The organism is Clostridium aciditolerans (assembly GCF_016316925.1).
Taxonomy (GTDB): domain Bacteria; phylum Bacillota; class Clostridia; order Clostridiales; family Clostridiaceae; genus Clostridium_AM; species Clostridium_AM aciditolerans.
This window is the reverse complement of sequence record NZ_JAEEGB010000026.1, coordinates 1-57671: the sequence shown is the minus strand read 5'-3', so window position 1 is coordinate 57671 and position 57671 is coordinate 1. Positions and strand designations below refer to the sequence as shown.

Sequence of the window (57671 nt, the reverse complement as noted above, 5' to 3'; positions counted from 1 at the left end):
AATACTTTAAATGATGAGGTGTCAAATGCATCAGATTTGGAATATTCCAAAGATGCTTTAAAGGGAAAAAAGGGATTTTCTAATCCTATAAAAAGTAAAACAGATAACTCGGGAATTATTGACATTTATGTCCCTATAAAAGATACTAATGGAAATGTTAAAGGAGTATTAGCAGCAACTATAGATACTAGTAAGGTAAATTCCTTTGTACAAGACATAGAGCTTCCAAGTACAGGTTATGCAGCTGCAATAAATAAGGAAGGCACTACAGTTATTCATAAGGATTTAGAGCTAATTTATAAAAAGCAAAATGTAATAAAAGATTCACAGAAAAATCCTGCTTTGAAAGAATTAGCGGATATCCATAAGAAAATGACAACAGGAGAGGCGGGAATAGGAAGTTATAAATACAATGGTGTAGAAAAATATATAGCTTATAAACCTATAAAGGGAACAGAATGGTCAATAGCAATAGCAATAAATAGATCTGAACTATTTAATGATTTAAATTATTTAAAATTTAGTCAAAGTATTTTATCAGTAATTTTAATTGCCGTAGGTATACTTATAAGCTTTATCATGTCAAAAAATATTAGTGCACCTTTAAATAAAATCAAGGTATTAGCAGAGAGATTAGCAAGGTATGATTTTTCAACTCCTGTTCCAGTAACTGGAGAAGATGAATTTGGACAAACTGCTGTAGCACTAAACACTGCTCAAGATAATGTAAAAGAATTAATAAAAACTATAATAGATGAATTTACAGAAATAAGCTCTTCTAGTGAAGAACTTTCTGCTACTGTTCAAGAAATGACATCTAAGCTTGAAACTATGAAGTATCATACTAGAGAAATAGGTAATAAGGTTGAAGAGTCTACTGCAACAGCGGAGCAGGTATCAGCTTCTGTACAAACTGTAGATTATAGTATTAATACACTATCTGAAAAGGCATTAAGTGGCAGCAGCAATGCTTCAAAAATTAAAGAAAGATCAAACTCAATAGAAAACAATTGCAATGAAGCTATTAAAGAAAATAGAAAAGTATATTTAGAAAAAGAAGACAGAATATTGACTTCTATTAAGGAAGGGAAAGTCGTAGAGGATATTAAAGTAATGGCAGATGCAATTTCAAGCATAGCAGAACAGACAAATTTACTTGCCTTAAATGCTGCAATAGAAGCAGCAAGAGCAGGTGAGGCTGGGAAAGGTTTTGCTGTAGTTGCAGATGAGGTAAAAAAATTAGCGGAGCAGTCTTCAGATGCAGTTGCAAAAGTTAAAGAAACTATTGATAAAGTACAACAAGCATTTAAAAACTTATCAGAGAATAGCAATGAACTACTGAAATTTATGGACAAGGATGTAACAGAACAATTTAAGTTTTTTGCAAAAGTAGGAGAAGAGTATGCAAATGATGCTGACTTTGTAAGCAATATGTCTGAGGAATTAGCTACAATGGCAGAAAATTTGGCAACAACTATTACAGAGGTAAATAAGTCAGTACAAAATATGGCTCAGATGTCCCAAAAATCTTCAGAAAGCTCTAATGAAATTGGAGAAAATGTTAATACAGCAGTTATTGCCATGAGTCAAATATCTGAGACCGCACAAATGCAGTCTCAGTTGGCTCAGAGACTTAATGAACTGATATTAAAATTTAAAATATAAATCTAAAGTTAAGTTAGATTTAAATAATTTTAGCATTAGTTAAAAGAGCATGTTAAAGATACAGTTAGCATGCTCTTTTATATTTATTACAATATATATAAGCATATTACTATATTTGTTATTTTACTCGAGTAAAATTAATTTCATGTATATGAAAAAAATCGTAGACTTTAAGAGGGAAATGTATTATAATGTTAATTGAGAAGGTTGTTGTTAATAAAATTTTATAACTATGAAATTTACTCTAGTTAAATTTTCACCTTTGGTATTTAATTTAACTATATTTTTATTAAATAATTGAAGACAAAATACATCTGATGTAGGTTTCATTTTATCTAATTATGATATAATAAAGTGAAACTAAGAATTATGTAGGGATTTATTAAAGTATATAATTCTTGATTGAATGAATCCAGAAGCTTAATTAGCTATCGGATAAAATCATAATATATATTAAGAATATGTGAGGTAAGAAACATGACAGAAGATGTAGGAAAGAAAATAAAAGAATTAAGAGTAAATAAGAATCTAACATTGAAAGATTTAAGCGCTGCAACGAATTTATCTATAGGATTTTTATCTCAGCTAGAGCGGGGACTTACAACTGTAGCTATTGATTCTCTAAATAATATTGCTAAAGCTTTAGAGGTTAACTTAGCCTATTTCCTTGAAAGTAAAAAAAATAACAAAAAAATTATAATTCGTAGTTATGAAAAAGAAGTGTTTCAAGTAGATAATAATCAATTCATACACTATCATCTAACTAATGATATTGAAAATAAAAATTTATTACCTAGGTTAATAGAAATACTTCCAACTAAATGTGAAGAAGATATTAATTCATATCAGCATGAAGGTGAAGAATTTGTATATGTTTTAGAAGGAATTCTTACTTTAATTATAAATGGTGAGCAGCAAGAGTTATTTCCAGGAGATAGTGCCCATTATAGCTCAAACATTGTACATAATTGGGCAAATTATACCACTAGAACAGTTAAAATATTAACGGTGCATACTCCTAATATGTTCAAAAAATAGAGAATAAAAAAATATAAGATATTTTATCCGATGACTACCCGCTCTAATATTCCCACGCACTCTGTGAAAGCGATTCACACAAAATTATAGATTTTGGTTCTCTGCTTTTCTCAAAGTGGGAATAAAGAGCGAGTACATCCCTGGATAACGATTTCTAAGCATCAGGTGGAGGTTAAATGCCTAAATGGCATTTAACGGGCAGAATTGCCCAGTGGTCGCAGACAAACTCCATCTGATGCCAAGAACTCTGTTTATAATATCTTATATTTTTTAAAGAGGTTTGTTAAAAGTGTAACACAATTATTATATAGTTAATCAATATTTAGGAGGTGATAAAAATGGGATCAGGAACTGTAATAAATATTCAAAAGTATTCTGTTCATGATGGACCGGGCATTCGTACAACAGTGTTTTTTAAAGGATGTCCTTTAAAATGCTGGTGGTGCCACAACCCAGAAAGCCAAAATCAAAAGTACGAGATTATGTTTTTTCAAGAAAGATGTACAGGTTGTGGAGCTTGCTTGAAAAGATGTCCGCAAAAGGCTATTGAACTTCAAGATGGTTATCCCAAAATAGATGAAACTAAGTGTATACTGTGTGGAAAATGTACTGATTTTTGCCCAAATAGTGCTAAGGAGTACGTGGGAAAAGACGTATCGGTACAAGAACTTATGAAGGAAATTATTAAGGATGAGGTATTCTATAACGAATCTAACGGTGGGGTTACATTCTCCGGTGGAGAGCCTTTGATTTATTCAGATTTCCTTGAGGAAGTGTTAAAGAGGTGCAAAACTAGAGGCATTCATACTGCAGTAGATACTAGTGGATTTGCATCATGGGATAAATTTGAAAAAATAGCTGACAAAGTAGATTTATTTTTATATGATCTTAAGCTTATGGACAATGAAAAGCATGTTAAATATATGGGTGTAGAAAACGTTAACATATTGGAAAACTTAAAGAAGCTTTCAGATAAAGGGTACAATATATACGTAAGAATGCCTATAGTTGCTGGTGTTAACGATGATGATGAGAATGTAGATGAAGCTATAGAATTTATATCAAGTCTAAATATCATACAAGTGAATTTGCTTCCATATCATAAAATGGGTATGGACAAGTATAAAAGACTTAAAATGGAATATAAATTAACTGGTCAGGAAAAACCATCCAATGAAAGGATGGCTGAAATAAAAGACAAGTTTAAAAAAGCTGGAATAAGAGTTGAGATAGGGGGTTAATTAATTATGATGACTGAAAGAGTAAAAAAGTTAAGGGCACAAAGTGTAAATGCAATTCCACGTATTTCTATGGAAAGAGCAATAATTGAAGATGAAGTTTACAAAAAGTATGAAGGATCAGTACCGACTCCAATATTAAGAGCATTAGTTTTAAAGGAGTTAATGTCCAGAAAGCAACTATGCATCAATGATGGTGAATTAATAGTTGGAGAAAGAGGGGAAGCTCCAGCAGCAACACCTACTTATCCAGAGTTATGCTGCCATACACTTGAAGATTTTGATGTAATGGATCAACGTGAGAGAATATTTTTCAAAGTTGATGAGGAGGCTAAAAAACTTCAAAAAGAAATTATAATTCCACATTGGGAAAGAAGATCCATGAGACATAAGATTTTAGAGAGAATGTCTGATGAGTGGAAAGAGTGCTATGCAGCAGGAATATTCACAGAGTTTATGGAGCAAAGAGGTCCAGGACATACTACTGGAGATGACAAGATATTTAAAAAAGGTTTCTTAGATTTCAAAAAAGACATTGCAGAGGCTATGGCTAAATTAGATTTCTATGAAGATGATGAAGCTTTAGATAAAAAGCACCAACTTGAAGCTATGGATATAGCTTGTGATGCGGTAATGGCTTTAGGAGAGCGCTATTCAAAATATGCTAAAGAATTAGCAGAAAAAGAAGAAGATCCAGTTAGAAAAGCAGAGCTTCTTGAAATATCAGAGATATGCAGTCATGTACCTGCTAATGCTCCAAGAACCTTTAGAGAAGCACTTCAATCCTATTGGTTTACACATTTATGTGTTATTTCAGAATTAAATCCATGGGATGCTTATAACCCAGGAAGACTAGACCAGCACTTAAATCCATTCTATGAAAAGGAAGTAGAGGAAGGCACATTAACAAGAGAACAAGCAGAAGAATTATTACAATGCTTCTGGGTTAAATTCAACAATCAGCCTGCACCTCCTAAAGTAGGTATAACACTAAAAGAAAGTGGAACTTATACAGATTTTGCAAACATTAATGTAGGTGGAGTAAAAATAGATGGCTCAGATGGAGTCAATGAAGTAAGTTATCTTCTATTAGATGTAATAGACGAAATGACATTATTGCAGCCAAGCTCCAATGTTCAAGTAAGTAAAAAGAGCCCTCAAAAATTTGTTAAGAGAGCTTGTGAAATATCAAGAAAAGGTTGGGGACAGCCTTCAATGTTCAATGCAGACGCAGTTACGCAAGAACTAGTCAGAGCAGGAAAGTCTATAGAAGATGCTAGATGCGGTGGAACAAGCGGATGTGTTGAGGCTGGTGCTTTTGGTAAAGAAGCATATATTCTTACTGGATATCTTAACCTTCCAAAGATATTAGAAATAACATTAAATAACGGTCTTGATATAATGACTGGAAAAAAGTTAGGAATAGAAACTGGAGAGGCTGTTAACTTCCAAAGTTATGAAGAAGTACTTGAAGCCTTTAAGAAACAACTTAAACATTTCGTTGATATAAAGGTAAAAGGAAACAGAGTTATAGAAAGATTATATGCAACTATGATGCCTGTGCCATTCCTTTCAGTAGTAACAAGCGATTGTATTTCTAAAGGAAAGGATTACAATGCAGGTGGTGCTAGATACAACACTAGCTATATTCAAGGTGTTGGTATAGGAACGATTACAGATAGTTTATCAGCTATAAAATATCAAGTTTTTGATAAAAACAATGTAACTATGGCTGAACTTATGGAAGCATTAAAGAATAACTTTGAAGGTCATGAAGACATATTGAATTTAGTAAAGAATAAAACTCCTAAGTATGGTAACGATGATGATTATGCAGACTCAGTGATGAGAGATGTATTTGATGCTTATTACTATGAAGTAAATGGAAGAAAGAATGGAAGAGGAGGAAGTTATAGAATAGATATGCTTCCAACTACATGCCACGTTTACTTTGGTTCTGTTATGGGAGCAAGTGCAAATGGTAGAAAAGCACATGTGCCAGTTTCAGAAGGCATTTCTCCAGAAAAGGGTGCAGACTTAAATGGACCAACAGCAGTTGTTAAATCAGCAGCTAAAATGGATCACTTAAGAACAGGTGGAACTCTGTTAAATCAGAAGTTTACTCCATCAGTTGTAGAGGGAGAAAAAGGTTTAGACAACATGGCAAGCTTAGTAAGATCTTATTTCACAATGGATGGACATCATATCCAATTTAACGTTGTTGATAAAAAGATTCTTTTAGAAGCACAAAAAAATCCAGATGAGTATAAAGATCTTATAGTTCGTGTTGCTGGATATAGTGATTACTTTAATAATCTTGATAAAGTATTACAAGATGAGATAATCGAAAGAACTGAACAGTCCTTTGGAGATTGCGGCTGTTGCTAGTAATTTATTTGAATAAGGGAGAAGATTAATATGGATAAGGTTATAGGATTTGTAGGATGCGGTAACATGGGTCAAGCAATGATAGGGGGCATAATTAAAGCAAATATTGTTTCTCCAGAAAATATAATGGTAGCAGATTTGAATGAAAAAAGTTTAAAAGCTACTGCTGACGAATACGGAGTAAAAATAACTACTGATAATAATGATGTTGCAAAAGTTGCAGATATAATAATACTATCAGTAAAACCTAATCTATATCCAATTGTTATCGAAGGAATAAAGAATCATGTTAAAGAAAATGTTGTTATTGTAACAATTGCAGCAGGAAAATCTATTGAAAGCACTGAGCAATCCTTTGGTAGAAAACTTAAGATAGTAAGAGTTATGCCTAATACTCCTGCACTAGTTGGAGAAGGAATGTCAGCTTTATGTCCAAATGAGAAGGTAACTGCAGAAGAAAGAGAAGAAATAGTTAATATATTTGAAAGCTTTGGTAAAGCTGAGATAGTAAGTGAAAAGCTAATGGATGTTGTAACTTCAGTTAGTGGCTCATCACCAGCTTATGTTTATATGTTCATTGAGGCTATGGCAGATGCGGCGGTATTAGATGGAATGCCAAGAAATCAAGCATATAAATTTGCAGCGCAAGCAGTACTTGGTGCAGCAAAAATGGTATTAAGTACAGGAAAGCACCCAGGAGATCTTAAAGATATGGTTTGTTCTCCAGGAGGAACAACTATAGAAGCAGTAGCAACTCTTGAAGAAAAAGGGTTAAGAAATGCAGTTATTTCTGCTATGAGAAAATGTACTGAAAAGTCCATCGAGATGTCTAAATAATAGCATATTCAGGGGGAAATAATAATGTTTAAAACAAATGAATATTTTGAAGGAAAAGTAAAATCTATTGCTTTTACTACAGCAGATGGTCCTGCAACTATAGGTGTTATGGCAATAGGGGAGTATGAGTTCGGAACTTCAAGTAAAGAGTTCATGACAGTAACAAGTGGAGCTATGGCTGTAAAACTTCCAGGAAGCGATGAATGGAAAGAATTTAAGCAAAATGAAACTTTTATTGTAGAAGCAAATAATAAATTCGAAGTAAAAGTTAAGGAAGAAACAGCTTATTTATGTCTATATAAATAAGGTGGATTTTAAGAGAATTCTAAGGAATTAGAATTCTCTTTGTTTTAATGCTTTGAAGTCAAAGGTTAGCTTACATAGGGGAATATATCTAGAAGCTTATGTTTACATAATTTAAAGATTTTAGAGATATTTACGAAGTATATATAAACATAAAATATTTAATATAAGAAAAATAAAACTAATAATAGATATAAAGGGGCGCTAAAGATTATATTCAGCCAAGGAGGTAATCTGATGTTTACATTTAGAAAAAAGAGCATAGAAACAGATTCTAGCAATAGTAAAGACATATTATGCGATAACAACCTTTCGTTACTTGCACATAATGAAAAATGCATAGTTGATAAAATAAATAATAAAATAAGTGAAACTAACTTTGTGGTAGAAAATCTTATATCAACAATTAATACTATTTCAGAATACGTTGAAGTGCAGTTGGGATCTATAGATAAAGTTGTAAACGAAATTAATACATATTCGGCTCTTGCGGAAGAAGTATCTTCAAGCATAGAGAGTTCAAAAAAGCTTTATACTCAAACCCTGCAGGTATCTGAGGACGGCAGTGAAGCTGTAAATGAATCTATAAAAGCAATGAGAGACATTGAGGGATCCGTTAATTATTCAAAATCAGTAGTAAATAATCTTAATAATAAAGCTGCAGATATAAACAATATGCTTGATGTAATAAAAGATATTGCAGATAACACTAACCTACTTGCACTAAATGCATCTATTGAGGCTGCAAGGGCTGGGGAAGCTGGAAGAGGTTTTTCAGTTGTAGCTACAGAAGTTAAGAACTTAGCTGAAAGAAGTATGGAATCTGTTTCATATATATCTAGTACTATTCAAGAAATTAATGAAAGCATAAGAAATACCATACTAGCTATGGATAAAACTATGGAAAGAGTAAAAAGGGGCTCCGATATAGCTAATAATACTTTAAAAGTCTTTAAAAATATTACTGAGTCGGTGAATACAAGCAATACTGTAGCAGAAGAAATTGTCACTGCAGTTTCAATGCAAACTAAAAGTCTTGAAAATGTAATCTATTCTACAGATGATATGAATAATACCTCTGGAAAACTGATGTTTGTAATAGAAGTAGCGTCTCTAAACACTCAGTATGCTAAAACTTCACTATTTTCGCTGTCGCAGGTTTCAGAAGATTTGAAAATAATTACTAATGATTTTTTGAAAATGCTAGATTTGCAAAATAAAGAGGATATAGTTCTCAAAACTTGCTTAAAGGTAGTTCCTAAAACCTATGATCCAGCTTTGAGTTTTGATTTTGAGATAGGGAATATACTTTCAAATTTACATGCAGAGCTTCTTACAATAGGTAATTCGGGCGAAATATCTCCTGGGATTGCCAAGAATTGGTATGTAGAGGATGATAATCGTACATGGATATTTAATCTAAGAAAAGGTGCTAAATTCCACAATGGAAAAGAAGTAACAGCGGAAGATGTGAAATACTGTTTTGAAAGATTATTAAGCCCGGATCTTAATTCACCAAATAATTGGATATTAGAAGATATAGAAGGAGCAGTGGAATTTAAAAATAAAAGAGCTTCCTCTGTAAGTGGAATAAAAGTTATAAATAAGTATTGTGTCTCTATAAAATTGTCGAATCCATACAGTGGATTCTTATTAAACCTCGGGCAATACTTTTGTGCCATTATGGATAGAGATGAATTAGAGAAGGGTAATATAGTTGGGTGTGGTGCATTTACTTTAGAGAAAAAAGGTGAAGATTATTGTACATTAGCTGCATTTAAAGATTTTTTTAATGGTGCTCCTTATATAGATAAGTTAGAAATTAAGTTTAACAGTCAAACTTCTTCGCAAAAACTTATAGATAAAGAATATGATTTTATGGTTATAGATAACAAAGAGGATATGGAGAAGATAAAAAGTGTAGACTATCTAACCACAAGTACATCAGTTATAATGGGGACTTATTATATTGGATTTAATTTAGAGTCTAATTCAATATTTGCATCTAATAAAGAAGTGAGGAAAGCACTAAATCTTGCTATAAACAAAAAAAGAATAGTTGATGAACTCCTCGGAGGCATGGGAGAAGAGGCAAGGGGACCAATTCCCCCGGGTATATTAGACAATTCCTATCTTCCGCTAACTGCCTATAACCCTCAGCTCGCTAAGGAATTGCTAAGAAAAAACAATGCAGATGGTAAAAGTATTAATATACTATACAGAGATGATAGCGAATCATTACTTTTCAATAAAATAACTACCTATATTGTAGAAAATTTAAATTCTGTGGGAATTTCCTGTAACCTTGTAAGAGTACCACCTTCTGAATATTTGAAACCTGAAAGTATTAAAAAATGTGATTTATGTGTAAGTAGATGGATTGCGGATTCAGGAGATGCAGATAATTTCTTACAGCCAATATTCAATCATGCTAATGTTGCGAATTTGTCTAGATACAAGAACCTTGAAGTTATTAAAAAACTTGAAGAGGCAAAAAAACTTATAAATCCTAATAAAAAGCGTACCATGTATGAAGAAGTTCAAAATATGATAATAGATGATATGCCGTGGATCTCTCTATACCACCCTAAGACTGGGGTAGGATATAGAAAGGATGTGTTAGGATTAAGATTGAATCCAGTTGGGCTATTTAGTTACGATAACATAATTGCGGAGAAAATATAATATTATTTACTTTAAACTAAAATTGTGTAATAATAATAAGTTGTAAAGTTATGTTTATTGTTAGTATTTATAGAAAAATGTTGATGATAAAATAATTGTATAATAATTTTAGTGTGGTGGGGAGTAAAAATGAATATAGGATTTGACCATAAGAAATATTTAGAAGAGCAATCAAAGTACATTTTAGAAAGAGTTAATAACTATGATAAGCTGTACTTGGAGTTTGGTGGAAAATTGTTATTTGACCTTCATGCGAAAAGGGTTTTACCTGGATTCGATGAAAATGCAAAAATTAAACTACTTCATAAGCTAAGGGAAAAGGTTGAAGTTGTTATTTGTGTATATGCAGGAGACATTGAGAGAAACAAGATAAGAGGTGATTTTGGAATCACCTACGATATGGATGTTTTAAGACTAATTGATGACTTAAGAGCATATGATCTTGATGTAAACAGTGTTGTAATTACTAGATATGATGGACAACCAGCAACAACTGTTTTTATGAATAAACTTCAACGTAGAGGTATAAAAGTATATACCCATAGAGCAACTGAAGGATATCCTACAGATGTAGATAAGATTGTTAGTGATGAAGGATATGGTAAAAATCCATATATTGAAACAACAAAGCCTATTGTTGTTGTAACAGCACCAGGCCCAGGAAGTGGAAAGCTAGCAACTTGTCTTAGCCAACTTTATCACGAATATAAGCGTGGTAATGTAGCGGGCTATTCAAAGTTTGAAACATTCCCAGTATGGAATGTTCCACTAAAGCATCCTTTAAATATTGCATATGAGGCTGCAACAGTAGATCTTAAGGATGTAAATATGATTGATTCATTCCACGTTGATGCTTACAATGAAATAACTGTAAACTATAATCGTGATATTGAAACATTCCCTGTACTTAAAAGAATTATTGAAAAGATAACAGGTGAAGAGTCTGTATATAAATCTCCAACAGATATGGGAGTTAATAGAGTAGGTTTTGGCATTATTGACGATGAAGTTATTAAAGAAGCATCTAAGCAAGAAATAATTAGAAGATATTTTAAAACTGGTTGTGAGTATAAAAAGGGTTATGTAGACAAGGAAACTTTCCAAAGAGCAAAACTTATCATGGAAGAACTTAACCTTAAACAAGAAGACAGAAAGGTTGTTATCCCTGCAAGAGAACGTTCAGCTAAATTAAAGGAAGCATCAAATAAAAATGATATTTGTCCAGCTGTAGCAATGGAGCTTAATGATGGAACAATATTAACTGGTAGAAGTTCAGATGTACTGGATGCCACAGCTGCTGTAGTTTTAAACGCTGTAAAATATTTTGCAAATATACCTGATGAAATGCACCTTTTATCTCCAGTTATACTTGAGCCAATTATAAATCTAAAGTCAAAAACATTAGGTAGCAAAAATACTGCTTTAAACTGCGAAGAAGTATTAATAGCACTTAGTATATGTGCTGCTACAAATCCAATGGCACAAGTTGCAATGGAAAAGTTAGTGATGCTTAAAGGATGCCAAGCACATTCAACTACAATTTTAAGTGCAAATGATGAACAGACCTTTAGAAAGCTTGGAATAGATGTAACCTGTGACCCAGAGTATCCATCAGAAAGCCTTTACTATAATAATTAGACGTAGTATATCAGTGATTACAAGGTAATTACATATAAAATATGTAAAGCATAAAATTTTTAAAATAAATATATGACACTTTCAATATTATAATTTTGTATCAATATTGAAAGTGTCATTTTATATGATGATAAAATGAATGTCTACAAAAATAATAAATATAGATTTTCTAAGTGAAATCAAAATCTCCTTATATAATATTTACTTTAATTAACTTTTAGTGTAAAATTACACTAAAAGTTAATTTTGAATGATAAATAATGTAGGAGCAAATGATTATATGAATAAAAAAATTGGAATTCTTATAATACATGGTTTTGCTGGAACTGTAGAGGATATTAGTCCTTTAAGCAAATTTTTATTAGATCAAGGATTTACGACAGTATGTACTAAGCTAAAAGGGCACACAGGAAATCCATCGGATTTGATTAAGACAAATTATATTGATTGGATTAATTCTGCTGAAAAAAGCTTGATAGAGCTTTTAGGACAATGTGAAAAGGTTGTTATTATTGGATTTTCTATGGGAGGGCTCATAGCAGCAAATATTGCGCAGAAGCATAAAATATCTGGGATTATAACACTTAGCACACCAATATATCATTGGGATATAAAAAGAATATGCTCAAATATAGTAGGGGATTTTAGAACAAAAACATTTAAAAATCTAAAGCATTATATTAAAGCAATGATTAGGATTCCTTTTTCATCTATGATAAACTTTAAGATATTATTAATAAAAACAAAACCTCTATTTAAAGAAATTAAATCTCCAGTATTTGTTACACAAGGACTGTTGGATGATACGGTGCATTATAAGAGTGCAGATTATATATATTCGAATGTGTCATCAGAAAAAAAGATGATTAAATACTATAATAATTCAAATCACATTATATGTAAAAGTAATGACAAGGATGAAGTATTCGATGATATACTTATGTTTATTAATAGTAATTTTGTCTAAATTAATAGGTAGTAATGAAAAAGCTATCATAAGGAGGAAATAATGAAGAAACTAAAAATCGATTTAGAATTACTTGTACAATCATTTTCATTTAATGAGGATGATCTAGCAAAGGAATATTTGGACACTTATACAGGGGATATTATAAATATTCCTTCCGAACTAGATAAGGTAATACAAGGAGAGCAGGATGAGGAGGAGTTAGAGCAGTGGCAAAGAGAATTATTAAAAGATGCATATTCTGTAAAAAATGATGAAGAAGAACGTTATATCCTAATACCTAATACTGATGAAACATATAACCATAATATAATGGTCAGTTTTACTAAGGAAATTGTATGTTCTGAAAATCTTAGAGATAAGTTGTTAAATGCTTTAAATAGTAATCAACCTGAGAGAAACTTTAAGAATATATTATTTGAACATGAGGCAGAGCTAGTTAAATGGGAAGCTTATGAAGAAGAAAAAGCAGAAGAATACGCCGCAAATTGGTTAAGAAAGATAGACATAGAATTGGAGTAAAGAGTAGGTAGTCATCGGATAAAGGCTTAGTTTTGTAAAAGAACAATAAAGAATTGACAAATGTCGAAATATGATGTTAATATAGGTAAGTGTATTTTTATAATGTGATTTTTTAATCACATTATTTTTTTATTTTAATTATATAATACATAAATCGGAAAGGATGAATAACTTTGTACATTGAAGAAATTAGTAAGTTAAGCGATGCAGCAATAAAAAAGGACAAGCTTTTTAAAAAGGGTAAGATGAAGTACGTAGTTTCCTCAGCTCTAGCGGGGATGTATATTGGTTTAGCAATTATATTTATTTATACAATAGGAGGAATGTTATACGCAGCGCACTCACCTGCAGCAAAAATTGTTATGGGGGCTTCCTTTGGAGTAGGACTAAGTTTAGTGCTTGCCTGTGGCTCAGACCTATTTACAGGCAATACCTTAATTATGCCATTGGGAGTTTTAGAGAAAAAAGTAAACTGGAAATCAGTATGGAATATATGTGCTACTAGCTACATTGGGAATTTTATTGGATCTGTGATAATTGCAGCTATCTTTGTAGGATCCGGTCTTGCACAGGGAGATACTGCTGAGTTTATATTAAAGGGAGCTGCAGGAAAAATGGCTCCAAACTTCATGCAATTATTTTTTAGAGGAATAATGTGTAATATTTTAGTTTGTCTTGCAGTATGGGCTTATTATAAATTAAAAGATGAAACAGCAAAACTTATAATGATCTTTTGGTGTTTATATGCATTTATAAGCTCTGGTTTTGAACACTGTGTAGCTAATATGACATTGCTTACAATTGCATTAATGATACCACATAAGGCGAATATTTCAGTAGGAGCATATGTTCATAATTTAACTGCTGTAACGCTAGGAAACATAGTGGGAGGAGCAATTTTTATAGGACTTGCCTACTGGTATATATCCAAAGAAAAAGATGATAGTAAAGAGAGTAATAAATCTGCAGCTTAAGAGTATATAAATTATTAAAAAAATGGTGACAGCAATGATGTTTAGCTGTCACCATTTTTTACTTAGCAAGCAAATATATTAACATTAAAACACAATTATTAAAATTATATAGTCTTAATACACAATTTACAATAATATAACAGGAACTAAATGTATTAATGCTAAGATATAGGTGAATCAGGATATTTAAATAAGGGAGGCAAAAAATGAATTATTTATATGATTATCATATTCACACTACCTATTCAACTGATGGTAATAATACTATTCTTGAAGTATGTAAAAGTGCAGTAGAAAAGGGATTAAAAGAAATTGCTATAACAGATCATTTTGAGCCAACAAGGAGAAATGAAAATTACTCTGAATATAAACCCAATGAATATAAATTAGAAATAGAAAAAATAAGAGAGATATTTAATGGAAAACTTAAAATAAAAATGGGCATAGAACTTGGTCAACCACAGCATTTTTTAAATAGTTCTAAGTCGATAGTTAACTCAATGCCCTATGATTATGTTATCGGCTCTGCTCATAAGCTTTCAGATGACACAGACTTTAGCGAATTTGATTATAAAAATGTGCCTCTAGAAAATGCCTGTAGTGCTTATATTAATGAGTTAAAACAGCTTGTAAGCCAAGCTGATTTCGATTGTGTAGGTCATATAGATTTAATAAAAAGATATAGTACAGACTGCTATAAAAGAAGAGTTTCTTTGCTTACACAGCAAGAATTGTTAAAAGAAGTTTTTAATATTCTTATTTTACAAGGGAAAGGTATTGAGATAAATACCTCAGGACTAAGACAGTCGCCAAAGGAAACAATGCCAGGAATAGACGTATTGAAGCTTTATCGTGAATTAGGTGGTGAGATACTGACTATAGGTTCAGATTCACATTATGCACAGGATGTAGCTAAAGGATTAGATATAGCTATAGAAAACGCAAGAGAAGCAGGGTTTAAGTACCTAACCATATTTACTAATAGAGTTCCAGAATTTATTAAGATAAGCTATAAAAATGATTTTTACTACATGGATAACAGAAAAATTATATAAAGTACAAAGTCAGAAGTCTTGAGGATTATAGATATCTAGTTTGAATGTATCTATATGTATTTAAGACTTCTTTATTAATAGATGCTATTTGTTTTTACACAATATATATTATGTGTAATAATATGGTTGAAAATTTAACATGCTTATTTTATACTAAAATAGATACATAACGAAGAGTTTAATTCTATATTTGAAGTTTGAAAGGAGTTTTACTATGACAAGGAAAGCTTTTAGTGCTGAAGGTGCTGTTGCCGTTGGACCTTATTCACATGCTGTTGAATCTGGTGAACATGTATATTTTTCTGGACAAACCCCTATAAATCCTGAAACCGGAAAGCTTGTAGAAGGAGATATTTCTGCACAAACTGAACAGTGTTTTAAAAATTTGTTTAATGTTTTAAAAGCTGCTGGTTTGACACCAGATGAGGTTGTAAAAGTAAATGTATTCCTAACTGACATGAATAATTTTGCAGAGATGAATAAAGTATATTCTACAAAATTTTCTACGCCATACCCTGCTAGGACTACAATTGGGGTGGCCTCATTACCTCTTGGAGCTCAAGTGGAAGTTGAAATGGTTGCTCGAAGACAAAAATAATCGTAAAGATCGAAAGTTAATCTATAGGACCGAATATGCTTCCAAGCTTTAGTCCGTTAAAAACTTTTAGTTAGTCTAAAGCTTGGAAACATGTTACTTTGTATAAATTAACTTTCTAGTTACTTTTCTTATAGCGGCATAACTCTTCTAGCTGTTAAGTAATCACTTCTGTTTAATGGTGAAATTTTGATGAAATCTCCTGTATGTGGTGCATGGATATATGCTCCGAAGCCTATGTACATACCTACATGATGCGGATCTTGCTTTGTACCAAAGAAAACTAAATCACCAGGCTTTAGCTTATCTAATGATACCTCAGTTCCATCCTTTATTTGATCATAAGTAGTCCTTCCGATATGCACTCCAAAATGTTCATATACATATTGAACGAAACCAGAGCAATCAAAACCAGGCTTTGGAGAGGTTCCTCCCCATACATAAGGAGTTCCTAAAAAATCAGAAGCATAGGCTATAATATTATCAGAAGTCAAAGTAGATTTCTCATTTGCAAAAGCGGCCACAGATGAGTTCTGTTTAATATTTTCGATATATTTAAGCGCATCTGCTACTAGAGCTGGATCATCGGAGTATCCGGCAGCTTCAAATAAAAGTTTCTTTTGCTCCTCTTTATTTTTATTTAACTGAGCTAACTCTTTTTCGTTATCTGCTTTTAATGATGCTAATACTTTATTTTTAGCGATTAAAGTTTCTTTTTTGCTGCTCATTAAGTCTTTTTTATTCTTATACTTATTAATAATACTTGCATCTAAATCTACTATTCTTTTAACTGCATCCGAGTTCGAAAGTAAATCTTTAGCGTCTTTAGATTTAAGTAATGTATGTAAATAGCTGTCAAAACCATTTATATACATTGCTCTTATTCTATTATTGAATAAATTTTTTTCTTTGTTTAGATCATTTTCAACATCTTTAAGTTCTTTTTCTGTAACTTTAATGTCATTTTCAGTAGCTAATATCTCTTTGTTGTTATCATCAATTTTTTTCATTACAGTTTCTATACTATTATCTAACTTTTCAATATTTATTTGTATATTTTCAATATTTTTCATTGGTTCAGCATAAACAGTGCCAGTAATTAATAGTGATATTGTTAAAGTTAGAATAGACTTCTTCAAGAAAGAATTCAATTATATCACTCCTAAAAGGTATATATATTGTTAAGTTTTTACAGGATATATTATATCATTAAGTTTGGATAAAGAAATGAATATATTGTAAATAAAAAGTTAATAATTCAATGATTTAACTGACATAGAGCTAAGTAATAAGGGAAAAATTGGCGAAATTTGCTTTACAGAAATGTTAATGTATTGTAGTATTTAGTCAAAAGAAGAAAGATGTTTATCTGAAGTAAGTTTAACTTTATGGAGGGTTTGATGAAAAAGATATTAAATATAATAGCACAAAGACCAGATAGAACAGGAAGCGGAGTATATCTGCAGGCTCTTGTTAAAGAAGGTGATGAAAAACAATATAGACAGGCTGTAATTGCAGGAATATCAGATAAGGATAGTAAAATTTGTTTTAATACAAAAATAGATGTTAAATTTTATCAAGTAGTATTTGATACAAAAGAATTACCTTTTCATATTGTTGGAATGAGCGATGTAATGCCTTATGAAAGTACTAGATATAGGGATTTATCCTTTGATATGTTTGAAAGATGGAAAAATGCTTTTTCAAAGGTTATAAAGAGAGCTGTTGATGAGTTTGAACCGGATATAATAATATGCCATCACTTATGGCTATTGACTTCACTGGTTGCAGAAATGTATCCAGATAAAAATATATTAGCCTTTTGTCACGGGACAGATTTAAGACAGCTGGAATGCTTTAAATATATAAATAGTGAATTTTCTAGAGGAGTAATTAAATATGTTACAGAGAGCTGCAGCAATTTAAAGAAGATTGTTACATCTCATAACAGTGAAAAAGAGCTGGTAAAAAAGCAATATGGTATAAGTGAAAATAATATAAAAATTGCAGGGACAGGCTTTAACCCGGATGTTTTTTACATGTATGAAAATAAGTCTCATTCCGATAAGATAAAAATAGTTTATGCAGGAAAGCTGAGTTATTCAAAAGGAGTACCTTCTTTAATTAATTCTATAAAATTATTAGAAGATCAATATTCCAATATTGAACTCTATCTTGCAGGTTCAGGAGCGGGAATTGAGGCATCAGATATAATCAATATGTGTAAAAATTATTATGGCAATGCTAGCATACACATATTAGGGGCGATAACACAAAAAGAATTAGCAGAGTTATTTAGACAATGTGATATATTAGTTCTTCCTTCCTTCTATGAAGGTTTACCATTGGTATTAATAGAAGCTATGGCTTGTGGATTAAAAGTAGTTTCAACAGATTTGTCTGGAGCAAGAGAATGGATGGGCAGTGCTATAAATAACAGTGGAATTATTGAATATGTGACTCTTCCGAGATTAAAAGATATAGATATTCCTTTTAATGAAGATCTACCACAGTTTGAAAAGAATTTGAGTATATCAATAAGGAAACAAATAGAAAATGAATTGATAATCAGTGAGAAGCTTAAAGAATCTATAAATAAAAAGTCATGGAAAAGTGCTTTTGAAGATATAGAAAAGCTTTTTTAAATAGGAGCCTATTAGGCTCCTACAATGCTTAAATGGCTTTATACATATCATAAGGTAAGTTGTTAATGACTTTATTGTAAATATCTATATGTTTAAATCCATTATCCTGACGTATGGCAGGACATACGTTTCCTTCTTTTATTGCATTTATAAGATCTATTTCATCTCTTATTCCATCAGGAAATACAGTAGCATATGTTCCTATCTTTTCAATAACATGTGCATCGCTAGAGCCTATACAGGTCAGGTTAAGCTCAGTGGCTAGAGAATAGGCATATAAGTTTTGATGTGGGTCTGTACTTCCGTTAAAAGCTTCAACTCCATATAAACCCAATTCTTTTGCTTCTCTTATATAATTACCAAAGCCTCTATTGTTGTTTCTATATGGATGAGCACTTATGGCAACGCCATTGTGTGCATGAACCAATTTCAATAAATCTTTAGCATGCATCATTTCTTTAGGCCAGTCCTTTAAGCCAAACACTAACACATCTCCCTCAAAGGTTAGTATTTCAGCTCCTACTAATATTAAAAAACCTGTAGATCTTGATAGAGCATGTGCCTCTTCCATAATCTCGTTACTTTCATGGTCTGTTATGCATACACCATCTAGTCCTATTTCTTTTGCTCTTTTTATTATATCATTTAAGGATATTTCACTATCTAAAGAATATTTGCTTTCATGAATATGAGTATCAATTAACATATAGACCTCCAAATAGTAAGATTATTGGTATATATAATATCATAGTATCATTTTATTAGTATAGTTGGTGAATTATTAAATAAATTTATAGAAAACAAGACAACTATAAATTTTACTTATTTAGCAAAGTTAAAATCTAGAAAATCACTAAATAAGTTAATTAAGACTATGTATGCGTTGACAAGATAAAGCAAGTGTAATATTATAACAGTGAATAAACTTCACCAGGTACTATTAAGGTGAAGCTTTTTTGATGAAGATATAATATAAGGAGGACCTTATGCAGTTAGATTTAATAAAAGAAGTTTTAACTGGTTCCATAACAGGGTATATAACAAATGCAATAGCTATCAAAATGATATTTAGGGAATATGGAATTGGTAAATTTAAATTAGGCGGAGTAATAGTAAAAACTAAGGATGAATTTATAAATAATATAAGTTCATTAGTGGAAAGAGATATAATTAATAATCAGACTTTAAGCAGTGAGTTATCAAAGGAATCCTTTAAAGAAAGTATCAAAGATTTTGTGGATGACTTACTAAGCGTACATATTTATCAAAATGCATCTAACATCACATTAGGAGAATTAAATGGTTTCGATTCAACAATGAATAATGCTAAAGAACTTGTGCAGAGTTCAGCTAATAAAAACTTAAACGGTGTTTTCGATAAGATGCTAGAGAGTATAAGTTTTAAAGATATATTAAGTGAAAAACAAATTCAACATATAAGTGGACAATTATATAATTGTATTTTAAGGGTATTAGATAGTGAGGATTTTATAGAGAAGACTCTAAAGGAATTTTATGAAGAAAATAAATCAATAAGTTTTAGTGAGTTCTTCGGACAAAAACTATTAGAAATTATAAGCAGCAATGTTGAAGATAATATTAAAAATTTTCATATAGACTTAAAAGAGAATTTTGATAAAGATATAGATAAGATTTTTGAAAATACTCTTGAAACACTAGAGGTTCATAAAATTTTAAGTTCATTAGAAGAAAAGTTATTAGAAAAAAGAATAATAGATTTTATTAATAATAAAGACAATATTAATTTATCTAAAAGTTTAATAAATAAAATTAAAGGGTTTATAGAATCTAATGAAGGAAAAAGATTAATAAATAACTTTAGCAAAGAATTACATAATCTTTTGAAAAATATTGATAAGCCTGTGTTAGAGTTGCTTTCCGATGATTTAAAAGACAACTTTGAGGAGTTTTTCAAGGATAAGTTACAATATGCAGTAAAAGAAATAATATTATGGATAGAAAAAAACAAGAGTGATATAGAGAGACTAATAGAAAAATCAATAGATGATACTATAGATTCCATTGACGATGGAATGAAAAAGAATGTTTTAAATTTAGTTAGAGATAAGTTCTTAAATGATGTGGCTAATAAATTTGATATAGTATCAAAAATTACTGAATATCTGGAGAATAATGCAGATATAGATTCTATAAGTAGAGATGTTACATCAATAATAATTACTTATCTTAAGGAAGAAAAAGTATCAGATATAATATTAAAATTAGAAAAAAATAAGATATTCGCAGAAGAAAGTTTTGGGAATTTTATAAATTATAATCTTGCCAACTACATTGACTATATACCAGAAGATTATTTCTGTGGACTCTTAAACATAAAAATGAAAGATATCTTCAGCTTAGATTTGGTCAATATCTTTGAAAAGCATGTTAAAAAATCAATAACTAGTACTTTAAAATATAAATATATATACACAGAAAAAGTTACTAAAACTATAACTGCAGAGGTTACTAAAAGGTTAAAAGATATTAACAATATAAGTTTTGAAAAACTTATAAGCGAAGAAACTTTATCTTCTAACTATACTAACATTAAAAAAACAGTTATAGGGAAAATGCAGGATAATAAAAGTACTATAATAGATTTGCTTTCTGATGAACTAAAAAAGTCTATTTATTCTCTTAATTTGTATAGTGGATTAAATGATGAGCTTAAAAATACTTTATTAGATGAAGTTGTAAAAGAGGTATCAAATAAAGCAGAAAAAAGTTTAGAAAACTGTAGAGATATGAATTTAAAAATATTATGTGATGAAATAAATGATATAGAAGATGTTAATGACAATTTATCAAATTCTATAGTTTTAATACTGAAAAACAATCTGCAGTATATATTAAATGGCAATATAAAAAAGGCTGTATCCACTAACTTACATGATTTAAAAGATGAAGAACTTCAATTGATGATTGAAGAATTCATGGGTAAAGAAATGAAGCCAATTACTGTAATTGGTGCAATGCTTGGAGCTGTAATTGGTATAGGTATGTATTTCTTTGACACCTCAGTTACACAGTATAATTATTTAACAGCTACACTTATAAGTATAGTAGTCTATGGATTTGTAGGTTGGCTTACTAACGTTCAGGCACTAGCAATGCTTTTCAAACCTTATAATGAAAAAAGACTATTTGGAATTAAAATTCCATTTACACCGGGAGTTATAGTAAGTAGAAAGCCTAAGTTTGCAAAATCTATGAGTACTTTCGTAGATGAAGAGCTTTTGAAAAAAAGCAGCATGGAAGAGCTATTTAATAAAAATAAGGATGCTATTCATAATTCACTGAAAGAACTAATCTCAAAGGATAACTATAAGATAGTAGTAGATTTTTTAGATAGCCATTCATATGTTATTAGTGATAAAGCTTTTGAATATATTAAAAAGCTAATTGAAAGAAATAAAAGTAGCATATCTGATTCTCTGACTAATAAGGCTGATAATTTGGATATTGCTAATATAGATTTTTCTGAAATTGAAAAACAATTAAAGGAAAAGGTATTATCTAAAATAGGAAACTCTAATATGAAGATATATGATGGGTTAGAGAGTATTTTTAGATACGATAAAGAGATTTCAAGAATAATTCCAGAGCAGTTTAGAAAGTCTTTTGAGCAACAGCTGACTAACAAAGTTGAAGAAGAAATAGATAAGTTATTATCATATACGAACAGAGATGATAAAAGAAATGAGTTATTGATGATGCTCTCATATAAGTACGAAAATGTAATCAATAATTCAGTTAATGAAATGATTAGTCCAGAAAATGTTATCAAGTGGAAAAGTTATTTTGGAAAATTAATAAGTGATAAAGTTAGTTCAAAAGAAACACGAACTAAAATTTTAAATTGGATAGAAAGCATTACGTCAAAAGAGCTCAATCCTAATAGAAAAATAGGAGAGTTATTTGGTGGAGCTTTAACAAACATAATAGAAAGTAATTTTAGCTATATAATGGATAACACAGTAAAAGCTATTGTAAGTGGATTAAGCAATAACAGGCAGGTTATTTCAGAAGTTGCCATTACTACAACAAAGGAAAGTTTAAACTTTTTTGAACTAATGGGATACAACATGCTTGGTGGAGATAAAATAGTAGCTTCTGTTGTTGATGATCTTGTAAATGATAAATTCCCCGCCTTCATTGAATCTAAAAAAGGGGAGCTTAACGAACTATTAGGTAGTTTTATTGACAATAAGATTTACAATGGTACTGTTGGAAACTTAAATATAGGACTTCAACATAAAGAAGTTTTAGAAGTTATTAATAATTTTATTGATGAAAATGACTTTAGATTAAATGATAAAATTATTAAAATTACAGACAGTATGTTTAATTGGATAACTGATATTAAATTAAGAGAATACTTAAGCGTTTTATCTATTAATAAAATTGAAGATATAATAGAAGTTTTTGAAGAAGAATTAAACTTTATTTCCGGGGAATTAAAAGATAATATTGTTGAAAAAAAGCAAAAGCTAACAAATGAATATGCAAAGCTTACCTATAAAATTTTAGAAGAGTTAGTATTATCAATAAAAGTTAATGGGCTTGTAAAAGGAATAGATAATGAATATGTTGAGGACATATCCTATAAGATATGTACAACAATTTCAAATAGCAACTCTATGAAAGATAGCATTGCACAGTTTATACAGAAATTATCTAATGTGTTAAAACAAAAGAAAAGTAGTGAATTATTAGATCTAAGGGAGTTTAATGTATGCGCATTAAATGTATTAGAAGATATACTGCAGAATAAAGAATTAGATGCAGAAATAAGAAATACAGTACAGAACATAATAAATGATATTATAGGGAATGATTTAAATATTATTGATGCTTCTACAAAGGATAATCTATCTCAAATAGTAATTAACTCAATTTTAGATAGTGCTTCACAGAATTTTTCTAAGATTATAAGTACTATTGACTTTAGAGGAATTACAGAGCAGCAGATTAATTATATGGAGCCTAGAGAAATTGAAGAATTGTTTAACTCCTTTGCTAAAAAGTATTTTAATAAGTTGAAGTTATATGGATTATGGGGAGCAGTCTTTGGCATCCACTGGATTGTAGGACTTATTACCTGTGTTCTATATGCAACTAGTGCGGCAAAAGAAAAGATAAAAAATTAGAATAAACTAATAAGTGCTTTTGTAAAGGTTATTTAATAACTTATATTGTGATATTAAAATTAATTAAATATAATATATTATACTTGACGATAATATTTTAGATATGGTATTATTGTCTTAGAAAAAATTGCATATTTATATTATGGGAGGGTAAATTATGATAGTTACAACAACACCGCAAATTGAGGGAAAGAAAATAGTAGAGTATAAGGGAGTAGTTTTTGGAGAGGTTATTTCAGGGATAAACTTTGTTAAAGATTTTATGGCTGGAATAAGAGATTTAGTTGGTGGAAGATCTCAAACCTATGAAGACGAGTTAATTAATGCAAGAGATAATGCTATAGAGGAAATGAAAAGAAGAGCGCAATCCATGGGAGCTAATGCTGTAGTTGGAGTAGATGTTGACTATGAAGTTCTTGGTCAAGGCGGCGGAATGCTTATGGTAACAGTATCTGGAACAGCTGTAGTAATCGAATATTAACATTTAATTACTACATAGGTCTTATTTTTAAAAAAAATTAGCTATAACTACTGAGAAAAATAGAAGTATTATAAAGCAAACACTATCAGCTTATCTAGATTTAATAAGCTGATAGTGTTTATTTTAATTTTTATATAAATCTATATTTTAAATTTCTCAACTAATTGAAGTAATTTATCGGATACTTCTTTTTGGCTCATAGCAGAATTAGACACCTCTAACATCGCATTAGTTACTTTGTTAAGATTATTTATTATATCACTAGAGCCTTCTGAGGATCTTTGTGAGACACTAGATACATTTTGTATTGCTTCAGATATCTGAGTAATTGTTGCGTCTATTTCTTCTGACATAGATGCAAGCTCCTGAGACATACCATTTACAAAATCAGCGTCACTACTGTATTGTGTTCCTATAGATACAAATGTACTAAATTCAGGAACAACCTTAGAGTTCATGAACTTTAGAATCTCGCTGCTGTTTTCAGAAAGATTATCAAAGGCATTTTGAATTTTAGAAATAGTATTATGAATTGTTGATACAGCTTGAGAAGACTGTTCAGCCAATTTTCTGACCTCTTCAGCAACCACTGCAAATCCTTTTCCTTGTTCGCCAGCACGGGCTGCTTCTATTGCAGCATTTAATGCCAATAAATTTGTTTGAGACGCAATACCGGCTATAACATCAGCCATAACTTTAATTTCACTAACTACTTTACCTTCCTCAATAGATTTAATTATATTGAGTTGTTTTTCATCATACATATTATTTATATTTTCAATGGCGCTCTGGGCATTCTTATGAACGTTAGAAGCTCGAACTTTAAATTCACTTGCATTAGTACTTCCATCCGTTGCTTTTTGTGCCAGTTCTCCTATACTGGAGTTTACTTCTTCTATTGACGCACTGATTTCCTCAGTTGCTGCGTTAGACTCTTGGGTTATGCTGCCTATTTTTTGTGCTGAGTCGTCTATAATTGTTAGACCATGTGCAATTTCTTTTGTTGCTTTGGAAAGTTCATTGCTGGATTCATTTATAACCGATGAATTTTCTATTATATCTTTTATTAACCTGCGAACATTTTCCTGAGCACTAGATAAGGCAGAAATGGTTTGGCCGAATTCATCTTTTCTCGAAACTTTCCATTCAGTGGAGAAATCATAGTTAGAAATACTCTCAGCATATATTTTTATTTTTGATAGTGGTTTTGTTATGTCCATAGTTACAATAAGACCTAAAAGTATTGAGAGTCCTATACCTGCAATCATAATTATAAGTATTAAAGTATTTGAACCAACAAATACTGAGTGATTATTAGCATTAGCAGCGTTAGCACTGTCTAAGTTATCCTTAATCAAGTTGTCCATTTGAGCCATCAAGGTATCAGTTACTTTAGAAATATCTTGATATGGTACTAGGATTTCAGAATACTTTTCTTCATTGATAAGCTTAAGCAAATTTTCACACTTGGATCCATAATCTTGAAATTCTTGCTTAAACTTTCCGTAGATCTCTTTTTCCTTATCAGACATATAAATACTTTCATATTTTTTCAGGTAATCATTATTTTCAATTTCAATTTTCTTAATGCTATCTTCTAATTGCTGCTTTTTAGAAGAATCTTTAACAAAAATTAGTGCTTGAATGTCCATTTGAACTTCTGCTAAGTTTTCTTTTAAATCAGTCATAATATAAACGGATTGAAGGTTATTATTATACATTTCCTCTGAATTTTTTGCGGTTTTGCTTAGACCGCTCATACCTATTATTCCAACAATGCAAATAAGTATTGCTACGATTAAAAAGGTACAAATAAGCTTAGTTTTTACTTTAAAATTCTCTATTAAATGCATTAAAAAGTTTCCTCCTTTTCAAAATGGTATTTATTACCCAGAAATATATGATATGATATTGCCTTATGAAAAGCAATAGAATTAATATTAAATTACCATTGTTTATAAAAAGTTAATATATGTTCTAAAATAGGAAAATTCATATTTAGGCAATATTAACAAATAAAGCTAAGAATTTTGTTTATATTTTTGATTAAAAAGAGTGAATATACTATAATGTATGTAATATGATTATTTATATATGTTTATACTAAGGTCATGTTAAAAAACTTAAAAATGGAGGAACTGTTATGAAAGATCCAAGAATAATAACACTTGCAAAGAATTTAATTAATTACTCTTGTAGTATTCAAAAGGGTGAAAAGGTTTTAATAGAAACTATAGGAACACCAAATCCTTTAACTCTTGAATTAATAAAGCAAACTTATTTAGCTGGAGGAATTCCCTTTGTAACAAATAAGTTACCAGAAATTGATAGAGAGTTATACATGAGCTGCAATGAAGAACAGCTAGAAATGATGGCAAAATATGAAGCTGCGAGAATGTCTGATATGGATGCATATATAGGGCTCAGAGCTCCAAGCAACTTAACAGAAACCTCTGATGTACCTGGTGAAAATATGTCTCTAGTTATGAAAAAGTTTTGGCAGCCAGTTCATGGTGAGATAAGAGTTCCTAAAACTAAATGGGTAGTTTTAAGATACCCAACGCCGGCTATGGCTCAAGCAGCAGGAAGTAGCACAGAGGCCTTTGAAGACTTCTATTTTAATGTATGCAATTTAGATTATGGTAAAATGTCAAAGGCTATGGATGCATTAGTTGAGTTAATGAACAAAACTGATAAAGTGCATATAAAAGGAGAGGGAACAGATTTAAGATTTTCTATAAAAGGACTAAATGCTATAAAATGTGATGGAAAGTTAAACATTCCAGATGGAGAAGTTTATTCAGCTCCAGTAAAGGACTCTGTTAATGGCTATATTACATATAATACTCCAGCAGTATATAATGGATTCACTTATGAAAATATAAGACTTGAATTTAAAGATGGTAAAATAGTAAAAGCTACAGCAAATGATACAGAAAGAATAAATAAAGTATTTGATACAGATGAAGGTGCAAGATATGTAGGAGAATTCGCAATAGGAGTTAACCCATATATATTAAAGCCAATGAAAGAAACTTTATTTGATGAAAAGATAGCGGGATCAATCCACTTTACACCAGGAGCATCTTATGATGATTGCTTTAATGGAAACAAGTCTTCAGTGCATTGGGACTTAGTATATATACAAAGACCTGAATATGGTGGTGGAGAAATTTATTTTGATGACGTATTAATAAGAAAAGACGGTTTATTTGTAGTTGATGAATTAAAGGGGCTAAACCCAGATAACTTAAAATAGATAATATTTCTATGGGAAAATTGACTCGAAAGTTGAGCTATTTTCCCATATTTCTATTTATGGTTGTCTAAAGTTTTCCGTTTGGAAGGTATAGTTTTCATACATTTTTTTAAATCTATTCCATTGTCCATACCTTATTTGTTCTTCTTTAGCTGCTTCAAAGGATTGCATCATTGGACCATCTCCCCAACTTAATACATAAACATCGTGAGAACCTTTATCTATATTTTGGGTAGTGTTTATATCAAAATCAAAGAATGGTCCCCCTGTATCTCCAACGGTAAAAATGCCTGTTGAATTTATATATTTTAAGTCGGGAATATAGATAACTGTTCCTGCTCTCATATTATGTGCAGCAACTATATTGCCGCTTCCATCACAATAATAGTTTTCTCCTGCGGCAGCATAGCCTTGGTGATCATAAGAGGTTATTATTGAATTTGTAAATTTATAAATATATTTTCTACCATCTATGGTTTCACAATTGTTGTTACCTTCTTTTATCGTATTTTTACTAGGTGGGACAACTATTGTTACGTAATCAGCTGAAACATATCCTCTTTTTTTGATATTTTCATTAGTATATTCAATGAAATACCAGTTATCTTCCTTATTTAAAATTGCTACTTCTTGATTTTCTATGAAACCATCGGTAGTATAGCTTGTTGAGGACCCCTTATATACAGTTATAAGTTTAGTAGCCTTACCTAGTTTCTTGTCATTATAATTAGCTGTTGTGATTTTTGAGTCTGTGGGTACATAGTTCGAATTAATATAGCCTCTACTTTTTATTCCCGAAAGATTGTATTCAATAAATAAATAATTATTTTCCTCATTTAATATCTTCACCATTTCATTATCAATTTGTCCTGTTTGTGCATACTGATCTGAAGGTCCACTATACACGACGGCATGTCCACTTTCTTCATAATAACCAAGTCCAGATAAGGAATACTGAGGATACCCATAACCAATTATTGAATTATCTTTACTTTCCATAGTTATTTTTGTAACTTGTTTTGAATTATTAACGGGATATCCACCTACTAACACAGTTATTGTATTATCATTATTTAATGATTGAACAATTCCCATATAATCAATATCTTGATTCTTAAAGAAAATAATTGCTCCTACCTTAGGAGTATCTCCCCATAGCTTTCTGCTTTTAAACCAATTTAAACTATCAGAACAATATGCTGTTTTAGGAATTATATCTTTGAGATTGGAATGGTCTGAAACCCAGCTAATAAAGGTTGCACTCCAAGGGATATTATCAACTCCATACCATAATCCATATTTTGTAGTATTATTATCTTTACCAGACCCCATAAAACCTATTTCAGATTCTGCAGTATTAAATAGTGTCTTCATTTTTTCATCTAAAGGAGTTGAATTTGTTGAAGCCGTCGGAGTAGCAATAGATAAATTAGTAATACTATCGGTAGTAATATATCCTCTTTTAGTATTACTTGAATAAGTGTACTCTATGAAATACCAGTTACTTTCCTTTGATAATAGGATTATATCTTGTCCATTTACTTTATCTATTTTTGTATATTTATCAGAAGGTCCAGTATATATTGTAGTAGATTTATTTAAACGAACTGATTGTCTACTTCTGCTGTAATCAGCTTTTGGTATTTGCAAATTTAAAGCTAAGTATTTTTCCTGAATATATCCTCTGCAAATACTATCTCCAGAATTATATTCAATATAATAAAAGGAATCTTCCCTGTTTAGTATTTTAACTTGCTGATCTTGTATAAAGCCAATAAACGCCTTTAAGTTAGATGGACTACTGTATACAGGTATTTGTTTCTTAACTTGAATTATATTTGATTCATTAGATAAACTATCCTGGCATAATATAGTTGGGTTACTATAAATATTATCATTTATTTCAGAACTAGCATATACTTTATTAGTGGGAAGACAGGTAACATTTAATATACTTGAAAAGTAATAAAGACTTAAAGCAACACAGGTTAAAACAAGGGACTGTATTGCTTGCTTTGCATTTTTATCCAATTTATATACCCCTTTCTAATACACATTGTTTAATTATTTTACCATATAGGAAACATATGGTAAAGTGTAAACTACGAGGAAAATAAAGAAAGCATATAAAACTTATTTAATCTTATATTAATGCTTTATAATATAAATGGTTTTAAAAAACCTATAAAATTAGAATAAATAATTGAAAAGTAGTTATAAAAATGATATATTATTTAATATATCATTTTTATAATTTCAAGGAGGGATATCTTTTGTTTTTTAATAAAGATAAAATTAAGTATTTTGATCTAATAGTTGCTATAATTATATCATTTGTAGGTATTGAATTAATTTTAAATTATAAAAATATATTATCAATAATAGGCACTGCAGCAAAAATTTTATCGCCATTTATTTTAGCTTTTATAATAGCGTATATGTTAAATCCTATAATGGTCTTCTTAGAAAAAAAGTTAAACTTAAAAAGGGGACAGAGCATACTAATTACATATGCTTTTATAATCGGAGTGATAGTGATTTTTTCCATGGTGCTGCTTCCTAAAATATTTAGCAGTGTGATGGAGATTATTCAAAATGTACCTGATTTTACATCAGAATTTTATAAATGGATATATAGTCATACAGCTAGTACGATGATTAATTCTAGTGATTTTATAAAGAGTAATGCAGGTACTTTAGTGAAAAAATTTGGTTCTTTTACATCTAATTGGTTAAATATAATCTTGTCAAAGACCATATCCTTTACTAGTTCTTTAGTAAATATACTATTTGGATTAGTAATATCCATATACATATTAGCTGATAAAGAGAATTTTAAAAGCATAGCTAAAAATTTGACATGTATAACCTTTAAAGAAAAATATTCAAGTTATATAATAGATTTTTTTAAGAATGTAAATAATATAATAAGTTTATATATAGGTACAAAAGTTATAGAGTCATTAATAATAGGTCTTATAGGTTTTGTTGGACTAATTTTATTTAAGTCTCCATATGCATTGCTTATATCTATAATAGTAGCTATAACAAACATGATACCTTATTTTGGACCATTTATAGGTATGATTCCACCTTTTATAATAAATCTATTTTATGACCCTAAGAAAGCCTTTTGGATTTTGCTATTTTTAATATTGCTTCAGCAGTTTGATTCATTGTATTTGGAACCTAAACTTGTTGGTGGCAAGATAGGATTAAGTCCTTTCTTAATTATACTAGGGATAACAGTTGGCGGAAGCTTATTTGGTATATGGGGAATGATATTAGCTTCTCCTATTATGGCAGTTCTAAAAATATATATTGGAACCTGGTTTGAAAATAAAGTTAGAAAATTTAATGACAAAGAAAAATCTATTAAGGTATAGAGAGGAGAGGGGCTTTTGGAAATACATGTGTTCTTAAAAAAACAAAAGGAGCCAGTTGTCTATAACGGAGACAGAATTGATGTGTTAGATTTCGAAATGACTGGTGTTAAATATAAACAAATAAGATACTTTAAAAAAGGTTTTAGTAGAAGTGAGCTTATAGAAAAGAATATTATAAATAAAATAGTTGAAAAGTAATTGCCTACTTTTCAGCTATTTTTACGTTTAAGCAAGCATACAAAATCTTAAGTAGATATCCCAAATCTTAAGCAGGCATCCAAAATCTCTGATTTGGAGATAGTCGCTTACTCAGAGCGCTGGTTTTGAGTGAATCGCTTACTCAGTGAGTACTCATTAGACAATAGGAGAAGGATTTTCATACTTTATATTATTAGTTAGCTAATAATATTGAATTGTCCTTAAATTTCCTATAAAATTAAGTTGTACTAAAGTAAAGGTTTACTGAAATTATGATTAAAATATATAGTTTGAAAGGTGGAAGCTTATGAACATAGTTATTGTTGGAGCCGGACACGGGGGCTACAGCATTATTCAATCTTTAAGTAATATTAGTGATATAAGAATTAAAACCGTTGTTGATAGAGATATGGATGCACCAGGAATTAAATTGGCTAAGCAGCTAGGAATTAAATGCTTAAAATCAATGGATGATATAAATTGTGACAATATTGATATAATTCTTGAGGTTACAGGGAATGAGAATGTCTCAAAAATTTTATTTGAAAAATTTAGTGACAAGACTACTATACTTAACTCTAAGGCTGCATTATTAATAACAACATTAGTGAAAAAAGATATAGAAACATTGGAAAAGCTTAATAAGAGTATGGAAGTAATTAATGATACTTCATCTGTAATACAAAAGGAACTTAAAGATATATCAACTAGTGTTAAAGATATTCATAATGTGAGCGATGCTTTAGTGATTTCAACTAAAAATTCAAATGAGCATATTGCCAAAACAGACGAAATAATAAAGTATGTAGAAAAAATGACTAAGCATACAAAAATACTTGGACTTAATGCGGCAATTCAAGCAGCAAGAGCCGGAGAGCAAGGGAAAGGATTTTCAGTAGTTGCAGCGGAAATTCAAAAGCTTGCTGAAAGCACAAGAGGCTTTAGTGAAGAAATAAGTAAAATTTTAAGTCAGTTATCCGGTGAAATAAAAAATATTAAAGAAGAGTCAAATAAGTTGAATTCTTTATCAGAACTTCAGGTTACTGCTTCAAGTAGAGTTAATAATGAGGTAGACAAGTTAGTTAGTGAAATAAGCTAGCCTGGATAAATTAAAATTTGGTATAGTTTCAAATATAAAAAGAATCTTCTATAATTAGGTTTTCGGTAAAACTAATTACAGGAGATTCTTTTTTATTGTTAAAATAATGTATGCTTCTAGTTATTAAGAAAAATACATTTTGCTATAATGGTAATATGGATGTCCATAGAGTTATTATTTTAGGAAATCAATTCATTCATTTCAATAGCAATATTTTTTAAGCTTTCAGCGCTGCTGGTTAGTTCTTCACTTATAGCTAAATTTTGACTTATAGATTTGTTAACTAAATTGAAATTGTTTATAGTTTCTTTTGTAGTTTCACAGATATTGCTATTAAATACAACAACACTTTGAGTTTCTGATAATAGAGTATTAGTTAGCTTACTTATTTCTTGTATATTTGTTCCAGAATTCTTTAATCCAGTTAGCATAACTCTTATATTTTCAACAGCATTGGTTATAATAGCATCTCCAGTGCTTATTTTTTCAGTGTTCTCAGTCATAAGATTTTCGACCTCAGTAACTCTTTCTTTAAACTCATTAGTAATTAATGATACATCGTTTAGCGATTCTCTTGTATTTTCAGCGAGAGTTCTGATTTCATCTGCAACAACTGCAAAACCTCGTCCAAGCTCACCAGCTCTTGCTGCTTCAATTGATGCATTTAATGCAAGAAGATTAGTTTGATCAGATATCTGTCTTATTATAAGGAGTATTTCATCAATTTGTTGAGATTTTTCCTCTAATATCTTTGTAGCATCAAATGTATTTTCTACACTATTTTTTATACTACTTATAATATTCAGAGTTTCATTTAACGCTTCTTCATTTTGATTAGACAAATGAATGAGATTTGTAGAATTATTTTCAGTATCTTTAGCTTTAGTTGAGATAGATTCATTTGCATTCAAAAGTTCATTAAGTATTCTAGTATTTTCAGAAGAATTATTTAACAGCTTATCTGCATCTTCAGAAATTGTTTGAGTAGTGTTTGATATTTCCTCCATAGCTTTACTTTCTTCTGTAGATATAGCAGCTAATGTTTCACTTGAACTTAGCAAACATTTGGCAAATTCAGCGGTTCTGCTAAATAGATTACTTATATTTTCATTACTCTTTTTAAGTTCCTCTTCACTTTTCTCGATAGATTTTAGTAGCTTAGATGAAAAAGAAGTAAAAGCTATAATAGCAAATGAAACTAGGAATATAGAAACTATTCTAAGTATCAATTCTCTTAAAAAGAACTGATTTGGTAATGTATAAGGATTCATAGTAAACACTATAATTTCTGAGACAATACTTAATATAATAGAAATTATATTCATTTTATTATCCAAAAATAGGGAACCAAGTATAATAAAATAAAACACTGTTACCCAAAGCTCTTTAGATGGAATTATTAAGCCCATATATATGCAGTTTGTATAGGAAGCTGCAAGTATAACCATTTTTAGATTTTTAAAGACTCTATCATTAAGTTTTCCGTCTACAACTGCTCGCTTATACATAACATTGAGAATAACTATTTCAAAAATACCTAGTAAAAATAGTGCAATTAAATAAGGCCAACTAACCTCATTATATAATCTTAATAGTTTCATTATAGGAAACATTGATCCTGCTAGCAACGCACTTATAGAATAGATAATTATAACGAATTTTAATGTTTGTTCTTGATATTTAATTATAGTGTTTGAATTGGTTTGCATATAACTACTCAACTCCTTAAAATTATTACCATTTATACAGTAAGGTTCCTATACTGTATCCAGAGGCCACAGAGCAGAATACAACTATATCATCTCTATTAAATTTTTTATATTTTAATCTGTCATCTAAAGCCATAATAGGACTTGTACACCCAGTATACCCATATTTATTTCCAACAAAGGTTGCCTTGCTTATATCGGCGCCTAGTTTATCTAAGGTTAACTCAAGATCTACCCGTGAAAATTGTGACATAAAATAATGATTAACGTCATCAGGAACGTATCCGTAGTCCTGTAAAAGTTTTGTAATTGTTTCACTCCATTTTTCTGAAAGAAAGCTAAAATCGAAGGGTTTCCAAAGCATTTTTTTATCTTCTGAATCTATACTGTTATCAGGAGTATTTGACATTCCGCATCCGGGCATGGTTACGGACCAATAGTAGGAATCATCTGTAAACATTCTAGAACCCAAAATACCTCTTTCTTCCTCTTCTTCTCTTTTCTCAAGAATTATTGCAGCAGCACCATCGGCAGAACAACCAAAGGCTACCATATCATCTTCTCTAGCTAGTTTACTTATTAATAATGATCCAACAACTAATACTTTCTTATATTTATTGTCAGTCTTAAGATATCTTGCTGCTATATCTATACCTGTTATCATACCTATACAATTACAGTTAACATCAAAAACTGATGAAACATTCTCTGCTTTAAGTTGATTTTTAATTAAAAGAGCACAGCAAGGTGATAAATATTCAGGCGTATCTGATACTGAGATAATCATATCGATATCAGATGCAGATAACCCTGCGCTGGCTAAAGCTTGATTAGAGGCTTGAACTGCCATGGTAACACTAGTTTCACCTTTGTCAGCAAGAGCTCTTATTTCTCTGCCTAACTTACCCATAAGTGCTGCAGCATGATCTTCAAGTTGATATTTTTTAAAGTGTTCAACGAAATAGTGATTGTCCAATTGTCTGTTGGGATGATATGTTCCCACTCCAATTATATGTACATTTTTATGCATAGTAACTCCCCCTAGTAATTTGCTGCAAAAACAAAAAATAGCAATGCTAAGCGATGCTATTTTTAAACAGCGTTAACCTAGCAACCTGACAATCATGGGAAAATATCCTTTAGACTCATGGCTTTGCGTCCTTACCTTTAGATAAGTTTGCCTTTATTAAGTTTGACTATTATTTTGTTTAAGCTACTATTTAATATCAGTTTTAATTATACCATAATTTTCATAAAACTCAATATATATGTCAAATGGTGTGTATAATATAATTATACATATTATTATAATGTGAAAACAACAGGAGGATATAAATAGCATGTTAATAGATGTTCACACTCATATAGATCAATATAGTAAAGAGGATTTAAAAAGGGCTATAAAGGAAATAAATGAAAATAAAATATTGAGTATAGCTAATTCCATGGATATGGAATCTTATATAAAAAGTAAGAAAATATCTGAAATGTGTTCTTATATAGTGCCTACTTTTGGGATACACCCATGGAAAGCAAAAGGTTGTGAAAGAGACTTATGGACGCTCATTCCTTATATAGAGGAAACTCCAATTATTGGAGAGATAGGCCTAGATTTTTTTTGGGTGGAAGATAAAACAAGTTTTGAATCACAAATGAAAGTATTCGAATTTTTCTTACGTGAAGCTAAGCGGCTAAATAAGGTTATAAATATCCATACTAAAGGTGCTGAGGAAGAGGTTTTAAAGCTTTTGGATAAGTATTCAATGAGTAGAGTAATAGTTCACTGGTATTCTGGCCCTAAGAATGTGTTATATAAAATGATAGATAGAGGATACTATTTTACAATAAGTACGGAGCTTTTTTATTCAGATATTATAAGAGAAATAGCAACAATTGTACCTGTAGATAAAATGTTTGTAGAAACTGATGGTCCGGGAGCAGAAGAATGGCTAAGTGGTAATATAGGAATGCCCAAATTAGTTTTAAGGATTATGAAAAGACTAGGTGAGATGAAAAAACTGACCTTTGAGGAAATGGAAAAACAGATGGAAGATAATTTTAGTGCACTAGTCGGAAACGATATATAGGGTTCAAAGGCAGAAAATTGACTTACACCCCGGACTATGTTTCCAAGCTTTAGTCCGTTAAAAACTTTTAGTCAGTCTAAAGCTTGTGTTTTAGACGACCTAAGAACTGAGATAAACTCGCTCTGCTCAAACAGTATCTAAGATTCTAAGGTTGTCTTAAAACACTTCACTAAGACTGACACAAAGTTTTTAAATCTACCTTCAGCTTTGGAAACATAGCCCTTTGTGTAAGTCAATTTTCTAGCTTAAACCCTATATAGAGTTTAAGATCTTAAGTTAGCTTTGACATAATTATCTATAAAATGATATAATAACAGTTAGCAAAGGTTATTAAGTTTGACCCTTTTCCAAGCTGGGAGAAGGGTTTTATGTATTTGTAGACAGGCAACTTATAATACTTTAGGTATTATTATTAAAGCAATGTTTTTTGTAAAAATATATATCTAATTGTTTAGGATGTGTAATTAGTGAAGAATTATAGTAAGTCAATTAATGGAACTATATCCGTTGTTTTTCAGTTAATATTAATTTTTTTATGGCAATTAGTTGTGGATAAAGGGGGAATACCTAAGTATATTCTTCCATCCCCTAAAGACATAATAAATACTCTTTTTAGAATTATGCCAGATTTAAAGCCTCACATTTATGCTACCTTATATGAAGCTCTTTTAGGTTTTTTACTTTCAGTAATTTTTGCAATAATACTATCTATAATTATGGATAGTGTAAAAATAGTAAAAAGTTGTATTTATCCTATACTTGTAATTTCTCAGACTATACCAACAATAGCCTTGGCGCCAATATTTATAATATGGTTTGGTTTTGGCATGCTTCCAAAGGTTATTGTTGTCATAATGGTGTGTTTTTTCCCTATTGTTATAAGTTTAGTTGATGGATTAGAAGCGGCTGATAATGATATGTTGAGCCTTATGGATATAATGGGAGCTTCTAGAATACAAAAATTCATTTTTGTTAAGTTTCCAGGCTCTTTAGGTTCTTTTTTCTCAGGACTTAGAATAGCGGCAACATACAGCATAATGGGAGCGATAATTGGTGAGTGGCTTGGAGGAGACAAAGGTCTTGGTATATTTATGGTAAGAGCTAAAAATGCTTATGCTCTTGATAAAATATTTGCAGCTATAATTATAATAATAATATTAAGCATGGCTTTATTTGGACTTATGTATATGCTTCAATATATTTTTATGCCATGGCAAAGAAAAGTTAAAGAAAGAGGGTAGTAACACCGCTGTAATTATAAGTTTAAGAACAGAAAAGTCAACTTTCTAGTTCAGACACTTATAACTATGGCAGTGTTATTTTTTGTTTATTATACTTTTTTCTATATTTTTAAGAATAATCTTTTCGGAGTTTCTTGATATTTGATCCGGTGTTTGTTCTAGTTTTAAATAATTGCTTATGCTGGTATAAATATCTGTTAGTCTATTAAATTTATAATTAGAGCTATATGCTGCATTTGCTGCAAAGGATGCATAAAGCAATATAGCTGAAATACCAAAAGTAATAACAAATTTTTGTTTATTAAATATTATCATATAATATACACCTTTCTTTGATAATTATAAAAGATAAACCATTTTACAATTCTAATATATAGTTATCTTACATTAGGTGAAAAAATATACTAAAAAATAACAGATAGAACTCAATAAACTTCAAACTAATGTATCAAATAGATAGTGTACTCTAAATAAATCCTATATATGGATAGAATAAATAGCTACAATTTAATTTTACATGTATACTTTTAAGTAAGGTTTAAGCCAGTGTTAAATTAGTATTAAAGGCTTTTATTTATATATAAAAATCACGCTTAAAGGACTTACAAATATAAAGTTATTATTATGTATACGATTTGACATATTTATGCACGAAGTGATATACTTTATGTGTTAGATATTTCAATAAAATAAATTAGGGGAGGCAATAATATTGTCTGAGAGGAAGTTTTAAGCTTCGACCCTTATAACCTGAATTGGGTAATGCCAACGTAGGGAAAATAGTTTAATTTTAATTTGTTGCTATTTTAGCCCTTTTCGCATTCATGAAAAGGGTTTTTATTATTTCGAAGGGAGGTTGCCGGGTATTTACCGGGCAGTGTATTTATGAAAGGAAAAAAACTTTTAACTATTTTAACTTCAGTTATAGTAGCAACTGCTATTTTTGCAGGATGCGGCTCAACAAATAAGGCACCTCAAAGTAATACAACAGAAAAGAAAGAATTAACAAAGGTTAAGGTGATACTGGATTGGACACCTAATACTAATCATACAGGCTTATATGTAGCTAAGGATAAAGGTTACTATAAAGAAGAAGGTTTAGATGTAGAAATAATTCAACCTTCAGAAGGAGCAGTAGGAAACCTAATAGCTGCTGGTAAAGGTGATTTTGGTGTAAGTTACCAAGAAGATTTAACTTATGCTAGAACTTCAGAAAATCCACTTCCTATTAAGGCTATAGCTGCCATAATTCAACATAATACTTCAGGCTTTGCAGCTCTAAAGAGCAAAAACATAAAAACTGTAAAGGACTTTGAAGGAAAGACTTATGGAGGATGGGGCTCACCTTCTGAGAAAGCTGTATTGCAGGCAATAATGGAAAAGGAAGGTGCTGATTTTAATAAACTTAAGATAGTTGACATGGGAAGTCAAGATTTCTTTGCAGCAACTAAAAGCAATATAGATTTTGCATGGATATATGAAGGCTGGACTGGTATAGAAGCAAAACTTAAAAACATACCTTTAGATTACATAGAGGTAAGAAAATTAAATCCTGATTTAGACTACTATACACCTATACTTATAGCAAATGAAAGTACTTTAAAGGATAAACCAGAAATGGTTAAGAAGTTTATGAAAGCTACTACTAAAGGATATGAATTTGCTATGGATAAACCAGAAGAAGCTGCAGATATTTTTGTTAAAAATGCTCCAGAGATAGACAAAAATCTTGCTGTAGAAAGCCAAAAATATCTTAAAAATAAATACAAGGAAGATGCTCCAAGATGGGGAGAAATGAAAGCATCTGTTTGGAACAACTATACAAAATTCCTTCTTGATAAGAAGCTTATAACTAAAGATATGAAGGCAGAGGACGCATTCACAAATGAATTCCTTCCATCTAAGTAATTTTAAAGGAGATAGGTTGTCTTGGATAGAACAAAAAATGATAAAAAGCTTGTATTAAAAAATGTATCAAGATCTTTTGATACAGACAAAATACTTAATAATATAAGCTTAGAGGTAAGAGAAGGTGAATTTGTAACTCTTCTCGGACCAAGTGGAAGTGGCAAGAGCACAATATTAAATATAATATCAGGAGTACTGAAGCCAGATAACGGAGAAGTAAAGGTTGAAGGAGAAATTAGCTATATGCACCAGAAGGATTTACTTCTTCCTTGGAAAAAAGTAATAGATAATGTAGCTTTACCTCTTTATATAAAGGGAAAAAGTAAATCGGAGGGAAGAAAGCAGGTTATAGATTACTTTGAGCCTTATGGATTAAAAGGGTATGAGTTTAAATATCCTTTTCAGCTATCTGGCGGAATGAAACAAAGGGCAGCATTTTTAAGAACTTATATGACTTCCAATAACATAATGCTTTTAGATGAGCCTTTTGGTGCATTAGATGCTATAACAAGAGGAAAAATGCAAAATTGGCTTTTGAATGTAATAAAGGACTTAAAAAGTACTATACTATTTATAACTCACGATATAGAAGAAGCTATATATCTTTCAAATAGAATTTATATATTATCTGACAAACCTGCCTGTATAAAAGGTGAGATAAAAGTAGATCTGCCTAGAAATAGAACTAAAGACATGATAACTTCAGATAAATTTGTAGCAATAAAAAAACAGGTGTTAGATTTTATGTAGTAAGTTGATATATTTAAATATCAAAAGTTAAATGCTTGATATAGAGAAAGTGAGAGGATAAATCTCGCTTTCTTTTTAGTTTAATCATTAAAGATACTTGCTATTAAGTCAAAATAGTAATATAATCAATAACGTTGCCTTTAGGGGTAATTTAAGTAATTTTTATACATAAGAGAAAGAAGTGTGAAAAAGTGTTAGTTCCAAAATTATTTACTTGCATCAAAGATTATACTAAAGAACAATTCGCAAAGGATTTTATTGCTGGAATTATTGTAGCAGTAATAGCACTTCCTTTGTCTATAGCTCTTGCAATAGCATCAGGAGTATCTCCTGAAAAAGGGCTATATACTGCAATTATAGGAGGATTTATAGTATCATTTCTTGGGGGAAGCAGGGTTCAAATTGGTGGACCTACAGGTGCCTTCATAATAATAGTTTACGGAATAATAGAGAAGTACGGCATAACAGGACTAACTGTTGCCACAGTAATGGCAGGAGCAATATTAATCATTATGGGATTATGCAAATTTGGTAAGGCATTAAAGTACATTCCATATCCTATAACTACAGGATTTACATGTGGTATCGCAATATCTATATTTTCAACTCAAATAAAGGATTTCCTTGGATTAAAAATTACATCTGTACCATCAGAGTTTATAGCAAAATGGGAGTCCTATATAAATCACTTAAATACAGTTAACTATGAAACTTTATTTATAGGTGCTTTAGCTCTTGTAATAATAGTTTTATGGCCTAAAATAAATAAAAAAATTCCAGGAACACTAATTGCTCTAATTATAACTACTATAATAACTATAGCTTTTAAATTAAATGTAGAAACTATAGGAAGTCGTTATGGAGATATACCAGCTGTACTTCCTAAAATAGCTGTACATGATATTAATATAAATATGATAAAAGAATTAATACCGCCATCTATGACAATTGCAGTTTTGGCAGCAATAGAATCTCTTTTATCTGCAGTAGTTGCGGATGGAATGATTGGTGGTAATCACCGTTCAAATATGGAATTGGTTGCACAGGGATTTGCTAATGTTTTTTCAGGACTTTTCGGAGGAATACCAGTTACTGGTGCTATAGCAAGAACTGCAGCTAATATAAAAAATGGAGGAAGAACACCTATAACAGGAATTGTACATGCAGTAGTTTTACTTCTTATTATGATGTTATTTATGCCTTATGTTAAACTTCTTCCTATGACTTCTTTGGCTGCTATATTGATAGTGGTATCCTATAATATGGGAGATTGGAAAGTATTTAAAAATCTTAGAAAAGCACCTAAAAGTGATGCTATAATATTTTTAACAACATTTTTACTTACAATATTATTAGATTTAGTAGTAGCTATAGGAATTGGTGTAGTATTGGCTTCCTTCCTTTTCATGAAGAGAATGGCAGATTACGGAGAAGTAAAGTGTTTGTCAGATAAAGATAAGGATTGTTCAAGGCTCATAAATACAACAGATTTTCCAGATAAAATATCCTTTTATGAAATTCAGGGACCTTTCTTCTTTGCAGCAGCAAACAAATTTGCTAAGGTCACTAAAGGCATGAAAGAAAATCATGAAGTATTAATAATAAAAATGAGTAAGGTACCAGCTATGGATGCAACAGGATATCATGAGCTTGAAACTCTATATGATATCTGCAAAAACCAGCAAAGGGATCTTATTATATTAGAAGCTAAAGAGCAGCCATTTCATGTGTTACAGAGTTATGGTTTTGTAGATAGATTGGGAAGTGAAAACTTCTGTAATAATATTGAAGAGGCTATTGAAAGAACAAATTATTTGTTAGATAGTAAATTTAGGACTAATGTTGCATAAACTAAATGAAAAAGTATATGCCTTTAAATTAACATATATTATTTATACAAGGAAAGTATAATTTTTATACTTTCCTTTTTGTATGAATTTAAGTAAACGTATTCATTAAATATAACTAATAGTGTTATTCGTAATAAATAATATAAGAACATTGTTAATTATTTAACTTATAAATATGAAAAATAATGAAAAAATAAACGTATAAATATAAAAAAACGTCAAAAAAATACATGTATAAATATAAAAAATGGTGAAAATTTAGTAATTTTTTCAATAATGGTTGAAAAATGTAAGAAAAGTTTGTATAATTTAATACAATGACAACTAAGGAGTGATAAAAAATGAACAAAAAGAAAAGAAGTTTTCCAACTGCGTTTACTGTGTTATTTATAGTTTTAATTTTTGCAGCTGCTCTTACTTATATAGTTCCAGCAGGTTCTTATGCAAAATTAAAGTATGAATCTGATAAAAAGATTTTCACAGTAACCAAGCCAGACGGATCTGTAGAAGAGGCAAAACCTACACAAGAAACACTTAATAAGCTTGGGGTCAAGGTGGATATACAAAGATTCGTTGATGGAAGTATTAGTAAACCGGTAGCGATTCCAGGTACATATGAGAAAGTAAAACAAAATCCCCAAGGGCCTATTGATGTGATACAAGCTCCAGTAAAAGGTATACAGGAGACTATTGATATTATTGCGTTCTTACTTATAATTGGAGGATGTATTGGGGTACTAAATAATAGTGGTGCTTTTGATGCTGGTATTGATAGTCTTTCACGTGCTACTAAAGGAAAAGAATTTTTATTAATTGTTATTATTACAGTACTAATTTCATTAGGTGGAACGACTTTCGGATTAGCAGAAGAAACAATTGCTCTGTATCCAATACTTGTTCCCGTATTCATGGCAGCTGGATATGATGCACTTGTCTGTATAGCTGCACTTTATATGGGATCATCAATTGGTACAATGTTTTCAACTGTAAACCCATTCTCCTCAGTAATTGCTTCTAATGCTGCTGGAACGACATTTACTGCAGGATTAGGTATGAGGACAGCGGGTTTAATCATTGCGACAATATTTACTATTATTTATATAGTTAAGTATGGTAAAAAAATTAAGAAAGATCCAACTAAATCATTGATATATGATCAAAAGGAAGAAATTGAAGGAAAGTTCCTAAAGAGCCATGAGCAGAAGGTTATTCCAGAGTTTACTTTCAGACGTAAATTAATGCTTTTAGTATTTGGATCAGCTTTTGCTGTAATGATTTGGGGAGTTTCTACTAAAGAATGGTGGTTTACTGAAATGACTACATTATTCCTTGTTGTGGGAATAGCATTAGGTGTCATTTCAGGAATGGGTGAAAAAGAGTTTGTTAATAAGTTTGTTACTGGTGCTGCTGATTTAATTAGCGTTGCATTGGTTGTTGGAGTAGCAAGAGCTATTAATTTAGTTATGGAAAATGGGCTAATATCTGATTCCATACTGCATTTTTCATCAAATGCAGTTCAAGGAATGAATCCATATGTATTTATACTTGTAATGCTTTTATTATTTATAATTCTTGGCTTCTTTATTCCATCATCATCAGGGCTTGCAGTATTATCAATGCCAATTATGGCCCCATTAGCAGATGCTGTTGGATTACCAAGAGATGTAATAGTAAGCGCATATCAATATGGACAAGGTTTAATAGCATTTATAACTCCAACAGGACTTATACTAGCTACCTTAGCACTTGTTGATGTAACTTATGACAAATGGTTAAAATTCATTATGCCATTAATGGGATATACTGCAGCATTTGCGGCAGTAATGCTATTAATTCAAGTAGCATTTAAATAAGAATTTAGAGAGCTGTATCAGAATGATTAAAAAATTATTTTGATACAGCTCCTTATTTATTATAAGAATAATACTATATTTGGCAAATCCTTGGTATAATATAATGAAAGTTTGTATTTTATTATATTGAAGGAGGAAAGGTTTGGTGGATATAAGAGAAGCAGCAATAAAGAGAAAATCAATGCGAACTTATAAAGAAGAACCAATTTCGCAAGAACTGAGACAAAAGTTAATAAATTATATAGAGCATGTAAAAGCGCCATTTAATACTAAAGTAAGATTCAAAATAATAGATATGGACAATATAAGTTCAGATGTTAAACTTGGAACTTACGGAGTTATTAAAGGAGCAAAAACCTTTATATGTTCAGCAGTAGAAAAAGAGAACAGATATGAAGAAAATCTAGGATATGTTTTTGAAAAAATAATATTATATGCAACAACATTAGGTTTAGGAACCTGTTGGCTTGGAGGAACCTTTAAAAGAGGAGAATTTGGAAAGGCAATGGAGCTAAAAGAAAGAGAATCTATGCCAGTAATAACCCCTATAGGATATGCCAAAGAAAATAGAAGCTTACTGGACTCTTTAATGGTAGCTGTTGCTGGCTCTAAAAATAGAAAAGATTGGAATGAACTGTTTTTTGACAAAAGTTTTGATAAAGCTATTAAAAGAGATGAGGTTGGAAAATTTAAAGAGGCCTTTGAGATGGTTAGAATAGCACCTTCAGCTTCAAACAAGCAGCCTTGGAGAATAGTTAAGAATGGAAATAGCTTTCATTTCTTTATAGCTAGAAACAAAGGATATGGAAAGGCATTAAATTTTGATATACAAAGATTAGACATAGGCATAGCAATGTGTCATTTTGAAGCTACATTAAAGGAGCTTGAGTTTTTAGGAAAATGGAATGACGATAATCCGAATTTGACCACTACTGAGAATATAGAATATATAATCACGTACACTGTTAGTTAAATAAAAATAAATTTTATATATTTTTATAGAGAAACTAACTTTCGGTTTCTAAGCTCTATATTAAAAAAATTGGGGGAATAAATGAATATTAAAGACATTTTTAAAATTTATAAAGGATTACCATTTAGTATATATGTACTTTTTGTAGTTAAAATTATAAATTCATTAGGTGCTTTTGTAGCACCTTTTCTTACTATGTTTCTTTCAGACAAGATAGGATTGAGCAAAGATGTAATTGGAATATTCATAATGGCAAATGCAATTTGTACAGTTCCTGGTTCACTTATTGGCGGTAAAATTTCAGATACTTTCGGAAGAAGAAATGTATTAGTCACTTTTCAGGGATTAGCTGCATTATGTTATATACCTTGTGCATTTCTTGAAAGATCTATTGCAGTACCATATTTGTTAATTATCTCATCCTTTTTTAATTCTATAGCACAACCTGCTTATGGAGCTATGATTGCAGACTTGACAAATACTAAAAACAGAAGCAGCGCATATTCTCTTTTATATCTTGGGAATAACTTAGGATTTTCTATAGGTCCTATGATAGCAGGTTTTTTATTCAGTCATTATCTTAAGATGCTATTTGTTGGGAACAGCATAGCGGTTTTTACATCAATAATTATAATATATACCTTTGTAAAAGAAACAAAACCTGATAAGGAATCAGAAAAGCAAATTATAAATGAAAACGAAAAAGCAGAGGAAAGTAATCTTATAAGCGCATTGTTTAAAAGACCACTACTTTTATCTTTTGCATTATTATCTATGATATATAGTTTTGTTTATGCTCAATTTCCTTTCTGCATACCACTTCAAGTAGAGGAGATATTTAAGAGTAATAGCTCAGTTCTATATGGAAAGATTATGGCAACAAATGGACTAACTGTAATACTTTTTACTACAGTTATAACTAGGTTAACTAGAAAATTCTCAGCAATACAGAATGTAGCTGGAGCAGGAATATTTTATGGGGTAGGCTTTGGGATGATGTATTTTATTAAGAGTTACCCTATGTTTATATTGGCAACAGTAATATGGACCTTAGGTGAAATAATTCATACTACCAATTCTGGAGTATATATTGCAAATCATACACCTATGTCGCATAGAGGAAGATTTAATTCAGTTATACCTCTTATAACTGGTGCAGGCTTTGCAGTAGGACCAGCTATTATGGGAATGTATATAAAAAATAGAAGAGTCATAGATGCATGGCCTGTAGCATTTACTTTAGCTATTTCAGCCTCCGTATTATTTTATGTACTTTATATAGTTGAAAATAGAAAAAAGAATGCCAGCAGCTGCATAAATATAGTAGAGAATAAATAGTACAGTTTTTAATTCATAGCCTGAAAGAAAAATGTTAATAGGAATATTGAAGATAAGATTCAAAAACTGTTATGATAGAAAACTTAAATTTTTTACTCAATAAATAATTGAAATCATGCGTATAACTAAATATTTTTAATATTATGGATAATTCGTTTTGTATTGACAGGTAAAATTTACGGTGCTAGAATGATAAAAATGAAAATTCAGAAAAATAAATAACAATTTAAAAAAATAAAAAAAGTATATTGACAAATTGTTAAAAACATAGTAAATTTATAAACAATATATCAAAAGCGATGACAGGATTAAGTAAATATGTTTAATACTTTAAAGAGAATGGGGAATGGTGGAAACCCTAAGTATACATATTGAAACTCACCCTGTAGCTGCAGGCTGAAATAGTAGTAAGCTGAGCCGGTATAAGCCGTTATTTAAATGAAGTAAGAAATTTGGGTGGTAACGCGGCAGATCTTCGCCCCATGATAAAAATGGGCAAGGTCTGTTTTTATATACTCAAATTTAAAAAATTGCTGATTTAATTTAGAATATCATGTAATAAAAAATACAAAATACATGAATAAATTGCTGATTTAATAATATATTTAAATCTATACAAGTAAATATAAAAAAAGCAATGATAGGAATAAGTAGATATGATAAGTATTTCAAAGAGAGTGGGAATTGGTGAAAACCCATAAGTACACATATTGAAACTCATCCTGTAGCTGCAGGCTGAAATAATAGTAAGCTGAGCCGGTGTAAACCGTTAATGGAATTAAGTAAAAAAATCTGGGTGGTACCGCGGACAGACTTTCGCCCCATTATATGGGGAGAGTCTGTCTTTTTATTTACCTTATAATCAAATGTTTTTATAAACTTATTCAGACAAACATATTAAAGTTTAATAGTTTTTCATCTGGCCAGTGAAAACTTTAAATATATTTTATACACATACTATGTAAAATAATTAAAGTTATGTAATTAAAAGGAGGCAAATGTAATGTCAATGTTTATAAATAAAAAATATTCAAAGGATCTTAAACAATTTAATGAAACGCGTAATACTTCGAAGGATAATATGTCATCAGAAGCAGTTTCACAAATATACGAAGCAGGCAAGGCCTATTATGAATATTTAAGAAGTTCAAAATCACAAAGGGATGATACAGAATGTGACTACTGCACAGCATTTATGATGTTTTAATTTAAGGCAATTATATAAAAAAGCTAAAGAATTGAGAAAAATGGTGACTTGAGTTAAAAGAAAAGAGTGGAAATAGGCATTAAGAGATGTCGAGTTATTGCATCTCTTAATGCTAAACAAAAATATGATCATGGGGAAGTGGATTTAATGACAAAAAAAATATATATTTTTGATACTACATTAAGGGATGGAGAACAAACTCCAGGAGTGAGTTTAAACATACATGAAAAATTAGAGATTGCAAAACAGCTTCAAATACTTGGAGTAGATATAATCGAAGCAGGATTCCCATTTGCATCTAAAGGAGATTTTGAAGCTGTTAAAGCTATTGCAAAAAACATAAAGGGCTCAATCATTACTGGACTTGCTAGAACCTCTAAGCAAGATATAGATACTGCATGGGAGGCTCTAAAATATGCAGAAAACCCTAGAATTCATACATTTATTGCAACATCAGATATTCATATGCAGCACAAGCTAAATATGAAACCGGAAGAAGTTTTGGAAAGAGCAGGCAGTATGGTGAAATATGCTAAAAGTTTTTGTCCAAATGTTGAGTTTTCACCAGAAGATGGAACAAGAACTCGCCCAGAATTTTTGTATAGGGTATTAGAAGCAGTAATTGAAGCTGGTGCAGATGTAGTAAATATACCTGATACCGTTGGCTATACAACGCCAGGGGAGTATGGAGCATTTATTAAAGGAATTAGAGAAAATGTCCCTAATATCCATAAGGCCGTCATAAGTGTTCATTGTCATAATGATTTGGGATTAGCAGTTGCAAACTCACTTGCAGCTATAGAAAATGGAGCTCAGCAGATAGAGTGTGCAGTAAACGGGCTTGGCGAGAGGGCTGGCAATGCTGCTTTAGAGGAAATAGTAATGTCCATTAAAACTAGATCTAATTATTTTAAGTGTCATACAGATATAGTAACTGAACATTTAACAAAAACCAGTAATCTAGTAAGTCACTTAACAGGAGTTCAGATTCAAAATAATAAGGCTATTGTTGGTTCAAATGCCTTTGCTCATGAATCCGGTATTCACCAGCATGGAGTTCTAAATTGCAGAGAAACTTATGAAATAATGACTCCAGAGTCTGTTGGCTTAAAGAAAAACCTTATAGTGCTTGGGAAACATTCTGGAAGACATGCTTTTGAACAGCGATTGAAGGAAATAGGCTATGATAATTTAGATTCTGTTAAGGTTAATGATGCCTTCTTGAAGTTTAAGGATTTAGCAGATAAAAAGAAATCTATTTCAGATGAGGATATAGAAGCACTAATAAAACAAGAGGTATTTCAGGTTCCTGAAAATTATAAACTTGAACATTTTCAAGTCTCAAGTGGAAACAATATGGTTGCTACTTCTACTGTAAAAATACGTTATGATGGCAATTCAATTGACGAGGCTTCCTGTGGTGATGGTCCAGTGGATGCAACCTTTAAAGCAATTGAAAAAGCTGTAGGAGTAAATGTTAAGCTAAAAGATTATTTCCTAAAGGCAATAGGCAGTGGAAAAGATGCATTAGGAGAAGTTACTGTAAAAATTGAAAAAGATAATAAAATATTTTCAGCCAGTGGGGTAAGTACAGATGTAGTAGAGGCTAGTGCCAAAGCTTTTATAAATGCTATTAATAAAATGCACTACTACTTATTTCAAGAAGAGAATTCTGCTTCGTGTATTGATAAAGTAATTGTCGAAGTTTAATAACAAAATAGATTTTTAATCAAGTATTAAAAAGAAATAAAAATAACGGATAACTACGACTACAAATAGGTTAATAAATACAATTAAATATAATTTTTAATATTACTTGCTTTAAAAATCAAATGTATAAAGCGCTAGATAAGAGCATTAGAGTTTTATTTACTTAAATAGCTAATTTATATATTTAATTTCTAGACATATAAAAAGTATCGGAGGAATGAATATGGGAATGACGATGACACAAAAGATTTTAGCTACTCATGCAGGCTTAGAAAGTGTAAAGGCTGGACAGCTAATTAAGGTAAAGTTAGATTTAGTACTTGGAAATGACATAACCACTCCTGTAGCCTTTAAGGAATTTAATAAAATTGGGGTTACTGAAGTTTTTCATAAGGAGAAAATAGCTATTGTACCTGATCACTTTACTCCAAATAAAGATATAAAATCTGCAGAGCAGTGTAAATGTGTAAGGGAATTTGCTTACGATAAGGGAATCAAAAATTATTTTGAAATCGGACAAATGGGGATTGAACACGCATTAATACCAGAAAAAGGTCTGGATGTTTGCGGCGATGTAATAATTGGAGCAGATTCACATACCTGTACATATGGAGCTTTAGGAGCTTTTTCAACAGGTGTCGGAAGTACAGATATGGGAGCTGGCATGGCTACAGGGGAAGCATGGTTTAAAGTTCCGGAAGCTATAAAGTTTGTGATTAAAGGAAGTTTATCACCTTGGGTAAGCGGAAAGGACGTAATACTGCACATTATTGGTATGATTGGTGTAGATGGAGCGCTTTATCAATCGATGGAATATACAGGAGAAGGTGTTAAAAGCTTATCTATGGATGACCGTTTTGCTATGACAAACATGGCTATTGAGGCTGGAGCTAAAAATGGAATTTTTGAAGTAGATGAAAGAACTATAGAATATGTAAAGGAACATTCTGATAGAAATTATGTGATTTATAAAGCAGATGAGGATGCAGAATATACAAGGACTATAGAAATTGATTTATCAACTATTAGACCAACAGTAGCCTTTCCACATCTACCAGAGAATACAAGGACAATTGATGAGGTGGGGGAGGTAACTATAGACCAAGTTGTCATAGGTTCCTGCACTAATGGGAGAATAGAAGATTTAAGATCAGCTGCAAAAGTTTTAAAGGATAAAAAAGTAAATCAAAAGGTAAGAACTATTATATTCCCAGCTACTCAAAAAATTTACCTTGAAGCTTTAAGAGAAGGTCTTATTGAAACATTTATAGAAGCAGGCGCAGTGGTAAGTACACCAACTTGTGGACCTTGCCTTGGAGGACATATGGGAATATTAGCAAAAGGAGAAAGATGCATAGCAACTACAAATAGAAATTTTGTAGGAAGAATGGGACATCCAGAAAGCGAAGTTTACTTAGCAAGTCCTGCAGTAGCAGCGGCATCAGCAATTACAGGTAAAATTTCATCACCAGAGGAGGTAGCAAAATGGTAAAGGGAAAAGTAATAAAATATGGTGACAATGTAGACACAGATGTTATTATTCCGGCCAGATATTTAAATACCAGTGATGCTTTAGAGTTGGCATCTCACTGTATGGAAGATTTGGATAAGGATTTTTCAGCTAAAGCAAAATATGCAAACATTATAATAGGTGGAAAAAACTTTGGATGTGGTTCCTCAAGGGAACATGCTCCTATTGCTATAAAGGCTGCTGGAATTAAATGCGTTATAGCTGAAACTTTTGCAAGGATATTCTATAGGAATGCAATAAATATAGGATTGCCTATAGTTGAATGTTCTGAAGCAGCAAAGGATATTGAAGAAAGCAATGAAGTAAATATAGATTTTAAAACTGGAATTATTACTAATAGTACTAAAAACAAAACCTATAAGGCAGAAGCTTTCCCGGAGTTTATGGAGAAGATTATAAAGTCAGAGGGACTTATAAATTATATTAAAATGCATAGTAAGTAAATTAAAAAGCTTGCAACGCAAATTTTTCAGTGGACAGAGGACAATTGTCCTCTAAAAAAATTAAATATGTAGAGGTGAATGGGATATGAAAATAACGATTATACCAGGAGATGGAATAGGAAAAGAGGTAATAAATCAAGCTGTTAAAATGTTAAAAAAAGTTGAAAGTAAATATGGATGTAATTTTGAGTTTAATGAGGCGTTACTTGGTGGTGCCGCTATAGATGCAACAGGGAATCCAATACCAGAAGAAACAATACATAAATGCAAAAATAGTGAAGCAGTTATCCTAGGAGCAGTAGGTGGACCTAAGTGGGATAGTCATCCTGGAGACTTAAGACCAGAGAAAGGATTACTATCATTGAGAAAAGAACTAGGAGTGTTTGCAAACTTAAGACCAGCCATTTTATTTCCACAATTGAAATCAGCATCTACCTTAAAGGAGGAAGTTCTAGGTGATGGACTGGATATTATGATAGTTAGAGAGTTAATTGGTGGAGCTTATTTTGGGGAAAAGAAGAGAATAGATATTGATGGTGGACAAAGAGCCTATGACACAATTGACTATTGTACTAGAGATATAGAGAGAATTGCAAAAAAAGCCTTTGAGGTTGCCAGAAAAAGAGATAAAAAACTTACTTTAATAGATAAGGCTAATGTATTAGAAACCTCAAGACTCTGGAGAGAAGTAGTGACAAAGATAAGTGAAGATTATAAGGATATAGAATTAAACTATATGTATGTTGATAATGCTGCTATGCAGCTAATTAAAAATCCTAAGCAATTTGATGTAATACTTACAGAAAATATGTTTGGAGATATTTTAAGTGATGAGGCTTCCATGCTAACTGGGTCATTAGGAATGCTACCTTCAGCCAGTGTAGGAGAAGGCAGTATAGGTCTTTATGAGCCAATCCATGGATCTGCACCAGATATTGCAGGGCTGGATAAAGCAAATCCGATTGGAGCGATAATGAGTACGGCGATGATGCTCCGATATAGTTTTAATATGGAAGATGCAGCTAAGGATGTAGAAGCTGCTGTATCAAGAATTATTGATAAAGGATATCGTACTGGCGATATTATGGAACAGGGTATGAAAATCGTGGGAACAGAACAAATGGGAGATCTTATTGCAGAGAAAGTATAGGAGTAAGAAGCTGAAAGTTGATTTTCCTATGTAAAGATTTTTTTCATAAGTATTAGAACTATATTGTGTAAGATAAGGGGGAAGTAACATGAAAGTTGCTGAGGCAATTATACAGTGTTTGCGTGAAGAAAACGTAGATACGGTATTCGGATATCCTGGGGCTACAGTTGTTCCCATATATGAAGCTTTAAGAAAGTCAGACATTAAACACATATTAGTTAGACAGGAACAAGCAGCCGGTCATAGTGCAATTGGCTTTGCAAGAGCTAAGAAGACAATAGGGGTATGTATTGTTACATCAGGTCCTGGAGCAACAAATTTAATTACGGCAATAGCTACTGCATATATGGATTCTATCCCTTTGGTAATCATTACAGGCCAGGTTAAATCAAATCTCATTGGTAAGGATGTTTTTCAAGAAGCTGATATTACAGGAGCAACGGAATCTTTTACAAAGCACAACTATTTAGTTAAATCTGCTGAAGACGTTTCTAGAATTATGAAAGAAGCCTTTTATATAGCTTCTACAGGAAGGCCAGGACCAGTATTAATAGATATACCAGTTGATATTCAGTGTGAAGATATAGAATTTTTTTATCCGAAAGAAGTAAACATTCGAGGATATAAACCTAAATTTGAAGGACACAAAGGACAGATAAAAAGAGCAGCAGAAAAGATTATGGAAAGTAAAAAACCTCTTATATGCGTAGGTGGAGGTATTATTTCTGGTGGAGCGGAGAAGGAGTTAAAAGAGTTTGCTCAGAAATCAAAAATACCAGTTGTTCATACATTAATGGGAAAATGTAGTATTAATGAAGATAATCCATATTATGTAGGGTTAATAGGATCTCATGGATTTTCTTATGCTAATAAAGCTATATCAGAAGCAGACCTTTTAATACTTATAGGAACTAGAGCGGCAGATAGAGCTATTGCAGGTTCAAACTTTGCAAAAGATGCTTATGTCATTCATATTGACATCGATCCAGCGGAAATAGGGAAAATTTTAGGACCTAATATTCCAGTAGTAGGAGATTCTAAGCAGGTTTTAGAAGAATTGATAAAGGAAGTTAATGAAGTAGAAACAACAGAATGGCTTGAGCAAATTGCAGCATGGAAGAAGGAAGTAGAAGAGCCTATAAAGTTAAATTCAAAGGTAAGTCCTAAGTATGTATTGAACATATTATCTCAGATGTTAGAAAAAAATGCAATTATTACTGCAGATGTAGGGCAAAATCAAATTTGGACTGCAAGAAATTTTCAAATAAAGAATTCAACAAGTTTCTTTACTTCAGGAGGACTTGGCACTATGGGATATTCTCTGCCCGCTGCGGTAGGGGCTAAAATAGCCAATCCTAGTAAGACAGTTATTGCTGTTGTAGGAGATGGTGGTTTTCAAATGAGTATGGCTGAACTTGGCACAATAGTTGATAATAATGTAAACATAGTAATACTTTTATTTAATAATTCAGTGCTTGGAATGGTTAGAGAAATTCAAAAGAACACCTATGGCGTTGGCAGGTATAGTGGTGTAAATTTTAAGTGTCAAACAGACTTTATTAAAATAGCAGAAGCTTATGGATTAAAAGGCAAAAGAATTATTAGAAATGGAGAATTCAAGGAAACCTTTAGGGAAGCTGTAAATTCCAATAATACATTTATAATAGAATGTATTGTTGATTCTAGCGAAAGTACTTTTTAGAGTTTACACATACAGATATGGATGCTTAGCAAAATAAAAATTTTGCGACACAAAATTTTTATTAGAGGACAATTGACAGAGGACAGAGGACAGTGAAGGTGAGTTTTGAGTTCGTTTCGCTAAGGCGAAACATCAGATTATAATATAATTAAAGATTTTTCGTAGTGTAACGTAGAAAAATCCTCCTTCATTGTCCTCTGTCCTCTAAAAAATGCTTCGCATTTTTTTATATTACGAATCACGAGATAAAAGATAGGGGGAGACACATGAATAAATACGTTTTATCTGTATTAGTGGAGAATCACTCAGGTGTATTAAGTAAAATATCGGGATTGTTTAGCAGGAGAGGTTATAATATTCACAGTCTAACTGTAGGTGTTACAGAGGATCCTAATGTATCTCGAATGACTATTGTAGTAGCTGGTTGTGAACATATGTTGGAACAAATAAGTAAACAATTAAACAAGCTTATAGATGTTATAAAAATAGTAAGCTTAGATTCTGTAGGCGCTGTTTATAGGGAATTAGCACTTGTGAAGGTTGCTATGAATCAAGCTAACCAATCAATAATTACGGAAACTGTTAATATTTTTAGAGGCAATATTGTAGATATAGATATTAAAAGTATGACTATTGAAATTACTGGTGATGAAGAAAAAATATCTGCGTTTATTGATATGATGAAACCTCATGGAATAAAAGAAATAGTTAGAACAGGCCTTACTGCATTAGAAAGAGGATAAGTGAAATTTGTTAACTAGTTTGATTGATAATATGCAGTGCAAAATTATGCAACATATAAAAATGACGGTAGTTTTGCAAAATAATGAATAAAAAATATTTTTTATTCATTATTTTGTGAAAATTAATATAAGAGTTGATATTAAGGGGATTTGCATAAAAAACATGCATAATTTTATTGATTGACATAAATAATAAAGTTGTTATAATAGGTTTAAATGAAAAATTAGTTTGCATATTCAAATATTGGTTGTGAATTTTTATTATATATTATTGATTAAATATTGATTTGGAGGATAACATTATGGAAAATATCATTAGAAAGGGAATAAGCCAAAAATTTTATTTTTACTTTTTTAGCTGGAGCTTTTATTATTTTAGCGCTGGCTATTTTTGGTTCAAAAAAATATATATTCCTATTTCTAATGAGTTTAATAAATGCAGGTATATTTCTAAGAACGCATTACTGTGTGCTTAATTTAGGTATATTTGATTTAGTTTATAGATAAGGCTCATTATGAGCCTTATTTTTTTATACTTTTAAGCAGACATACAAAATCTGTGATTTTGATATGGTCGCTTAAGCAGAGAACTCAAATCTCTGATTTGAAGTGAATCGCTTACTCAGCGAGCACTCATTCGACGATAGGAGAAGGAGTTTCATATTTTAAATAAATAACTAAGGGGGCATTTATCATGATAATAATTATGAAACCACACACACCAAAGGAAGAGATTTTAATACAAAAGCAAAAATTAGAAAGAGAGGGATTTGAAGTGAACTTATCACAAGGAGAGAATTACTGTATTCTTGGATTAATTGGGGACACTACAAAAATTGATGAAAGTAAAATAGGTGCAAATGAATATGTAGAAAAGATTCTTAAGGTTCAACAGCCTTATAAGTTAGCAAATAGATTATTCCATCCTGATAATACAGTAATTAATGTTAAGGGTGAAAAAATTGGTGGAAATAAAATTGCTATTATGGCAGGTCCTTGTTCTGTAGAAAGTGAAGAACAGATAGTAGAAATAGCAAGGCGAGTAAAGAAAAGTGGGGCAAGATTCTTGCGTGGAGGCGCTTTTAAACCAAGAACTTCACCATACAGTTTCCAAGGACTTAAAACTCACGGGTTGGAGCTTTTAAAATTAGCAAGAAAAGAAACAGGACTTCCAATAGTAACTGAGATAATGACTGCAGATATGATAGATAAATTTGTTGAAGATGTGGATGTAATACAAGTTGGAGCAAGAAACATGCAAAACTTTGAGCTTTTAAAAGAGCTTGGAAAAACTAGAAAACCAATACTTTTAAAAAGAGGTCTTTCAGCGACTATAGAAGAGCTTTTAATGTCAGCAGAATATATAATGTCAGAGGGAAATGAAAATGTAATACTTTGTGAAAGAGGTATAAGAACCTTTGAAAATTACACAAGAAACACTTTAGACCTAAGTGCTATACCAGCTATAAAGAAGTTAAGTCATCTCCCGGTAATAGTGGATCCTAGCCATGCTGCAGGCTTATGGTGGATGGTAGAACCTCTATCTAAAGCAGCAATTGCAGTAGGTGCAGATGGGCTTATTATTGAAGTTCATAATGATCCTGCTAATGCCAAGTGTGATGGCCAACAATCTATAAAACCTGATAAATTCCACAGACTTATGGAAGATATAGATGCATTAGCACAGTTAGGGTCAAGAGAGATTTATGAAACAATAAATTTTTAAGATTTAATTATCAAAGTTTTAGTTGTCAAAAATAATACTTTGGAGTTTTTAGTGTAGTTTGCAAAAAACTTTTCAAATAAAAGGGGAAGATATAATGGATGAATCTGGCTTTAAACTTAATATAGCAATTGTAGGCTTAGGTCTTATAGGAGCGTCTTATGCTATGGCACTTAAAGACTTGGCGCCCAAATGTATATATGGAGTAGATAAAAATAAAGAAACTTTAAAAAAAGCTTTAGATATGGGGATTATAGATGAGGCCTACAAAAATGGAGATGTATTTTTAAAGGATGTAGATTTAATTATTATAGCTCTTTATCCTCAGGATACAGTAGGGTTTATAAAAGATAACTTGCATAACTTTAAAGAAGGAGTTTTAATAACAGATACTTCTGGAGTAAAAGAAAGCGTAGTTGATAAAATAAATTCCATTTTGCCAGATGATATGGAGTTCATTGGTGGACACCCAATGGCAGGAAAAGAGGCTGGAGGTATTAAGTTAGCTTCTAAAGAGATTTTTAAGGGAGCTAACTATATTATAACTCCAACGGGAAAAAATAATAAGTGTAATATTGACATAATAGAAAAGATGGCTAAAAGTATAGGTTTTAAAAATGTAATATATATAAATCCTGAGGAACATGATAGAATAATATCTTTCACTAGCCAGCTTCCGCATGTCATAGCAGTTTCGCTTATTGATGCATGTATAGAGGAAAATGATATTGGCTTATATACCGGTGGGAGTTTTAGAGATGCTACTAGAGTTGCTGTTATAAATCCTATGTTATGGTCAGAGTTATTTACCATGAACTCAGAGAAGCTAATATCTGAGATAGAACGTTTTGAGGAAAGTATAAGCAAATTGAAGGACGCAATAAAGTGTAGAGATGTTGATAAACTAGATCATATTTTTAAGCAAGTATCCTTGAAAAGAAAAGAATTGATATAAAAGATAATAAAATATATGGAAGTGATTGAATGAGTATAATAGACATTGAGCTTAAGCACAAAAAATATAAAATACACATAGAAAAAGGAATATTAAATACTATTGGTGAACATATAGCAGAACTTTATAAGGGTAAAAATATAGTATTTATAACAGATTGGAATGTAGAAAAGTTTTATTTAGAAAGAGTTTGCATATCCCTTGAAAAAAGTGGATTTAACATAAAATATATATCCATTAAACCGGGAGAACAGAGTAAAACCCTTAGTATGCTGCAGGAAGTATATGAAAAGTTCTGTGATTATGGAATAAAAAGAGGAGATTTAATAATATCGCTAGGAGGAGGAGTAGTTGGAGATTTAGCAGGCTTTGCAGCAGCTACCTACTTAAGAGGAATAAAATATGTTCAAATTCCTACATCTCTTTTAGCTCAAGTGGACAGTAGTATAGGCGGAAAGGTAGCTGTAGATTTGCCCTATGGGAAAAACTTAGTAGGAAGTTTCTATCATCCTGAGGCAGTTTTTATAGATTCTGAGGTATTACAGACCTTAGATAAAAAATTTTTTAACGATGGCATGTCAGAAATTATAAAATATGGACTAATAAGGGATAAGGATATTTCAGATACGGTTTTAAAATATGATAATAAAG

45 protein-coding genes, 2 riboswitches and 2 other annotated features (1 of these 49 running past the window's edge) are annotated in these 57671 nt (G+C 30.9%); of the genes, 38 read left to right on the top strand and 7 right to left on the bottom strand.

Features of this window, described 5'->3' with window-relative positions; translation table 11 throughout:
• The 13 genes from I6U51_RS16930 to I6U51_RS16870 form a co-directional block, all read left to right on the top strand.
• A protein-coding gene (locus I6U51_RS16930; protein WP_211143750.1) for a methyl-accepting chemotaxis protein crosses the window boundary here: on the top strand, window positions 1-1665 show its 3' portion. It extends 330 nt beyond the left edge of the window; the window shows 1665 of its 1995 coding nt (coding positions 331-1995); the start codon falls outside the window, past its left edge; its stop codon occupies window positions 1663-1665.
• Window positions 1666-2142: 477 nt separating this feature from the next.
• Window positions 2143-2703 carry a helix-turn-helix domain-containing protein gene (locus I6U51_RS16925; RefSeq protein ID WP_211143749.1) on the top strand — a complete coding sequence of 187 codons (561 nt, stop codon included), beginning with the start codon at window positions 2143-2145 and terminating at the stop codon, window positions 2701-2703.
• 338 nt (window positions 2704-3041) lie between these two features.
• Window positions 3042-3944 (top strand): trans-4-hydroxy-L-proline dehydratase activase, encoded by a 903-nt coding sequence (locus I6U51_RS16920; RefSeq protein ID WP_211143748.1) that lies wholly within the window; start codon window positions 3042-3044, stop codon window positions 3942-3944.
• Between the two features lie 6 nt (window positions 3945-3950).
• The gene (gene hypD / locus I6U51_RS16915; RefSeq protein ID WP_211143747.1) at window positions 3951-6329 is read left to right on the top strand and encodes a trans-4-hydroxy-L-proline dehydratase; all 2379 of its coding nucleotides are present in this window, start codon (window positions 3951-3953) and stop codon (window positions 6327-6329) included.
• Between the two features lie 30 nt (window positions 6330-6359).
• Entirely contained in the window at window positions 6360-7166 is an 807-nt protein-coding gene (gene proC / locus I6U51_RS16910) for a pyrroline-5-carboxylate reductase (RefSeq protein ID WP_211143746.1), read from the top strand.
• 24 nt (window positions 7167-7190) lie between these two features.
• Window positions 7191-7472 (top strand): pyrimidine/purine nucleoside phosphorylase, encoded by a 282-nt coding sequence (gene ppnP, locus I6U51_RS16905; protein WP_211143745.1) that lies wholly within the window; start codon window positions 7191-7193, stop codon window positions 7470-7472.
• A gap of 234 nt (window positions 7473-7706) precedes the next feature.
• The gene (locus tag I6U51_RS16900; protein WP_211143744.1) at window positions 7707-10154 is read left to right on the top strand and encodes an ABC transporter substrate-binding protein; all 2448 of its coding nucleotides are present in this window, start codon (window positions 7707-7709) and stop codon (window positions 10152-10154) included.
• Window positions 10155-10283: 129 nt separating this feature from the next.
• Window positions 10284-11792, top strand: coding sequence for a DUF1846 domain-containing protein (locus I6U51_RS16895; protein ID WP_211143743.1), 1509 nt, complete (start codon window positions 10284-10286; stop codon window positions 11790-11792).
• Between the two features lie 280 nt (window positions 11793-12072).
• Window positions 12073-12759: an alpha/beta hydrolase gene (locus tag I6U51_RS16890; protein WP_211143742.1), complete on the top strand. Its 687-nt coding sequence runs from the start codon at window positions 12073-12075 to the stop codon at window positions 12757-12759.
• A 42-nt stretch (window positions 12760-12801) separates the two neighbouring features.
• Window positions 12802-13281: a UPF0158 family protein gene (locus I6U51_RS16885; protein ID WP_211143741.1), complete on the top strand. Its 480-nt coding sequence runs from the start codon at window positions 12802-12804 to the stop codon at window positions 13279-13281.
• Between the two features lie 173 nt (window positions 13282-13454).
• Window positions 13455-14255, top strand: coding sequence for a formate/nitrite transporter family protein (locus tag I6U51_RS16880; RefSeq protein ID WP_211143740.1), 801 nt, complete (start codon window positions 13455-13457; stop codon window positions 14253-14255).
• 206 nt (window positions 14256-14461) lie between these two features.
• A complete protein-coding gene (locus I6U51_RS16875; RefSeq protein ID WP_211143739.1) occupies window positions 14462-15310 on the top strand; it encodes a histidinol-phosphatase HisJ family protein in 849 nt (282 codons plus the stop codon).
• 214 nt (window positions 15311-15524) lie between these two features.
• On the top strand, window positions 15525-15908 hold the full coding sequence (locus tag I6U51_RS16870; protein ID WP_211143738.1) for a RidA family protein: 384 nt from the start codon (window positions 15525-15527) through the stop codon (window positions 15906-15908).
• A gap of 128 nt (window positions 15909-16036) precedes the next feature.
• Here I6U51_RS16870 and I6U51_RS16865 read toward each other — a convergent pair whose 3' ends face one another.
• Window positions 16037-17056, bottom strand: a complete 1020-nt coding sequence (locus I6U51_RS16865) for a C40 family peptidase (RefSeq protein WP_211143737.1) — start codon at window positions 17054-17056, stop codon at window positions 16037-16039.
• Window positions 17057-17305: 249 nt separating this feature from the next.
• Between I6U51_RS16865 and I6U51_RS16860 the strand changes: the two genes are divergently transcribed.
• Window positions 17306-18550 (top strand): glycosyltransferase family 4 protein, encoded by a 1245-nt coding sequence (locus I6U51_RS16860; protein ID WP_211143736.1) that lies wholly within the window; start codon window positions 17306-17308, stop codon window positions 18548-18550.
• A gap of 28 nt (window positions 18551-18578) precedes the next feature.
• On the opposite strand, the gene I6U51_RS16855 is transcribed toward I6U51_RS16860, so the two are convergent.
• The gene (locus I6U51_RS16855) at window positions 18579-19256 is read right to left on the bottom strand and encodes a PHP domain-containing protein (protein WP_211143735.1); all 678 of its coding nucleotides are present in this window, start codon (window positions 19254-19256) and stop codon (window positions 18579-18581) included.
• A gap of 280 nt (window positions 19257-19536) precedes the next feature.
• Here I6U51_RS16855 and I6U51_RS16850 point away from each other — a divergent pair, with 280 nt between their 5' ends.
• Both I6U51_RS16850 and I6U51_RS16845 read left to right on the top strand, forming a co-directional pair.
• Complete coding sequence (locus I6U51_RS16850) at window positions 19537-23724, top strand: DUF445 family protein (RefSeq protein WP_211143734.1); 4188 nt, start codon at window positions 19537-19539, stop codon at window positions 23722-23724.
• 157 nt (window positions 23725-23881) lie between these two features.
• Complete coding sequence (locus I6U51_RS16845; protein ID WP_211143733.1) at window positions 23882-24205, top strand: putative heavy metal-binding protein; 324 nt, start codon at window positions 23882-23884, stop codon at window positions 24203-24205.
• A gap of 140 nt (window positions 24206-24345) precedes the next feature.
• Here the strand turns inward: I6U51_RS16845 and I6U51_RS16840 are convergent, their stop codons facing one another.
• The gene (locus I6U51_RS16840; RefSeq protein ID WP_211143732.1) at window positions 24346-26058 is read right to left on the bottom strand and encodes a methyl-accepting chemotaxis protein; all 1713 of its coding nucleotides are present in this window, start codon (window positions 26056-26058) and stop codon (window positions 24346-24348) included.
• A gap of 290 nt (window positions 26059-26348) precedes the next feature.
• Between I6U51_RS16840 and I6U51_RS16835 the strand changes: the two genes are divergently transcribed.
• Entirely contained in the window at window positions 26349-27464 is a 1116-nt protein-coding gene (locus tag I6U51_RS16835) for an aminopeptidase (RefSeq protein WP_211143731.1), read from the top strand.
• 57 nt (window positions 27465-27521) lie between these two features.
• Here I6U51_RS16835 and I6U51_RS16830 read toward each other — a convergent pair whose 3' ends face one another.
• Window positions 27522-29495, bottom strand: a complete 1974-nt coding sequence (locus I6U51_RS16830; RefSeq protein ID WP_211143730.1) for an SH3 domain-containing protein — start codon at window positions 29493-29495, stop codon at window positions 27522-27524.
• Between the two features lie 191 nt (window positions 29496-29686).
• On the opposite strand from I6U51_RS16830, the gene I6U51_RS16825 reads away from it, so the two are divergent.
• The 3 genes from I6U51_RS16825 to I6U51_RS16815 all read left to right on the top strand — a co-directional run bounded on the left by I6U51_RS16825 (window position 29687) and on the right by I6U51_RS16815 (window position 32147).
• Window positions 29687-30850, top strand: coding sequence for an AI-2E family transporter (locus I6U51_RS16825; protein WP_211143729.1), 1164 nt, complete (start codon window positions 29687-29689; stop codon window positions 30848-30850).
• Window positions 30851-30865: 15 nt separating this feature from the next.
• Window positions 30866-31048, top strand: a complete 183-nt coding sequence (locus tag I6U51_RS16820; RefSeq protein ID WP_211143728.1) for a hypothetical protein — start codon at window positions 30866-30868, stop codon at window positions 31046-31048.
• Between the two features lie 307 nt (window positions 31049-31355).
• Window positions 31356-32147 (top strand): methyl-accepting chemotaxis protein, encoded by a 792-nt coding sequence (locus I6U51_RS16815; RefSeq protein WP_211143727.1) that lies wholly within the window; start codon window positions 31356-31358, stop codon window positions 32145-32147.
• Between the two features lie 179 nt (window positions 32148-32326).
• Here I6U51_RS16815 and I6U51_RS16810 read toward each other — a convergent pair whose 3' ends face one another.
• Window positions 32327-33856 carry a methyl-accepting chemotaxis protein gene (locus I6U51_RS16810; RefSeq protein WP_211143726.1) on the bottom strand — a complete coding sequence of 510 codons (1530 nt, stop codon included), beginning with the start codon at window positions 33854-33856 and terminating at the stop codon, window positions 32327-32329.
• A 25-nt stretch (window positions 33857-33881) separates the two neighbouring features.
• The gene (locus I6U51_RS16805) at window positions 33882-34886 is read right to left on the bottom strand and encodes a ketoacyl-ACP synthase III (RefSeq protein ID WP_211143725.1); all 1005 of its coding nucleotides are present in this window, start codon (window positions 34884-34886) and stop codon (window positions 33882-33884) included.
• Window positions 34887-34962: 76 nt separating this feature from the next.
• Window positions 34963-35048, bottom strand: a riboswitch (cyclic di-GMP riboswitch).
• Window positions 35049-35196: 148 nt separating this feature from the next.
• On the opposite strand from I6U51_RS16805, the gene I6U51_RS16800 reads away from it, so the two are divergent.
• Together I6U51_RS16800 and I6U51_RS16795 are read left to right on the top strand one after the other, a co-directional pair.
• On the top strand, window positions 35197-35943 hold the full coding sequence (locus tag I6U51_RS16800; protein WP_211143724.1) for a TatD family hydrolase: 747 nt from the start codon (window positions 35197-35199) through the stop codon (window positions 35941-35943).
• Window positions 35944-36410: 467 nt separating this feature from the next.
• The gene (locus tag I6U51_RS16795; RefSeq protein WP_211143723.1) at window positions 36411-37184 is read left to right on the top strand and encodes an ABC transporter permease subunit; all 774 of its coding nucleotides are present in this window, start codon (window positions 36411-36413) and stop codon (window positions 37182-37184) included.
• 75 nt (window positions 37185-37259) lie between these two features.
• Here I6U51_RS16795 and I6U51_RS16790 read toward each other — a convergent pair whose 3' ends face one another.
• Window positions 37260-37499, bottom strand: a complete 240-nt coding sequence (locus I6U51_RS16790) for a hypothetical protein (RefSeq protein ID WP_211143722.1) — start codon at window positions 37497-37499, stop codon at window positions 37260-37262.
• Window positions 37500-37870: 371 nt separating this feature from the next.
• Window positions 37871-37978, top strand: a riboswitch (TPP riboswitch).
• 91 nt (window positions 37979-38069) lie between these two features.
• On the opposite strand from I6U51_RS16790, the gene I6U51_RS16785 reads away from it, so the two are divergent.
• The 16 genes from I6U51_RS16785 to I6U51_RS16710 all read left to right on the top strand — a co-directional run.
• The gene (locus I6U51_RS16785; protein WP_211143721.1) at window positions 38070-39092 is read left to right on the top strand and encodes an ABC transporter substrate-binding protein; all 1023 of its coding nucleotides are present in this window, start codon (window positions 38070-38072) and stop codon (window positions 39090-39092) included.
• A 21-nt stretch (window positions 39093-39113) separates the two neighbouring features.
• On the top strand, window positions 39114-39842 hold the full coding sequence (locus I6U51_RS16780) for an ABC transporter ATP-binding protein (protein WP_178907862.1): 729 nt from the start codon (window positions 39114-39116) through the stop codon (window positions 39840-39842).
• 191 nt (window positions 39843-40033) lie between these two features.
• Window positions 40034-41692, top strand: coding sequence for a sulfate permease (locus tag I6U51_RS16775; RefSeq protein ID WP_211143720.1), 1659 nt, complete (start codon window positions 40034-40036; stop codon window positions 41690-41692).
• A gap of 341 nt (window positions 41693-42033) precedes the next feature.
• Window positions 42034-43545 carry a YfcC family protein gene (locus I6U51_RS16770; protein WP_211143719.1) on the top strand — a complete coding sequence of 504 codons (1512 nt, stop codon included), beginning with the start codon at window positions 42034-42036 and terminating at the stop codon, window positions 43543-43545.
• Between the two features lie 145 nt (window positions 43546-43690).
• Window positions 43691-44518: a nitroreductase family protein gene (locus I6U51_RS16765; protein ID WP_343069694.1), complete on the top strand. Its 828-nt coding sequence runs from the start codon at window positions 43691-43693 to the stop codon at window positions 44516-44518.
• 81 nt (window positions 44519-44599) lie between these two features.
• Window positions 44600-45856, top strand: a complete 1257-nt coding sequence (locus tag I6U51_RS16760) for an MDR family MFS transporter (protein WP_211143718.1) — start codon at window positions 44600-44602, stop codon at window positions 45854-45856.
• A gap of 290 nt (window positions 45857-46146) precedes the next feature.
• Window positions 46147-46342: a binding site (T-box leader), on the top strand.
• 142 nt (window positions 46343-46484) lie between these two features.
• Window positions 46485-46683: a binding site (T-box leader), on the top strand.
• Between the two features lie 176 nt (window positions 46684-46859).
• Window positions 46860-47063 (top strand): hypothetical protein, encoded by a 204-nt coding sequence (locus tag I6U51_RS16755; protein WP_246517408.1) that lies wholly within the window; start codon window positions 46860-46862, stop codon window positions 47061-47063.
• Window positions 47064-47210: 147 nt separating this feature from the next.
• Window positions 47211-48773, top strand: a complete 1563-nt coding sequence (locus I6U51_RS16750) for a 2-isopropylmalate synthase (protein ID WP_211143717.1) — start codon at window positions 47211-47213, stop codon at window positions 48771-48773.
• 217 nt (window positions 48774-48990) lie between these two features.
• Complete coding sequence (gene leuC / locus I6U51_RS16745) at window positions 48991-50265, top strand: 3-isopropylmalate dehydratase large subunit (RefSeq protein ID WP_246517407.1); 1275 nt, start codon at window positions 48991-48993, stop codon at window positions 50263-50265.
• Window positions 50259-50747, top strand: coding sequence for a 3-isopropylmalate dehydratase small subunit (gene leuD, locus I6U51_RS16740; RefSeq protein WP_211143715.1), 489 nt, complete (start codon window positions 50259-50261; stop codon window positions 50745-50747). The genes leuC and leuD overlap by 7 nt, the downstream gene beginning before the upstream one ends.
• Window positions 50748-50832: 85 nt before the next feature.
• Window positions 50833-51897 carry a 3-isopropylmalate dehydrogenase gene (gene leuB / locus I6U51_RS16735; RefSeq protein WP_211143714.1) on the top strand — a complete coding sequence of 355 codons (1065 nt, stop codon included), beginning with the start codon at window positions 50833-50835 and terminating at the stop codon, window positions 51895-51897.
• 88 nt (window positions 51898-51985) lie between these two features.
• Window positions 51986-53599 carry a biosynthetic-type acetolactate synthase large subunit gene (gene ilvB, locus I6U51_RS16730; RefSeq protein WP_211143713.1) on the top strand — a complete coding sequence of 538 codons (1614 nt, stop codon included), beginning with the start codon at window positions 51986-51988 and terminating at the stop codon, window positions 53597-53599.
• 266 nt (window positions 53600-53865) lie between these two features.
• Complete coding sequence (gene ilvN / locus I6U51_RS16725; RefSeq protein WP_211143712.1) at window positions 53866-54342, top strand: acetolactate synthase small subunit; 477 nt, start codon at window positions 53866-53868, stop codon at window positions 54340-54342.
• A gap of 694 nt (window positions 54343-55036) precedes the next feature.
• The gene (gene aroF, locus I6U51_RS16720) at window positions 55037-56068 is read left to right on the top strand and encodes a 3-deoxy-7-phosphoheptulonate synthase (RefSeq protein ID WP_211143711.1); all 1032 of its coding nucleotides are present in this window, start codon (window positions 55037-55039) and stop codon (window positions 56066-56068) included.
• Window positions 56069-56162: 94 nt separating this feature from the next.
• Window positions 56163-57020: a prephenate dehydrogenase gene (locus I6U51_RS16715; RefSeq protein ID WP_211143710.1), complete on the top strand. Its 858-nt coding sequence runs from the start codon at window positions 56163-56165 to the stop codon at window positions 57018-57020.
• A gap of 29 nt (window positions 57021-57049) precedes the next feature.
• Window positions 57050-57671 (top strand): 3-dehydroquinate synthase family protein (locus I6U51_RS16710; protein WP_211143709.1); only part of this gene is annotated, 622 nt, incomplete at its 3' end.

Bases quoted from the DNA above. Each gene is read 5' to 3' on its own strand.
- I6U51_RS16925 (WP_211143749.1), top strand. From the start codon at position 2,143: ATGACAGAAGATGTAGGAAAGAAAATAAAAGAATTAAGAGTAAATAAG.
- I6U51_RS16920 (WP_211143748.1), top strand. From the start codon at position 3,042: ATGGGATCAGGAACTGTAATAAATATTCAAAAGTATTCTGTTCATGAT.
- hypD (WP_211143747.1), top strand. From the start codon at position 3,951: ATGATGACTGAAAGAGTAAAAAAGTTAAGGGCACAAAGTGTAAATGCA.
- proC (WP_211143746.1), top strand. From the start codon at position 6,360: ATGGATAAGGTTATAGGATTTGTAGGATGCGGTAACATGGGTCAAGCA.
- ppnP (WP_211143745.1), top strand. From the start codon at position 7,191: ATGTTTAAAACAAATGAATATTTTGAAGGAAAAGTAAAATCTATTGCT.
- I6U51_RS16900 (WP_211143744.1), top strand. From the start codon at position 7,707: ATGTTTACATTTAGAAAAAAGAGCATAGAAACAGATTCTAGCAATAGT.
- I6U51_RS16895 (WP_211143743.1), top strand. From the start codon at position 10,284: ATGAATATAGGATTTGACCATAAGAAATATTTAGAAGAGCAATCAAAG.
- I6U51_RS16890 (WP_211143742.1), top strand. From the start codon at position 12,073: ATGAATAAAAAAATTGGAATTCTTATAATACATGGTTTTGCTGGAACT.
- I6U51_RS16885 (WP_211143741.1), top strand. From the start codon at position 12,802: ATGAAGAAACTAAAAATCGATTTAGAATTACTTGTACAATCATTTTCA.
- I6U51_RS16875 (WP_211143739.1), top strand. From the start codon at position 14,462: ATGAATTATTTATATGATTATCATATTCACACTACCTATTCAACTGAT.
- I6U51_RS16870 (WP_211143738.1), top strand. From the start codon at position 15,525: ATGACAAGGAAAGCTTTTAGTGCTGAAGGTGCTGTTGCCGTTGGACCT.
- I6U51_RS16860 (WP_211143736.1), top strand. From the start codon at position 17,306: ATGAAAAAGATATTAAATATAATAGCACAAAGACCAGATAGAACAGGA.
- I6U51_RS16855 (WP_211143735.1), bottom strand. From the start codon at position 19,256: ATGTTAATTGATACTCATATTCATGAAAGCAAATATTCTTTAGATAGT.
- I6U51_RS16850 (WP_211143734.1), top strand. From the start codon at position 19,537: ATGCAGTTAGATTTAATAAAAGAAGTTTTAACTGGTTCCATAACAGGG.
- I6U51_RS16845 (WP_211143733.1), top strand. From the start codon at position 23,882: ATGATAGTTACAACAACACCGCAAATTGAGGGAAAGAAAATAGTAGAG.
- I6U51_RS16840 (WP_211143732.1), bottom strand. From the start codon at position 26,058: ATGCATTTAATAGAGAATTTTAAAGTAAAAACTAAGCTTATTTGTACC.
- I6U51_RS16835 (WP_211143731.1), top strand. From the start codon at position 26,349: ATGAAAGATCCAAGAATAATAACACTTGCAAAGAATTTAATTAATTAC.
- I6U51_RS16825 (WP_211143729.1), top strand. From the start codon at position 29,687: ATGATATATTATTTAATATATCATTTTTATAATTTCAAGGAGGGATAT.
- I6U51_RS16815 (WP_211143727.1), top strand. From the start codon at position 31,356: ATGAACATAGTTATTGTTGGAGCCGGACACGGGGGCTACAGCATTATT.
- I6U51_RS16810 (WP_211143726.1), bottom strand. From the start codon at position 33,856: ATGCAAACCAATTCAAACACTATAATTAAATATCAAGAACAAACATTA.
- I6U51_RS16805 (WP_211143725.1), bottom strand. From the start codon at position 34,886: ATGCATAAAAATGTACATATAATTGGAGTGGGAACATATCATCCCAAC.
- I6U51_RS16800 (WP_211143724.1), top strand. From the start codon at position 35,197: ATGTTAATAGATGTTCACACTCATATAGATCAATATAGTAAAGAGGAT.
- I6U51_RS16790 (WP_211143722.1), bottom strand. From the start codon at position 37,499: ATGATAATATTTAATAAACAAAAATTTGTTATTACTTTTGGTATTTCA.
- I6U51_RS16785 (WP_211143721.1), top strand. From the start codon at position 38,070: ATGAAAGGAAAAAAACTTTTAACTATTTTAACTTCAGTTATAGTAGCA.
- I6U51_RS16770 (WP_211143719.1), top strand. From the start codon at position 42,034: ATGAACAAAAAGAAAAGAAGTTTTCCAACTGCGTTTACTGTGTTATTT.
- I6U51_RS16760 (WP_211143718.1), top strand. From the start codon at position 44,600: ATGAATATTAAAGACATTTTTAAAATTTATAAAGGATTACCATTTAGT.
- I6U51_RS16755 (WP_246517408.1), top strand. From the start codon at position 46,860: ATGTCAATGTTTATAAATAAAAAATATTCAAAGGATCTTAAACAATTT.
- I6U51_RS16750 (WP_211143717.1), top strand. From the start codon at position 47,211: ATGACAAAAAAAATATATATTTTTGATACTACATTAAGGGATGGAGAA.
- leuC (WP_246517407.1), top strand. From the start codon at position 48,991: ATGAATATGGGAATGACGATGACACAAAAGATTTTAGCTACTCATGCA.
- leuD (WP_211143715.1), top strand. From the start codon at position 50,259: ATGGTAAAGGGAAAAGTAATAAAATATGGTGACAATGTAGACACAGAT.
- leuB (WP_211143714.1), top strand. From the start codon at position 50,833: ATGAAAATAACGATTATACCAGGAGATGGAATAGGAAAAGAGGTAATA.
- ilvB (WP_211143713.1), top strand. From the start codon at position 51,986: ATGAAAGTTGCTGAGGCAATTATACAGTGTTTGCGTGAAGAAAACGTA.
- ilvN (WP_211143712.1), top strand. From the start codon at position 53,866: ATGAATAAATACGTTTTATCTGTATTAGTGGAGAATCACTCAGGTGTA.
- aroF (WP_211143711.1), top strand. From the start codon at position 55,037: ATGATAATAATTATGAAACCACACACACCAAAGGAAGAGATTTTAATA.
- I6U51_RS16715 (WP_211143710.1), top strand. From the start codon at position 56,163: ATGGATGAATCTGGCTTTAAACTTAATATAGCAATTGTAGGCTTAGGT.